40 protein-coding genes and 1 pseudogene (2 of these 41 cut by a window edge) are annotated in these 57671 nt (G+C 65.5%); 25 read left to right on the plus strand and 16 right to left on the minus strand.

Annotated elements, in window-relative coordinates:
- The 6 genes from LWC34_RS05580 to LWC34_RS05605 form a co-directional block, all read right to left on the minus strand.
- Window positions 1-346, minus strand: partial view of an anthranilate synthase component II gene (locus tag LWC34_RS05580; RefSeq protein ID WP_233723327.1) — the 5' portion only. Its footprint begins 341 nt before the window's first position; only the first 346 of its 687 coding nucleotides appear in the window; its start codon is at window positions 344-346; its stop codon lies off the left edge, out of view.
- Window positions 343-1794 carry an anthranilate synthase component I family protein gene (locus tag LWC34_RS05585; RefSeq protein WP_233723328.1) on the minus strand — a complete coding sequence of 484 codons (1452 nt, stop codon included), beginning with the start codon at window positions 1792-1794 and terminating at the stop codon, window positions 343-345. The genes LWC34_RS05580 and LWC34_RS05585 overlap by 4 nt, the downstream gene beginning before the upstream one ends.
- A gap of 25 nt (window positions 1795-1819) precedes the next feature.
- Window positions 1820-3214 (minus strand): phenylacetate--CoA ligase family protein, encoded by a 1395-nt coding sequence (locus LWC34_RS05590; protein ID WP_233723329.1) that lies wholly within the window; start codon window positions 3212-3214, stop codon window positions 1820-1822.
- Window positions 3215-3221: 7 nt separating this feature from the next.
- Window positions 3222-3893: a flavodoxin family protein gene (locus LWC34_RS05595; RefSeq protein WP_233723330.1), complete on the minus strand. Its 672-nt coding sequence runs from the start codon at window positions 3891-3893 to the stop codon at window positions 3222-3224.
- A 70-nt stretch (window positions 3894-3963) separates the two neighbouring features.
- Window positions 3964-4722, minus strand: a complete 759-nt coding sequence (locus LWC34_RS05600) for a thioesterase II family protein (protein ID WP_233723331.1) — start codon at window positions 4720-4722, stop codon at window positions 3964-3966.
- 69 nt (window positions 4723-4791) lie between these two features.
- Window positions 4792-6267 carry an MFS transporter gene (locus tag LWC34_RS05605; RefSeq protein ID WP_233723332.1) on the minus strand — a complete coding sequence of 492 codons (1476 nt, stop codon included), beginning with the start codon at window positions 6265-6267 and terminating at the stop codon, window positions 4792-4794.
- 283 nt (window positions 6268-6550) lie between these two features.
- On the opposite strand from LWC34_RS05605, the gene glyA reads away from it, so the two are divergent.
- The 6 genes from glyA to serB all read left to right on the plus strand — a co-directional run bounded on the left by glyA (window position 6551) and on the right by serB (window position 17230).
- The gene (gene glyA, locus LWC34_RS05610) at window positions 6551-7960 is read left to right on the plus strand and encodes a serine hydroxymethyltransferase (protein WP_233723333.1); all 1410 of its coding nucleotides are present in this window, start codon (window positions 6551-6553) and stop codon (window positions 7958-7960) included.
- 8 nt (window positions 7961-7968) lie between these two features.
- Window positions 7969-8571 (plus strand): class II aldolase/adducin family protein, encoded by a 603-nt coding sequence (locus LWC34_RS05615; RefSeq protein ID WP_233723334.1) that lies wholly within the window; start codon window positions 7969-7971, stop codon window positions 8569-8571.
- Between the two features lie 64 nt (window positions 8572-8635).
- Window positions 8636-14110, plus strand: a complete 5475-nt coding sequence (locus tag LWC34_RS05620; RefSeq protein WP_233723335.1) for a non-ribosomal peptide synthetase — start codon at window positions 8636-8638, stop codon at window positions 14108-14110.
- Between the two features lie 2 nt (window positions 14111-14112).
- Window positions 14113-14919, plus strand: coding sequence for a VOC family protein (locus LWC34_RS05625; RefSeq protein WP_233723336.1), 807 nt, complete (start codon window positions 14113-14115; stop codon window positions 14917-14919).
- On the plus strand, window positions 14916-16226 hold the full coding sequence (locus LWC34_RS05630) for an MFS transporter (RefSeq protein WP_233723337.1): 1311 nt from the start codon (window positions 14916-14918) through the stop codon (window positions 16224-16226). Before LWC34_RS05625 ends, LWC34_RS05630 begins: the two co-directional genes overlap by 4 nt.
- Window positions 16227-16246: 20 nt before the next feature.
- Window positions 16247-17230, plus strand: coding sequence for a phosphoserine phosphatase SerB (gene serB / locus LWC34_RS05635; RefSeq protein ID WP_233723338.1), 984 nt, complete (start codon window positions 16247-16249; stop codon window positions 17228-17230).
- A 783-nt stretch (window positions 17231-18013) separates the two neighbouring features.
- Here serB and LWC34_RS05640 read toward each other — a convergent pair.
- Entirely contained in the window at window positions 18014-18667 is a 654-nt protein-coding gene (locus tag LWC34_RS05640) for a class I SAM-dependent methyltransferase (RefSeq protein WP_233723339.1), read from the minus strand.
- A gap of 89 nt (window positions 18668-18756) precedes the next feature.
- A complete protein-coding gene (locus LWC34_RS05645) occupies window positions 18757-19938 on the minus strand; it encodes an NAD(P)/FAD-dependent oxidoreductase (protein ID WP_233723340.1) in 1182 nt (393 codons plus the stop codon).
- A gap of 159 nt (window positions 19939-20097) precedes the next feature.
- Here LWC34_RS05645 and LWC34_RS05650 point away from each other — a divergent pair, with 159 nt between their 5' ends.
- The 3 genes from LWC34_RS05650 to LWC34_RS05660 all read left to right on the plus strand — a co-directional run bounded on the left by LWC34_RS05650 (window position 20098) and on the right by LWC34_RS05660 (window position 27739).
- Entirely contained in the window at window positions 20098-24096 is a 3999-nt protein-coding gene (locus LWC34_RS05650) for a non-ribosomal peptide synthetase (protein WP_233723341.1), read from the plus strand.
- Window positions 24093-27347 carry a non-ribosomal peptide synthetase gene (locus tag LWC34_RS05655; RefSeq protein ID WP_233723342.1) on the plus strand — a complete coding sequence of 1085 codons (3255 nt, stop codon included), beginning with the start codon at window positions 24093-24095 and terminating at the stop codon, window positions 27345-27347. Before LWC34_RS05650 ends, LWC34_RS05655 begins: the two co-directional genes overlap by 4 nt.
- A 140-nt stretch (window positions 27348-27487) precedes the next feature.
- On the plus strand, window positions 27488-27739 hold the full coding sequence (locus LWC34_RS05660; RefSeq protein WP_233723343.1) for a DNA glycosylase AlkZ-like family protein: 252 nt from the start codon (window positions 27488-27490) through the stop codon (window positions 27737-27739).
- 6 nt (window positions 27740-27745) lie between these two features.
- Here LWC34_RS05660 and LWC34_RS05665 read toward each other — a convergent pair whose 3' ends face one another.
- Window positions 27746-28597, minus strand: a complete 852-nt coding sequence (locus tag LWC34_RS05665; protein ID WP_233722595.1) for an IS5 family transposase — start codon at window positions 28595-28597, stop codon at window positions 27746-27748.
- Window positions 28598-28667: 70 nt separating this feature from the next.
- Between LWC34_RS05665 and LWC34_RS05670 the strand changes: the two genes are divergently transcribed.
- Complete coding sequence (locus LWC34_RS05670; RefSeq protein WP_233723344.1) at window positions 28668-29501, plus strand: winged helix DNA-binding domain-containing protein; 834 nt, start codon at window positions 28668-28670, stop codon at window positions 29499-29501.
- Between the two features lie 43 nt (window positions 29502-29544).
- On the opposite strand, the gene LWC34_RS05675 is transcribed toward LWC34_RS05670, so the two are convergent.
- Window positions 29545-30369 carry an SAM-dependent methyltransferase gene (locus LWC34_RS05675; RefSeq protein WP_233723345.1) on the minus strand — a complete coding sequence of 275 codons (825 nt, stop codon included), beginning with the start codon at window positions 30367-30369 and terminating at the stop codon, window positions 29545-29547.
- 167 nt (window positions 30370-30536) lie between these two features.
- Between LWC34_RS05675 and LWC34_RS05680 the strand changes: the two genes are divergently transcribed.
- From LWC34_RS05680 to LWC34_RS05710, 7 genes are all read left to right on the plus strand, one after another.
- Window positions 30537-31748 (plus strand): cytochrome P450 family protein, encoded by a 1212-nt coding sequence (locus LWC34_RS05680; RefSeq protein WP_233723347.1) that lies wholly within the window; start codon window positions 30537-30539, stop codon window positions 31746-31748.
- A gap of 8 nt (window positions 31749-31756) precedes the next feature.
- Window positions 31757-33619 carry a 2-oxoacid:acceptor oxidoreductase subunit alpha gene (locus tag LWC34_RS05685; RefSeq protein ID WP_233723349.1) on the plus strand — a complete coding sequence of 621 codons (1863 nt, stop codon included), beginning with the start codon at window positions 31757-31759 and terminating at the stop codon, window positions 33617-33619.
- Window positions 33583-34596, plus strand: coding sequence for a 2-oxoacid:ferredoxin oxidoreductase subunit beta (locus LWC34_RS05690; protein ID WP_372496425.1), 1014 nt, complete (start codon window positions 33583-33585; stop codon window positions 34594-34596). Before LWC34_RS05685 ends, LWC34_RS05690 begins: the two co-directional genes overlap by 37 nt.
- A 13-nt stretch (window positions 34597-34609) precedes the next feature.
- The gene (gene metK / locus LWC34_RS05695; protein WP_233723353.1) at window positions 34610-35803 is read left to right on the plus strand and encodes a methionine adenosyltransferase; all 1194 of its coding nucleotides are present in this window, start codon (window positions 34610-34612) and stop codon (window positions 35801-35803) included.
- Window positions 35804-35807: 4 nt separating this feature from the next.
- Window positions 35808-39317: a methionine synthase gene (gene metH, locus LWC34_RS05700; RefSeq protein WP_233723355.1), complete on the plus strand. Its 3510-nt coding sequence runs from the start codon at window positions 35808-35810 to the stop codon at window positions 39315-39317.
- A 10-nt stretch (window positions 39318-39327) separates the two neighbouring features.
- Window positions 39328-40779 (plus strand): adenosylhomocysteinase, encoded by a 1452-nt coding sequence (ahcY, locus tag LWC34_RS05705; RefSeq protein ID WP_233723357.1) that lies wholly within the window; start codon window positions 39328-39330, stop codon window positions 40777-40779.
- Window positions 40780-41032: 253 nt separating this feature from the next.
- Entirely contained in the window at window positions 41033-41650 is a 618-nt protein-coding gene (locus tag LWC34_RS05710) for a hypothetical protein (protein ID WP_233723359.1), read from the plus strand.
- Between the two features lie 141 nt (window positions 41651-41791).
- Here the strand turns inward: LWC34_RS05710 and LWC34_RS05715 are convergent, their stop codons facing one another.
- Complete coding sequence (locus tag LWC34_RS05715) at window positions 41792-42319, minus strand: hypothetical protein (protein ID WP_233723360.1); 528 nt, start codon at window positions 42317-42319, stop codon at window positions 41792-41794.
- An 85-nt stretch (window positions 42320-42404) separates the two neighbouring features.
- Here LWC34_RS05715 and LWC34_RS05720 point away from each other — a divergent pair, with 85 nt between their 5' ends.
- Window positions 42405-44417, plus strand: a complete 2013-nt coding sequence (locus LWC34_RS05720; protein ID WP_233723362.1) for an NB-ARC domain-containing protein — start codon at window positions 42405-42407, stop codon at window positions 44415-44417.
- On the opposite strand, the gene LWC34_RS05725 is transcribed toward LWC34_RS05720, so the two are convergent.
- Together LWC34_RS05725 and LWC34_RS05730 are read right to left on the minus strand one after the other, a co-directional pair.
- On the minus strand, window positions 44395-46041 hold the full coding sequence (locus tag LWC34_RS05725; RefSeq protein ID WP_233723363.1) for a hypothetical protein: 1647 nt from the start codon (window positions 46039-46041) through the stop codon (window positions 44395-44397). The genes LWC34_RS05720 and LWC34_RS05725 overlap by 23 nt on opposite strands.
- A 317-nt stretch (window positions 46042-46358) precedes the next feature.
- Window positions 46359-47597: a hypothetical protein gene (locus LWC34_RS05730; protein ID WP_233723365.1), complete on the minus strand. Its 1239-nt coding sequence runs from the start codon at window positions 47595-47597 to the stop codon at window positions 46359-46361.
- 290 nt (window positions 47598-47887) lie between these two features.
- On the opposite strand from LWC34_RS05730, the gene LWC34_RS05735 reads away from it, so the two are divergent.
- Entirely contained in the window at window positions 47888-49051 is a 1164-nt protein-coding gene (locus tag LWC34_RS05735; protein ID WP_233723366.1) for an SGNH/GDSL hydrolase family protein, read from the plus strand.
- Between the two features lie 5 nt (window positions 49052-49056).
- Here the strand turns inward: LWC34_RS05735 and LWC34_RS05740 are convergent, their stop codons facing one another.
- Complete coding sequence (locus tag LWC34_RS05740; protein ID WP_233723368.1) at window positions 49057-50463, minus strand: FAD-binding oxidoreductase; 1407 nt, start codon at window positions 50461-50463, stop codon at window positions 49057-49059.
- A 275-nt stretch (window positions 50464-50738) separates the two neighbouring features.
- Between LWC34_RS05740 and LWC34_RS05745 the strand changes: the two genes are divergently transcribed.
- Both LWC34_RS05745 and LWC34_RS05750 read left to right on the plus strand, forming a co-directional pair.
- A complete protein-coding gene (locus LWC34_RS05745) occupies window positions 50739-51848 on the plus strand; it encodes a glycosyltransferase (RefSeq protein WP_233723370.1) in 1110 nt (369 codons plus the stop codon).
- 28 nt (window positions 51849-51876) lie between these two features.
- Complete coding sequence (locus LWC34_RS05750; protein WP_233723372.1) at window positions 51877-52497, plus strand: TetR/AcrR family transcriptional regulator; 621 nt, start codon at window positions 51877-51879, stop codon at window positions 52495-52497.
- Here LWC34_RS05750 and LWC34_RS05755 read toward each other — a convergent pair.
- Window positions 52484-53665 (minus strand): NAD(P)/FAD-dependent oxidoreductase, encoded by a 1182-nt coding sequence (locus tag LWC34_RS05755; protein WP_233723374.1) that lies wholly within the window; start codon window positions 53663-53665, stop codon window positions 52484-52486. The two genes, LWC34_RS05750 and LWC34_RS05755, sit on opposite strands and share 14 nt — an antisense overlap.
- Window positions 53666-53746: 81 nt before the next feature.
- Complete coding sequence (locus LWC34_RS05760) at window positions 53747-54694, minus strand: RNA polymerase sigma-70 factor (RefSeq protein ID WP_233723376.1); 948 nt, start codon at window positions 54692-54694, stop codon at window positions 53747-53749.
- A 59-nt stretch (window positions 54695-54753) separates the two neighbouring features.
- Here LWC34_RS05760 and LWC34_RS05765 point away from each other — a divergent pair, with 59 nt between their 5' ends.
- From LWC34_RS05765 to LWC34_RS05785, 4 genes and pseudogenes are all read left to right on the plus strand, one after another.
- Window positions 54754-55551: an endonuclease/exonuclease/phosphatase family protein gene (locus tag LWC34_RS05765; protein WP_233723378.1), complete on the plus strand. Its 798-nt coding sequence runs from the start codon at window positions 54754-54756 to the stop codon at window positions 55549-55551.
- Window positions 55552-55586: 35 nt separating this feature from the next.
- A pseudogene (locus tag LWC34_RS05775) lies at window positions 55587-56254 on the plus strand (TetR/AcrR family transcriptional regulator).
- Between the two features lie 199 nt (window positions 56255-56453).
- Window positions 56454-56636, plus strand: a complete 183-nt coding sequence (locus LWC34_RS05780) for a hypothetical protein (RefSeq protein WP_233726369.1) — start codon at window positions 56454-56456, stop codon at window positions 56634-56636.
- Between the two features lie 353 nt (window positions 56637-56989).
- A protein-coding gene (locus LWC34_RS05785; RefSeq protein ID WP_233723384.1) for a hypothetical protein crosses the window boundary here: on the plus strand, window positions 56990-57671 show its 5' portion. Its footprint extends 314 nt past the window's final position; 682 of the gene's 996 nt are visible here — the first part of the coding sequence; its start codon is at window positions 56990-56992; its stop codon lies off the right edge, out of view.

Genomic DNA, 57671 nt, shown 5'->3' on the forward strand with positions numbered 1-57671 from the left:
TGCCGTCGTGCCGGACCTTGCTCGTCTTGCCGTGCATCAGGTGGTGCGCTGGCACGACCTCGCCGCCGAAGGCCAGCCCGATCGCTTGGTGGCCGAGGCAGACGCCGAGGATCGGCAGCTGGTCGCCGAACGCCTTGATGATCTCGACGTGCCCGGACTCGCTCGGATGGCCGGGGCCGGGGCCGAGCAGGATGGCGTCCGGCCGCATTGTCCGGATGTCGGTCAGCGTGAGCTCGTTGGACCGCACCACGATCGGTTCGGCTCCAGCGCTGAGCAGATATTGCCGGATGATGTAGACGAAGCTGTCGAACGCGTCCACCACAAGGACTTTCGTAGGCACGTTCACGACAGCTCCCTACCGGTGACCGCCCAGTAGGCGGCGTTGGACTTGGCAAGCGTCTCCGCCCATTCCCGACCGGGATCCGAGTCGGCGACGACGCCGGCTGAGGCTCTGGTCCGATAGACGCCTTCGTGGTGGATCAGCGTGCGGATACACAGGGCGAGGTTGAGGTAGCCGCCGAAACCGATCAGACCGAGCGCTCCCGCGTACAGGCCGCGCCTGCTGGTCTCGACCTCCTCGATGATCTCCATCGCACGGATCTTCGGCGCGCCCGTCATCGTTCCCGCTGGGAACAACGCGGCGATGATGTCGTAGCTGTCGGTGTCCTCGGCGGCCTGACCGACCACAGTAGACACTAAATGTAAAACGTGTGAGTACTTCTCGACGACCATGCTTTCCCGCACGTCCAACGAGTCCGGCAGGCAGATGCGGCCGATGTCGTTGCGGCACAGGTCGACAAGCATGACATGCTCGGCGATCTCCTTGGGGTCGCCGGAAAGCCGAGCGGCGCCAGCCTCGTCGTCGCCGTTGCGGGGTAGCGTGCCCGCGATCGGCCGCATCACCACTTCGCCGTCCTCGACCCGGACGAACAGCTCAGGGCTCGCGCCGATGATCGTGTGGTCGGCGACTGTGGCGAGGTACATGTACGGCGAGGCGTTGCGGGCGCGCAACCGCCGGTACACGTCGATCGGGTCGGCGGCGCTGTGCATGGCGACCTCGTGGCCGATCTGCACCTGGTAGATGTCGCCGATCGCGATGTGGCCAAGGCATTTGTCCGCAATGGACAGATAGTGGTCGCGGGTGATGTCGTCCTCGATCAGCTCGACGGCCACATCGCGGGCGTCGTCCGGCACGTCGGTGCCGCCGGACAGCACCGCGGCGAGCTCGGCCGGGTTGAGCGACGGCCAGAGCTCGCTGCGGTGCAGGATCAGCGTCGAGTCGGCCGAGCCGACTTCGGTGTGCAGGACTCCCTGGTAGAGCACGGCATGGAAGTCCGGGAGGTCAGGGCCCGGCTCGATCAGGTACGGCAGCTCCTCGATGTAGCGGGCGACGTCGTAGCCGAGGTATGCCATGAAGCCGAACTCGAATCCGTCCGCCGAGCCGGGCACGTCGAACGTCGACTCAACGGTCCGGATCAGGTCCCAGAGCGTGTAACCCGCGCGCAGCCTCGGCCGGTCGCTGTCCGGCTCCAGCAGCGGCGTGATGCGGCTCAGCACGGTCCGGCGTAACGCCTCGACGCCGGTGACGGTCACCTTGCCCGTCGTCACCGACACGGCGAGCAACTCGCCGAAGCCGACGAAGTGCTGACGGCTGTCACTCGCCGGCCCACCCGCTGATTCCAACAGGAACACCTGGTCGGAACCGAAGCGTTCGGACAGGGCGAGATAGGCGGTCAGCGGCTCGGCAGCGGGCAGCGACATCCGATCGGTGTGCGTGGCGACCTGCTCGGTCATCGAGATCTCCCTCGAGGAGTTGGGATCAGGTCGTGATCGCGTAGCGGTGAGCGACTTCACGGGCGGTCCGCACGATGTCGTCAACCGCGACCCTGCGGTCGAGGATCCGTGCGGCCTTCCAGCTGACGAACGCGCCGGTATTGGTCACCGGGTCCAGTTCGGCTTCGACGGTGATATCGGCGAACACGCCCGCGCGCTCTCGTAGGCGCGACGCGATGCCCGCGCGAACGGCGACCGGGTCACCGCTGATCTCGGGCAGCAGGTCGAGCCGGACGGTGACCTCGTCGTTGCCCGACGCGTCCCGGTCGATCACCACTTGGTAGCCAAGGCAGCCGCGAACCCCTGCCAGCACAGCGGATTCCAGCTCGGCTGGCTGCAGAAGGGCAGACCCGAGGTCGATCCGGTCGGCGGCGCGGCCGATCACCTCGATCACCGGGCCGGGCAGCTGTGCGTCGTCCGGTCTTTGCTCGATCCGGACAAGGTCGGCGGTGCGGTAGCGGATCAGCGGCTTGATGCCGTCGATCAGCATGGTCAGCACCAGTTCGCCCTCGCCGCTGCTGCCGACGTACTCGCCCGTCTCCGGGTCGACCAGCTCGGCGATGTAGTTCAGCTGGGACAGATGCAGCTTGCCGCTTGGCGCGCCGGTCGCGATGCACAGAGCCTCTTGCGAGCCGTACAAAGTCGGGTGAACGACCGCGCCAGGCCAGATCGACGAGACGTTCGCACGGAACTCGGGCGTGCAGATCTCGCCAAGGACAAGGAAAAGCTTGAGTGGCAGCTCGTCAGCGCGGTAACCGTAATGCCGTGCCGCCTTCGCGAGGCTGAGGCACAACGCGGGCGCGCAGACGATCACCTCGACGCCGAGTTCCTTGATCAGCCGCAAGGCTTTGCGGAACCCGACCCTCGGCGACTCCGGCCAGATCTTCACGTGGCAGGCGCCGAGCGAACCCGTCACCGCGGTGAACACGTCGCCGAACGCGTACAGCTCGGACGGGCCCATCAGGCCGACGACCGGCATTCGGTCGCCGAAGTACTGCGCGAACAACGTGCGCCATGACCGTTCCACGGCCGCGTTGCTGGTCATGATGTCCCGCGGGCCACGTGGACACGGCGTCGAAGCGCCGGTGGTGCCAGTGGTCTCGTAGAAGATCGCGGCGTCGGCCGTGCTACCCGAAAGCACGTCGTACATCTCGCGGCGAAGGTCGGCTTTGGTGGTGAAAGGCAGCTGCCGCAACGTCTGCGGGGTGACCTCCGTAATGTCCACTCCGGAAAGATGACGGCGGTAGAACGGCGAGAACATGGTGACGTGCCGCAGCACCGTGGTCAGCCGCTGCCGTTGCCATTCGGCCAGACCGGCAGGCGTCAGGGTTCCGGCGTAGTAGCTGTCAATGGTCTCGGTGTACTCGTCGCGGAAGCTCATGGCAGGCTCACAGGTGTTCTTCGAGGTTGTTCAGCGGGAGGCCGACGCGTTCGTTGCGGTCGCCGACGGCGAGCAACTCCTGGCGGCCGGTCAGCCTGCGGTGCTCGTTGAGCAGGTCGATCATGTCGATCATCCGCTCGACCATCCGGCCGACGTTGGTCAGGCCTTCCTCGTCCTGCTGGGCGTCGCCCAAGTGCAGCGCGTGCACCTCGGAGGGGAAGCCGCTGCCGACGATGATCATCCTGTTGAGCAACGCGTTCACGGTCAGCTGGGCCCATACCTCGCCCGCGCTGTAGCGGCGAGCGACGGAGATGACGCCTGCGACCTTGTTGGACAGCGGGCGGTCGAAGCGCAGATAGCCGACGCCCGCGCGTTCGATGAACGTCTGCATCAGGCTCGCGGTGCCGAATCCGTGCACCGGGGCGGCGAAGATGATGCCGTCGGCTGCGATCATCTTGTCAACGACACCAGGCACGTCATCGGTCTGCTCGCACCGGATGACCCGGTCGTTGCAGTTGCCGCACGGCCCACAGCGGAGCATGTTGATGGTGCGCAGGTCGATGGCTTCGAGTACGGCACCACGCTTTTCCGCGATCGCCGCGGCATAACGCAACACGTCGGCGGTGTTGCCGTCTCTCTCGGATCCATTGATCGCGACGATTTTCGCGGGAACGGTCACGGCGGATGCCTCCTTGACGGACGTCGTTGACGTTCTTGAGGCAAGGTAAGTCTGGCCGGTTGGCGGCCGGTTATGCGGCGATTTCCGGCTGAATGCCGGTGCCGCGCAGCAGGTCGGCGAGCGTGCCGAGGACACGGGCCCGGCTTTCGTCGATGAAGAAGTGGCCACCGGGGAAACCGTGATGCGTGGTCGCGCCGCTGGTCAGGTCGTTCCATGCCCGGCAGCCCTCGGTGCCGACGCCACGATCGGCGTCGCCACGGAAAACCGTTATGGGGCAGGTCAATGGGATTCCATCACGATATCGATAGGTTTCCACCACGGCGAAATCCCCGCGCAGGGCGGGAAGGAAAAGCTCGAGCAGTTCGGGTTCTGCCAGCAATGCGTCCGGTGTTCCGCCGTATTCTCGAAGGGTTTCAACGAACCGGTCGTGCGGAAGCTTGTGCAACTGCTCGGAATGGTCGGCCACGTGCGGCGCCACATGGCCGGAGGCAACGAAAAGCGTCGGTTCTGGCCTGCCACGGGCCCGTAGGGCACGGATGAGCTCGTAGCCGATCAACGCGCCCATGCTGTGCCCGAACACCGTGTATGGCACGGTGGTCAGCCCAGCCACGGCCGGTGCGAGATCGTCGATCAACTCGCGCAGGTCCGTATACGGGGTCTCCAGCAGCCTGCTTTCCCGTCCTGGTAACCGGATCGTCCACACGTCCACCGACGGCGGGAGGGCGGCCGGCCACTCGTGGAACGCGCTGGAGCCGCCTCCGGCGTAGGGCAGGCACAGCAGCCGGGTGCGGCCGCCGCCCGGCGTGAGGTTGATCAGCCAATCGGTCATCGGTCACCTCGTTGGAGTGCGCGAAGGGCCACCCTCGGTGCGGAGGGTGGCCCATCTGGAGTTTCCGGCTCAGGCCGCTTGCGGCTGTGGTTGGTGTTTGGGCAGTAGTGCGTACGTGACGGCGGCCCCGATCACCAGCAGGATCCCGGTGATCACGAAGGCCAGCTTGTACCCGCCGACGGCCGCGTCGACCGCGGACGTGCCGGTGCTGACCAGGTCGCTTGTGTGGTTGATCGCGATCGCGACCAGGGTCGCGAGGCCGAGTGCCTGGCCGAGTTGGCCGAGTGTGGTCAGAATGCCCGAGCCGAGGCCGGCGTCCTGCATGGACACGTCGGACAGTGCGGCTGTCTGGATGGCGGGAAACGCCATTCCGCCGCCGACTGCGATGATCACCATGGCGGGCACCAGGTTGATCCAGAAGCTGCCGTCGACCGGGATGAACGCGAGCGGCAGCACACCGATACCGGCGATCAGCAGACCGGTGGCCAGTGCGCCACGGGCGCCGACCTTGGGCAGCAGCTTCATCGAGAACTGCAGTCCGGCCATGAACGCGACACAGAACGGAAGCCACGCCAGCCCGTTCTGTAGCGGCGTGTAGTGCAGCACGTCCTGCATGTACAGCACGAGCAGGAAGAACATCGCAGCGGTCGTGCTGTTCAGGAACGTCATCGAGATGCTGCCGGTGATGCGGGTCTTGTGCTTGAGGAAACCCAACGGCAGCAACGGGTTGGCCGACTTGGCCTGGATGCCGATGAAGATCCCGAGGACCGCGATCCCGCCGACGAGCGGAAGCAGCACGTCGACGCTGCCGAACGGTTTGCTGCCAAGCGACAGGATGCCCTGGATGATGGCGACCATGCTGACGGTGGCGAGGATGGCACTCACCCAGTCGGGCCGTTTCGCGCCGTCCATCTTGGACTCGTCGATCAGCTTGCGGGTGAACAGCAACGGGATGACGGCAAGCGGGATGGTCACGTAGAACACCCAGCGCCAGCTGGCGATGTCGGTGAGCACCCCGGAGAGCACGACACCGGCGGCCGAGCCGAGGCCAGCGAGACCGCCCCAGATCCCGAACGCCTTGTTGCGCTCGGCGTTGTCCGAGAACATCAACGCCACCAGCGACAAAGCCGCGGGCGCGGCGAGCGCCTCCGCGATACCCTGCGCGAACCGGCTGGCGATCAGAACTTCCTGGTTCGTGGACAACGCCGCGGTCAGCGACGAGACGGCGAACAGCGAAGCGCCGAGCATGAAGATGCGCCGACGCCCGAAGATGTCCGCGAGCCTGCCGCCGAGCAACAGCAGACCACCCGCGGCCAGCAGGTATCCGTTAACCACCCACGTCAGCCCGGTTGGGCTGAAGTGCAGGTCGTGCTGGATCGAAGGCAGTGCGACGTTGACGATGGTGGCGTCAAGGAAGACGATGAACTGGACCAACGCGAGCATCGTCAGCGCACGCCACCGCCGCGGATCCGGTTGCGGCGTGGTGTTCGAGGGGGCGGTCCCCCCCTTCGTGGGGTTCTGCTCCCGACTCTCGACTGAGGACATGGCTTCTGGCTCCCATCGGTGCGGGCGCGGCACGTGGACGAACAGTGCCGGATGATTCGTATGCGTAGCGAAGTTAGGAACACACGGTTACGTAGCGGTTCCGAATTCACTGTCCGTTGGCCCTGTTCACTACATTGGGTGACGGTCAAACCTCGTGAGTGGTTATTCGGGTTAGAACACTGATAACCACTCACGACAGGCTTTCGCAGCCATAACCATGGCGTGACTGGTTCTTCCTAGCCTCCTGGTCCGCAGAGTCCGTGCGGCCGAGAGGACGATCATGGTGAGCAGAGGCGACCAACTCCGGCGGACCCACCGGGCCCCGGTCGATCGAGGGCCTGCCGGGCTGGCCGCGCGGGCGATCGCCGAGCTGGCCGACGAGGACCCGTTGCTGTACAGCCTGCTTGCCGATGATCTTCGGGCCCAGTCCGGCACGCTCGCGATGGTCGCCTCAAGCAGCCTCGCACCTGCGTCCGTTCTCGCGGCCGCGGGTGCCGCCTTGTCCAACGTCACCGCCGAGGGTTATCCGGGTGCCCGGTTTCATGCTGGATGTGGCGTGCTCGACGAGATCGAGCGGCTGGCGATCGAGCGCGCCAAGATCGCGTTCGACGCCAAGTACGCGAATGTCCAAGCGCACTCGGGCAGTTCGGCGAACCTGGCCGTCTACTTCGGACTGCTCAAACCCGGGGACACCATTCTCGGGATGGACCTCGACTGCGGCGGGCACCTCACGCACGGCTCGCCCGCGTCCATCACAGGCAAGTACTTCACCTCAGTCAGCTACGGCCTTGATGGGACAGGCCGCATCGACTACCAGCAGGTGGCGGAGTTGGCTGAGGAGCACCGGCCGAAGGTGATCGTGTGCGGCGCGAGCGCGTACCCCCGCACACCCGACTTCAAGCGGTTCCGTGAGATCGCCGATTCCGTCGGCGCCTACCTGATCGCGGACATCTCGCACGTCGCCGGTCTGGTGGTGGCAGGGGAGCACCCCAGCCCCATCGACTTCGCGCACATCACCACAACGAGCACGTACAAGCAACTGTGCGGCCCGCGCGGCGGCCTGATCCTGATGGGCGCCGACGCCGACGCGCCAGGCCCTGGTGGCCGCGGCACCCTAAGGAAGCTGTTGCAGCGCTCAGTTTTCCCGGTCGGGCAGGGCACGCCGAACCCCGGTTCGATCGCCGCGAAAGCCCGTGCCCTGCAATACGTGACCACGCCCGAGTTCCGGTGGGTTGCCAAGATGATCGTGCTCGATGCCAAGATGATCGCCGCACAGCTGGCGGATCTCGGCTACCAGGTGCTGACTGGCGGCACGGACAACCACATGGTGCTGGTGAACGTGCTCGCCTCCGGGCTGACGGGTGTCGTCGCCGAACAAGCTCTTGAATCCTGCGGGATCCTGGTCAACAAGAACCGTATCCCCGGCGACGTGAAGTCCGCCTTGATCGGCAGCGGCATACGGCTGGGCATGAACAGTCTCGCGTTGCGTGGGCTCGCGCCCGCGGACATGGGTTACTGCGCCGAGCTGCTGGACACCGTGCTCAGTGCGGTGACGTTGGTGTCGGACACCGAGTACACGTTGCCTGAGTCGGTCCACAGGCACGTGAGCTCGGCTGTCGAGGACCTGTGCCGGGCGTACCCGGTTCCCGGCTATCCCATCCCTGGCTTACAAGAACACTCCCGAGCTTCCTAGGGGGACACGTGACTACGGCAGTCGATCCCACCTTCATCGGCCTCACCCTCGCGGAACTGGTCGAGGACCTGGACTCGCGCGGCTGGCTGCGGATGCCGGCGGGCCACCTGTCAGTCCGGATGCCTGGCCAGGCCGGAGCGTTGATCACCACTGGCCGCCGGGATGTGCTGCCGATCAGGGTCGCCGACGGCAAGCCGGTGTCGCCCAACGTGCCGGACGCCGCTCCGTGCGCGGCTTTGCACGCCGCGTTGTACCGGACGCAGCCGGACTGTCAGGCAGTCGTCATGGCCAGCCCGCCCCACGTCGGCGCCGTGTCCGCGAGAGCCACCTCGGCCGTTCGCTTCGACACCGGCGGCATCCCCGAGGCGCTCGGTGCCACCGCGACATCCACAGTGGACGTGCCGGTTTTCCCTGGCCCGCCGGACTTCGAGCTGATCGCCATCCAGTTGGAGGCTCGCCGCAGGCTGCCCGGCCCCGCCGTGCTGATGATCGGCGGGCAGAGCGCGGTGGCGTGGGGACCGACCCTGGAGAGCGCACGGCACCGGCTCGTCTGCCTTGAAGCCTTGTGCCACCTCAAGGCCTTGCTGGACTGGGCAGCGGTCCACCCATAACCCCTGGCTAACCCACCGGCCATAGCTTTCCTGTCCAGCGTCAAGTCACCGGATGGAGCCCGCCATGACAATTTCGCCTCCTATTGGGCCCGCGCAGCCGGACACCGGGCATGCGATCGCGGCTTGGCGGGATCACCTCGCCGGCGCGCCCGCGCTGCTGGACCTGCCCACCGACAGGCCGGTGCGTGACGAGCCATACCGGCCAGCCAGCGTCCCGGTGGTCGTGCCTGCCAGAACATCGGCCACGCTGCACGGGGCAGGCACTCAGCCGCAGGACGGCTGGCTTGTCGCCTTTGCCGCGCTGCTGCACAGGTTCTCCGGGCAGCGTGAGGTTGTCATTGGTTCCCTCGCGGCCGATGGCGCGACCGCGTACCGACTGCGGTTGACGCCACAGAGCACGTTCACCGGCATCCTGCACGCGCTGCGTGACTCGGGCATCCCGCCGATCGAGTTAGCAGAGTTCGCCGCGCTGCTGCACCCCGGCCGTTCGTTCGCGAGCACGTTCAGCGCGGGCGTAGTGTGCGGGACGGAACCGCGGCCGTGGGAAGGCGCCCGGTTGAGCCTGCTCGTGCCCGAGGATGGTGGTGAGATCCGGATCGGTTACGACGCAACACTTCTCGACGAGTCACGCGCGCACCGGATCGCCGCGCACCTGGCAACGCTGGCGATCGGCATCGCCGACAACCCGGACGCGGAGATCGGCGGGCTGACGTTCCTGCCAGCGGCCGAACGGCACCGCGTACTCGTCGGCTTCAACGAGTCCACTGTGGAATACAAGGACCAGCGTTCGTTCGAGCGGCGGATCGCCGACCTGGCCGCCGCGACACCAGACGCCCAAGCGCTGAGCTACCGTTCCGAGCGGCTGACATACGGCCAGCTCGACGAAGCGGCCAACCAGCTGGCCGCCCACCTGATCGCCCACGACGTCTGCCCAGGTGATTTCGTCGGCCTGTTCCTTGAGCGCTCCGCGCAGGCCGTGATCGCTACGCTGGCCGCATTGCGTTGCGGCGCGGTCGTTGTCCCCTTTGACCCGGCGGACAACGACGACTGGATCGCGTACATGATCCGTGACTCCGCGCCAGCCGCAGTGATTTCCGACGCCGGACTGGCTGGCCGGCTACGGTCGCTGCACAGGTCCACAGTCGACACAGCCGTGCTGGTCCTGCTCGACACCGACGCGGCCGCGATCGCCGCGTGCCCAGCTGACCATCCGGGCATCGAGGTGCCAGCCGATTCGACCAGTCACATCGTCTACACCTCTGGCTCCACCGGCACTCCGAAGGGTGCGTGCGCGACGCATCGCGCGCTCGTCAACCTGATCAACTGGATGCCTGCGGCATACGGCATCACCGCGGACTCGGCCGGAACTTGGGTCTCCGCACCGGGTTTCGCCATCGGCCGGATGGAGTGGATGCCGTTCCTCGCGGCTGGCGCGCAGCTGCACATCGCCGACGCGCTCACCGCGAGCTCACCGGCCCGCACCCGGGACTGGTTGCTGGGAAAGAAGGTCACGCACACGCTGCTGGTGACCTCGTTCGCCCGGCGGGTCTGCGCGCTGCACTGGCCCGCGAATGCCGCGCTGCGCTTGATGATCGTGCTCGGCGAGCCGGTCCGCAGCTGGCCGTCCGGCCCGCTGCCGTTCGAGATCACGGTCAGTTACGGCTCAACCGAGGTCGCGGTCGCGACGTCAAGTTACGACGAGGCGATCGGCCTGCGGGCGACGTCGGCGACCGCTGGTGAGGGACCGATCGCCGGTCGCCCGACCGCGGGCCGTCCCGTTGCCAACGCCCGGATCTACATTCTCGACGAGCGCCGCCAGCCGGTGCCGGTCGGTGCCGCGGGCGAGATTTACGTTGCGGGAGACGGGGTCTGTACCGGATACCTCAACCGTCCAGTGGATACCGAACAGCGGCTTGTGCCCAACCCGTTGCCGGAGGAGCCGGGCGACGTCCTGTTCCGCACCGGTGACCTCGGCCGCTGGCGGCCGGACGGGTTGCTCGAGGTGATTGGCAGGCACGACGCGCAGACCTGGGTCGGCGGCGTGCTTGTCGAGGTCAGCCAGGTCGAGACGGTGATCAACGAGCGCCGCGACGTCCGCGAGGCCGCCGTGATCGCGTACGGCGGCGAGGCCGGTGGGCAACTCGTCGGCTACGTCGTGCCAGCCGACCCGGAAAACTGGTCGCTTGAGGCGTTACAGGCCAGCCTGCGTCAGCGGCTGCCCGAGCACCAGGTGCCTGCGGTCCTGATTGGACTGCCCGCGCTTCCCAAGCTGGCCAACGGAAAGCTGGACCGCCAGGCGCTGCCGCAGCCGCCGCGCGAGCGTGGCGTGCCCGAGTCCGACGAGGCAAGCAGGTTCAAGCCGTTCCCGCTGACCGACACCCAGCAGGCGTACTGGGTCGGCCGCAGCGACGCGCTGGACCTTGGCGGCGTCGGCTGCCACGGCTACTGGGAGTGGGAGAGCGAAAGCCTTGACGTGCAACGGTTCGAGATCGCCTGGCAGAAGGTGCTCGACCGGCATGACGCGCTGCGTACCGTGATCCTGCCGGACGGAACCCAGCAGGTGCTTGCCGACCCGCCCGCCTACGTGATCCCCATTCACGACCTGAGCGAGCTGCCCGCAGCCGAGGCTGATGCCCGCGCCGCCGAGCTGCGCGAGGAGATGGCCCACCGGGTGCTGCCCGCCGACACGTTCCCGCTGTGGGACGTCCAGCTGACGAAGGTGCCCGGCGGCCGTGTGCGCGTGCATCTCGGGCTTGACCTGCTGATCATCGACGCGTGGAGCTACTTCCAGGTGCTCGTGCCCGATCTCGTCGCCTACTACGAGGACCCGGACACCGAGCTGCCACCGATCGGCCTGCGGTTCCGTGACTACGTCGTCACGGTCGAGGGCGAGCTGGAGTCCACAGCGGATTACCAGCGGGCCAAGGACTACTGGCTCAACCGGATCGACGACCTGCCGCCAGCGCCGCAACTTCCGCGTGGCACCGGCCGTATCCCCGAGCAGGTCCGGTTCACCCGGCGTGAGCACAGCGTTTCCGCGGCACGGTGGACCGATCTGAAGGACCGTGCGTCGGCGTCATCGGTCACGCCGTCCGGCATCGTGGTCGCGGTGTTCGCCGAGATCCTGCGGGCCTGGAGCTCGGAGGACCGGTTCACCATCAACCTGCCGCTGTTCAACCGGGTCGCCGCGCACCCGGACATCGACAAGGTGATTGGCGACTTCACCACAACCTCGCTGCTTTCGGTGGACAAAGTGGACGGTTCGTTCGCTGAACGCGCCGTCGCCGTGCAGCAGCAGCTGTGGGCCGACCTTGAACACCGCCAGTTCGGTGGTGTGCGGGTGATGCGTGAGATGGCGACACGTCAAGGCGTTGCGTCGCACGCCTCCTTCCCTGTCGTGGTCACGAGCCTGCTCGGCCAACCGCCGCGCGCCTTCTACACCGCGCTTGGCGAGGCGATCTACACAAGCACCCAGACGCCGCAGGTGACGCTGGACTTCCAGGTGTCCGAAGTGGAGGGTGAGCTGCGGTTCAGCTGGGACTCGGTCGACGAGGCGTTCCCGACCGGCCTGCTCGCCGACATGTTCGGCGCGTACGTCGACCTGCTTGACCGGCTGATCGACCAACCGGCCGCGTGGGAGCTCGAGCGGTTCCCGCTCGTGCCGGAGTACCAACTGGAATCCCGCCGCGCCGCCAACGACACGGCGATCGAGCGGCCAGCCACCCTGCTGCACACGGCGGTCGCCGAGCATGCGAGCCAGCGGCCGGGCGCGACCGCGATCGTGTCCGGTGACGTCCGGATCGACTATGCCGAGTTCTCCCGCCGCGTCAACCAGATCGGCAATGTACTGCGCAACAACGAAGTGCGGCCGAACCAGCTGGTCGCCATAGTCATGCGGAAAGGCTGGGAACAGGTCGTCGCCGCACACGGTGTGCTCGCCGCCGGTGGTGCCTACCTGCCGATCGACGCGAACGTGCCACCAGAGCGGCTGCGGTACCTGCTGGAGCACGGCGAGGTGCGCTACATCCTCACCCAGTCCGCGGTGCTGGGCACGCACACCTGGCCGGAATCCGTCTCTGTGCTGTGTGTCGACACGGACTTCGAGTTCGCCGAGGACAAGGCGCTCGACCTCGTGCAGCAGCCGACCGACCTGGCGTACGTGATCTACACGTCCGGCTCGACCGGCAAGCCAAAGGGTGTGATGGTCGACCACCAGGGCGTCGCCAACACGATCCTGGACATCAACTCCCGCTTCGGGATCGGCCCGGACGACAGCTGCCTTGGCGTTTCGGGCCTGCACTTCGACCTCTCGGTGTACGACGTGTTCGGGATGATCGCGGCCGGTGGCACGGTGGTGCTGCCGGAGCCGTCGGCCAATCCGGACCCGGAGCGCTGGGCCGAGCTGATCCGCGACGAGCAGATCACGTTCTACAACTCGGTGCCGACGTTGCTGGAGATCCTCACGACACACGCGGAAACCGGTGAGCCGCTCGACTCGCTGCGCACGGTCGTGCTCGCTGGTGACTGGATCCCGGTCACGCTGCCCAGCCGCCTGCGGGCGATCGCGCCGAACGTGCGGGTGGTCGCGTCCGGCGGGCCGACGGAGACCTGTGTCTGGTCGGTGATCAACGTCCTCGGTCACGTCGACGAGTCGCTGCCGAGCATCCCATACGGCAAGCCGATGTCCAACCAGCGCTACCACATCCTCGACAGCGCGTTGCAGCACCGCCCGGTGTGGGTGCCCGGCGAGATCCACATCGCCAGCGAGGTCGGGCTTGCCAAGGGCTACTGGCGCGACGACGAACGGACTGCGGCGCAGTTCTTCGGATTGCCTGGCGAGGAACCGCGCGTGTACGCGTCCGGCGACCTCGGCCGGTACCTGCCGGACGGGTCGATCGAGATCCTCGGCCGGACCGACTTCCAGGTCAAGATCCAAGGCCACCGGATCGAACTGGGCGAGATCGAGGCCGTACTGGCCGACCACCCCGACGTCGACCGCGCGGTCGTGGTCGCGGTGGGCGAGCGGCACACCCAGCGTCTCGTCGGCTACGTCACGGGCCAGGCATCGTCTGAGCAACTGCGGGCCTACCTCGCTGGCACGCTGCCGCAGTACATGGTGCCGTCGACGATTCAGCTCCTTGAGCAGCTTCCCTTGACTGGCAACGGAAAGGTCGACCGGCTCGCGCTGTCTGCCGAGACCCTGGGATCGCAGGCGGACACCGCGGGCGGGCCACCGGAAGGACCGGTCGAGGAGGCCGTCGCGGCGATCTGGAGCGAGCTGCTCAACGTCGCGTCGGTCGGCCGCGGCGACCACTTCTTCAAGGTCGGCGGCAACTCGATCACGGCGACCAAGGTCGTGGCGCGGCTGCGTGAGTTGTTCGGGGTCGAGCTGCCACTGCGGGTGGTGTTCACCCAGCCGACCGTCGCGCAGATCGCCGAGGCGCTGCTGGCCGACCCGGCAAGCGCCGACCAGGTGCTGGCCATCTGCGCCCTGCTCGAGGACCTGACCGACGAACAACTGGCGCGATTGACGAGCTGATGATGTCCTCCATCAGCGGACTCGATCATGTGATGCTGGTGGTCGCCGACATCGAGTCGGCGGCCGCCAGCATCACGGCCGCGCTAGGCCTGCCGTTCAGCCAACCCGGCCGCCACCCAGGCTGGGGCACGGCGAATGCCGTCCTCCGGTTCGGAGCGGACTACCTTGAGCTGATCACGGTCACCGACCGCGCCGAAGCCGCGACCAAACCCGCCGGGCAGCGGATGATCGAGATCCTGGACGCTGGCGGCGGCTGGCTGGCTTTCGTGCTCACCACGACCGACCTCAATGGAACGTGGGAACGAGTGCGTGCCGCGGGTTTGTCGTGCGCGGAACCCGTTTCCGGCAAACAGATCCGGTCTGACGGTTACGTCCGGCGTTGGCGTATCGCCGGGCACGGCGAGGAATTCCGGACCGGTTCGACGCCGTCGCTGATCGAGTACGGCGACCCGTTGCCACCAGGCGAGGACAACCGGCCAAGACCGAGCGGGCCGGTCGTCGACGTACTCGGCGTCTCCCGTGTCGAGGTCGTGGTTGACGACCTGGACGACGCGTACAAGCGTTACACGACATTGTTCGGCAATGACACCTTGCGTGCGGGGAACTGCCAGATCCGCTTGCTGCGCAGGCAATCCGAGCCCCGGGAAGGACTGTGGACGGTCGCGCTGGCCGTACCGGACATCCGGGCGGCCGGGGCAGTGCTGACCCAGCGGGGCGTCCAGTTCACCGATGCTGGGCAGGGTGAACTGCGCCTGAGCCTGGCACATGCCCGATTTGTGCTCACTCAAGCACCTGGAGGATTCTCATGACACGCGAGGACGGGACGCGATTACACCGGCGGGCCATCGGCACAACGGTCGCGGGCAACTTCGTCGAGTACTTCGACTGGCTGACGTTCGGTCTGTACATTCCGCTGTTCGCCAGCCAGTTCTTCCCGGCCGACAACCCGGTCACCTCACTGCTCAGCGCGTTCGGCGTCTTCGCCGCCGGCATGCTGTTCCGGCCACTCGGCGGGATCCTGCTCGGCAGGCTGGCCGACCGGCGTGGCCGCAAACCCGCGTTGGTCCTTTCGATCATCCTGATGGGCGGCGGGTCGACGCTGATCGGCATCGCCCCTGCCTACAGCGAGATCGGTATCATCGCACCGTTCCTTTTGCTGCTCGGCCGTGCCGCGCAGGGACTTTCGGCAGGCGGTGAATGGCCAGCCGCGGTGACCTACCTGATGGAGATGGCACCGGCGAACCGCAAGTGCTTCTACGGCAGCCTTTTCGCGATGAGCGCGGCGCTTGGCGCGTTCGCGGCCGCTCTCGTCGGGGGCGCGTTGAGCTCGATACTGGGCAACGCCGCGATGGCCGCGTGGGGATGGCGGGTGCCGTTCCTGCTTGGCGGTGTCTTCGGCATCATCCTTCTGTTCCTGCGCAGCCGGATCGCCGAGAGCACCGAGTTTGACGGCAAGGTCCGTGGTGAACGCACGCGCGGGTCGTTCCGCAAGATTTTCGCACTGCACCGCCGTTCCGTGCTGCTCGTGACCGTCTTCGTCGCAGGCACCACCGTGGTGAACAGCACCTGGACCGCGGTCGTTCCCTCGATGGCGCAGGCGATCTCGTCGCCGAAGACGATGTTCTGGGTCGTCGTGCTTGTCACCGGGATCGTTGCCCTGATTCAGCTTCCGCTTGGTATTGTGGCGGATCGTATTGGCGTGCAACCGTTCCTGAAGGTGTTCGGGCTCGGCTTCGCTGTCGTCGGGCCGATCGCCTACCTTGGTATCGGGCCCAGTTTCCTGAACCTCGCGTTGACCTACGGCTGCGGCATCCTGTTCGTCGCCTGCCTCACCGCGGTGATGCCGAAAGTGCTCGCCGCCATGTACCCCGCCGATGTCCGGGCGACCGGTATCGGCTTACCGCACAGCGTCACCACGGCCGTCTTCGGCGGGGTGACGCCCTTGCTCGCGACTTATCTGGCCAGCCGTGGCGCGTCGGGCTGGTTCATCACCGGCGTGGTGATCGGTGTGCTGCTCGCGTGGGCCGCCGCCGCTTCCGCCGCCCGCCGGTTCGTCCGTCCGGTCGTCACTGACCCGGTGGTCGCGCCAAAACCCCTCGAAGTGGTCGAGGCGTGACCTGACTCTGGAGGCTGATCATGGCCGCACCGGCCCCGCTCACCTGGCGTGAGACCGACTGGGTCGACCCGACCCCCGGCAGCGCCAGTCACGTTATCACCGTGGTAGGCCGGGCGATCCGCACCGAAGTGCTCGGCGCCGTCCTGCACCGCGCGTCCGTGGCGTCCACTGTGGTCAGTGGCACCCGTACCATGGCGAGCTATCCCTGTACCGCGGTCGAGCTCAGCGTCCAGCTGGCTCGGCCGTTCGACACCGTGGAACCGTCGTTACGGGCCGAGCTGCGCGAGATCTCGGGCAACTGCGGCGTGGACATCACCCTGCAGCGCACCGACCGGCAGTACGGCCTCGTCGTGTTCGACATGGACTCGACACTGGTCAAGGACGAGACGATCGTGCGGATCGCCGAGCGCGCGGGCCGGTCCCGTGAGGTCAACCTGATCACCAGCCAGGCGATGCGCGGCGAGCTGGACTTCGCCGCGTCCCTGCGACTGAGGGCGGGCGCGCTTGCCGGTCTGCCCGCGGCCGTCCTCGACGAGGTGGCTCAGCAGTCGGAACTGATGCCTGGCGCCTTGGTGACCGTGCGCAGCCTGCAGTCCATGGGCATCCGGGTCGGGGTGATCTCCGGCGGGTTCGAACCGATCGTCGCCCGCATCGCCCGTCAGCTTCGTCTTGATTTCCATGCGGCGAACCATCTCGAGGTCGCCAGTGGGACCCTTACCGGGCGGCTCACCGGTGACATTGTGGACGCTGACGCCAAAGCCGTGGCACTGCGCCGGTTCGCGGCCAGGGAACGGATCGCGCTGTCGCGGTGCGTCGCGGTCGGGGACGGCGCCAACGACATCCCAATGCTGAAGGCGGCAGGCCTCGGCGTCGCGTTCCACGCCAAGCCTGCCGTCGTGGCCGCGGCCGACGTGTCCATCTCGTTCCAGCGGCTGGATCTCGTGCTGCCGCTGCTGGGTATCCCTGTTCCCTGCGCTGTCGTGGACACCTATCGCGTCAGCTGATCCCCTCAAGCGGAAACCCCTCGTGAGCGGGCTCTCACGAGGGGTTTCCTTGTGCGAGTGGGCAGGGCACTTGCATCCGCAGCAGCCCCGTGCCGCACCAAGACCGAAACCTGCGGGTCACCGACCTGAACGCCGATCCAGCCACGCCGGACCAGCGAACCTGAAACTCCTGGCATCGGCATCTAACGCGTCAAAGGGGACCCTCGCGCGTTCAACGCCGTGAAGGTGGCCTTCACGGCATCTAACGCACGAGGGGAGGCCCTGGCGCGTTCAACGCCATTGACCAAGTCCGTGCGCTGGCCGTTTTCGAACATCCCAACGTCTACTATGGACAGAAATTCGCCTCGTCAATCACACGTGCAACACCAACCCCACCTATTACGGAACCTGATGCCGTGAAGGCCACCTTGGCGGCGTTCAACGCAGCAAACTCGGCCCTCATACCCCTAAACGCGACGCACATGCCCGGCGCCCCAGCCACAGCACTCAGTCCCAGCAGCATCTCATCCATGCTAACGAAATCTTCGCAGGTCAACGGCTCCCGCATGCCCCAGGCATCGACCAAACCCCGAACCCAAAGTTCCTGGCATTGGTGTTGAACGCGTCAAGGGAGGCCTTCGCGTGTCTAACGCCGCGAAGGTGGCCTTCGCGGCATCCGAACCTGTCACGGGTGGGGCAGATAGGGCAGGTGGGATTGAAGAGGCGACTGGGCGTCCATAGTGGACGACCCAGACTGAATCGGCCAGGTACCAATGCTGCCCCACTTCGGCAGAGCCCTGGAGGTTATGGGACGTCGATCTCGAAGAAACCCATGGAGCCGACAGTGTGCGTGCGGTAGCTGTCGAAACGCTTGGCCAACTCGGCTTCCAGCAAGTCCATCGAGTCCTCGGTGTTACGGAACGAACCCGCCTTGTTGTACGACGTGAACAGCCACTCACCGAACTTCGACCGTTTGACGCCCTTGCCGAGCACTGTGCTGCCGAAGATCCGGCCGCCCGGTTCGACGTACGGCAGGACGTGGTCGAACACCGCGGCCTTCTGCTCCATCGTGCCCGGCAGGCAGTGGATCACGTTGAGCAGTGCGGCCGTCGTGAACGAGCGGTTACCCAACTCCAACGGCTGTAACGCGTCTCGTACAAGGGATTCCGGTCGGAAGCGGGCGATCCGTTTGGCCACTGTGTCCAGTACGGTCTCGTTCAGGTCGGCGATCACGATCTTCGGATGGGTGACCGGATACGTCACCTTGTCGAGGAAATAACCGGTGCCGGGCCCGATGTCCAGGTGCCTGGCACCGATGTTGCTCTGGTAGAACTTCAACATCGTGCCCCGTGAGCACTTCCATGCGATCGGGCACACCATGCCGAGCGCGATCGGGTCGTAGATGGCCAGCACGGGGCGGGTGTACATGTCCGCGTCGCCGCGCAGGGTTTCGGTCATGGTGGTCTCCTAAGACGCGAGGGGGTGCGAGGGCCGAGTTGGGTGCGTTGAACGCCGCGAAGGTGACCTTCACGGCATTGAGTGGTCTCCTAGGAAGCGAGGGGAAGCAGTTCTTCTGTGTAGAAGTCCTCCGGCGCGATGATTCCGGCCGCCGCGGCGAAGTACCGTTCGGTCAGTTCGGGCGACTCCTGGATGACTCGCAGCATCCGCAGCCGTTCCTCGGTCACTTCCAGCCGGGCGACCGACAGGGTCGACTTGTAGTTCGACAACAGGATCGAGTCACGGGTTGTCAGGTACCGCTTGAGCGCGTCGTCTGTGGACGGTCCGCCCTCCTTCGGCCCGACGCACTCGGCGAGCAGTTCCGCCTGCAGGAAGGCATCGGTGATGCCACGCGCGGTCAGCGAGTCCTTGTGGTGACCGGAATCGCCGACGAGCGCCCAGCCAGGGCCTGCCGCGGTGCGCAGGAAGTTCAACTGGTCGCCGGTGCCGTACATCCGCTCGACCTGTTCGCCCGCCTGCAGGCGCTCGAACAGCGTCGGCGTTGTCTGCCGGATGTTGTCAAGGTAGTGTTCCTGGGCCGCGCCCTTGATCCGGTCGAATTCCCGCTGCAGGAAGTACGCGGCCACAAGGATCCGGTCGTCGTTGGTCGGGATCACGCCGACCCAGTGCCCAGGACGCTGGTACTGCTCGAAACCCGCTGGCACGCCACTCCAGTAGGAGTAATACGCGCACGTGAGTTTCTGGTGCACCGCATACTCCTGCGCGCCAACGAGCTTGGCGATGGACGAACGCATTCCGTCCGCGCCGATCACCAGCGGCGTGTTCTCGCTGCGCACCACACCGTCGGAATCGCGGTAGCGCAACCCAGTCACGCGCTCACCCTCGGTGAGCAGGCCGAGCGCGGTCGCTCCAAATCGGACGTCCGCACCGGACTCGGCCGCCGCGTCGGCAAGGATCGGGTCGAGCACGAACCGGCGTGGCCCATAGGCCGCACGGTTGCCGTCGGCCTCGGGCGCTGGCCCGGTCAGGTGGATGTCGGCCACCTGGTAGGTCGGCCGGTCCAGTGGCTGGCACCCGCTTTTCTTGATGGCGTCGAGCACATCCCATTTCGCCAGCCGGGCCACGCCGGGCTGATGGATGTACAAAGTGGACAGCTTGTCGGTGCCAGGGCGGCCACGATCGAGTACGAGTACCCGATGACCGGCCCTGGCCAACAGCAGTGCCGTGCTCGCGCCTGCACATCGGGCACCGACCACGATCGCGTCATACATCTGGCCCCCTCGAAGGGTTTACGCGGCAACAGACATCAACGCGATTGTGCGGTGGGAAGTTAGCCTGTGGTTACGGGACAAATGGGCGTAACCACGGGATGACTCGCCGAACCTAGTTTCGCGGTCCCAGGACATGAGTCGAGTGGAAGGTCTCTGGCCATGACCGACGTGTCGGACCGGATCGCAGTGCTCTCGCCGCAACGGCAGGAATTGCTCGCGGCGCTCCGCCGTAAGGACGCCAACGCGGCCAAAGCGGCGTCGCCAGGGCCGCGTCCGCGCGGCACGACCGAGCCCGCGCCGCTGTCCTATGCGCAACGCCGGCTGTGGTTCGTTGACCAGCTCGGTGGCAGCGTCGCCTACAGCGCACCGGTGGTGCACCGGATCAAGGGGCCGCTTGACGTCCCCGCGCTCGCCGATGGACTAAGGCAGGTGATCACCCGGCACGAGTCGCTGCGCACTCTCTTCCCCGAACGCGACGGCGAACCCGTGCAACTGGTCGCTGAGATCGCCGAGCCGGTGATCGCCGTGCGATCGGTTGAACACTTGCCGTTCGCCGAACGTGAGCAGGCTGCACAGGACCTCCTGCACGCCGAGGTGGACACGCCGTTCGACCTGTCGACCGGCCCGGTCATGCGCGCCACAGCCATCAGGCTTACGCCCGAGGACCACATCTTCGTGCTGAACATCCACCACATCACGTCCGACCAGATCTCCATGGGCGTGCTGGTGCGTGAGCTGGCCGAGTGCTACACCGCCCGAACTGAGGGCCGCGAACCCGTGCTGACCGAACTGCCCGTCACGTACTCGGACTACGCGGTGTGGCAGCGGGAACTGATGTCCGGCCAGCGGCTGGTCGACGGGATGGCGTTCTGGGAGAAGCAACTCGCCGGGCTGTCCACACTGGACGTGCCGACCGACCGGCCACGCCCCGCCCGGATGAGCAACAAGGGCGCCGAGACGGCGTTATGGCTGCGTCCGGAGATCATCCCGGCGTTACGCCAGACGGGCGCGGCATCGGGAACTTCGCCTTTCATGACCCTGCTCGCCGCGTTCGTCGCCCTGCTTTCCCGGTACACCGGCGAGGAAGACATCGCCGTCGGCACGACATCGGCTGGCAGGGAGACCGAAGAGGTCGCTAGCCTGATCGGGTTCTTCGTGAACACCTTGGTGTTGCGTACCGACCTGTCCGGCGACCCGACATTCGAGCAACTGCTTGCCAGGGTCAAGCAGTCCGTTCTGGACAGTCACGCGCACGCCGACGTCCCGTTCGACCTGATCGTCGAACAGGTCCACCCGGTCCGTGACCCGAGCCGCCCGCCGCTGACCCCGGTTCTTTTCCAGCAGGACAACACGCCCGACTGCGCGTTGGCGCTGCCCGGGCTCGACGTGCGGCTCGACGACGACTTCGATCCCGGTACCGCCAAGTACGACCTGCTGGTCAGCGTCCGCGTCTGGGACCATGCCGCGCGCGTTCACTTGCAGTACAACACCGAACTGTTCGATCTCGAGACGGTCGAACGGTTCCTGCGTAGCTACGAAGCTCTGCTGGAAGCCGCCATCGCGAACCCGGCGACACCTGTCACCGCGTTGCCGGTGTTGCCTGCCGATCAGGCCGAAACGGTCCTGCGCGAGTGGAACAACACCGGGACCGAGCCGCTCGGCCCCGAATGCCTGCACCAGATGTTCGAGCGGCACGTGGACGCGCGGCCATCGGACACCGCGGTCGTCGCGGGCGGCAGGCACTACACGTTCGCCGAGATCGACGCCAAGGCCAACCAACTCGCGCACCACCTGCGAGCGCGTGGCGTCACGACGGGCAGTCTCGTCGCGATCCACCTGCCGATGGGTGTCGACTACGTGATCGGCGTGCAGGCCATCCTGAAGGCTGGCGCGGCGTTCGTGCCGATCGACCCTGAGTATCCGACCGCTCGGATCGAGTTCATCCTGTCCGATTCGGCGGTGCCGGTCATCATTACCACTGCGGGCCGTCTGACCGCGGACGCGACCATCGTCGAGATCGACGGCAAGGACGCGCAAGCGATCGCGAGCAGTCCGTCGAGCCGTCCACAAGTGACAGTTGAGCCGGAAGACACCTGTTACGTCATCTTCACTTCCGGCTCGACCGGCACCCCCAAGGGCGTGGTGCTGCGCCACCGCGGCGTCGCCAACAACCTCAATGACTTGCACACCCGGTTCGCGGTCGGCTCGGGCGACTCGGTGCTTGCCCTGTCGTCGCCAAGCTTCGACATGTCGGTCTACGAGATCATCGGCGTCCCCGGCGCGGGCGGGACCGTGATCCTGCCAGAGCCCGAGCTGGCCCGTGACCCCGCGCACTGGGTCGATCTGATCAACGACTACGGCGTGACACTGTGGAACTCCGCGCCCGCGCTGCTGGACCTGTTGCTGACGCAGGTGGAACAGTCCGCCGACATCCCGCCGAGCACGCTCCGGCTCGCCCTGCTCGGCGGTGACTGGGTGCCGGTGACCATGCCGGACCGGCTGCGCGCGTTCGTGCCAGAGCTTGAGTTCATCAGCCTTGGCGGGGCGACCGAGGCGTCCATCCACTCGATCATCTACCCGGTGGACGCGGTCGATCCGAAGTGGACGGCGATCCCGTACGGCTGGCCGATGGCCAACCAGGAGGCGTACATCCTCGACGACAACCTGCAGCCGGTGCCGATCGGTGTCCCTGGCGAGCTGCACCTCGGCGGGATCGGCGTCGCGTCCGGATACCTCAACCGGCCGGAGCTGACCGAGTCGAAGTTCGTCGACCGCGACGGCCGGATCATCTACAAGACCGGCGACCTGGCCAGGTGGCGGGCCGACGGCGTGATCGAACTGTTGGGCCGCAAGGACTTCATGGTCAAGGTGAACGGGCTGCGGATCGAGCTCGGTGAGATCGAGTCCGTCCTTCGCGGGCACGACGCGGTCGCGGAGGCCGTGGTGATGGCCAGGACCGACTCGGTCGGCGACCGGCACCTGGTCGGTTACGTGCTCAGCGAGTCCGGGGTGCAGAGCGAGGAGCTGCGTGCGCTCGTCGAGAGCTCGTTGCCGTCCTACATGGTGCCCTCCGGGTTCGTCGTGTTGGATGAGTTCCCGTTGAGCCACAACGGGAAGGTTGATCGCAAGGCGCTGGCACAGCACGGCGGCCGCCGTGCGGTCGTGGTGAGCGAGCCGCCGTCCGGACCGCTGGAGGAGCGGATCGCCGAGGCGTGGCGCTCTGTTCTCGGTGTCACCGAGCTGAACCGGACCGACGACTTCTTCGCGGTCGGCGGTGACTCGTTCAAAGCTGTGCGGGTGGCCCGGCTGATCGACAACGCGTTGCCCGTGATCGCGGTGTTCCGTAACCCGACCATCGAGGGCTTGGCCCAGTACGTCACCGAAGACCTCACCGACGGCGTCCGGCCGTTGATCCACCGGCTCACCCCGGACCGGCCGCACGCGTCGATCAACCTGGTCTGTGTACCTTACGGCGGCGGTAACGCTGTTGCGTATCAACCATTGGCGGACGCGCTGGACGAGACATTCGTCCTCTGGTCGGTCGACCTGCCCGGCCACGACCTGTCCGACCTGTCCCCACTGGAGTCCATTCAGGACGTGACCGTGCGGTGCGCGGAAGAAATCCGTGAGAAGGTCACCGGCCCGGTCGTGTTGTACGGCCAGTGCGCCGGTGTCGCGACGACATTGCTGCTGGCCCGTCAGCTCGAATCCATCGGGGTGCCGGTTGTCGCCACGTTCATGGGTGCCGTGCTGCCGGACCTCGACCCGGAGCGGTCGTGGCGGATGGTCAAGGAAGGCACCGAAGACCAGTTGCTGCAGCACATGCGCAGGCTCGGCGGGTTCGATGGGGCACTCGACGAGGAGGACATCGTCGGCATCCTGCGGGTCGTCCGGCATGACCTCGCCGAGATGGTCCAGCTCTGGCTGCGTGAGCTGGACGTCGAGGTCACGAAGGTCTCCGGGCCGGTGCACTGCATCGTCGGCGACGACGATCCGGCCACCGGGAACTTCGAGACCAGGTACGTCGACTGGGGCAGGTACGGCTCGGCCACGTCGCTTTCGGTCGTGCGTGGCGGCGGCCACTACTTCTGCAAGCACCGGCCTGCCGAGGTCGCCGCGATCGTCAAGGACAAACTGCGTGGGGGGAGAAGTCAGTGACCAAGGCAATCGACCGTCTCCGTGGGCTTTCGGCCGCGCAACGGGCTGCGTTGCTGGCTGCGGCCAAGGCAACCGTCACCAACCCCGTCGCCGGGCAGCCGCTGACCGCGAGGTCACGCCCGGACGGCCGGTCGATCGCGTCCTACACCCAGGAACAGCAGTGGTTCCTTGACCGGATCTCACCCGACCAGGCAGCCGCCTACCTTGTCCCGTTCGCTCTGCGGCTGCGCGGCGTGCTAGACGTGCCCGCGCTGCGGGACGTGCTTGCCCAGATCATCCAGCGGCACGAGGTGCTGCGCTGCCGGTTCGAGTTGGACGGCGGCGAGGTCAGGCAGATCGTCGAGGCCGATGTCGAAGTGCCGCTTGTGGTCGAAGCGGTCAAGGACGAGGAGTCGTTGTGGCGGCGGGCTCGTGAGCTCGCGACCGAACGGTTCGAGCTGACCAAGGCGCCATTGCTGCGCACGGTTCTGCTCAGCCTGAACGAGCGGGACAACGTGCTGGTGTGGATCGCACACCACGCTGTCGCGGACGGTTTCTCCATCGCGGTCCTGCTCGACGAACTGCGAGCTGGTTATCAGCGTGAGCTGCCGCCCTTGCCACTACAGTTCGCGGACTTCGCGGAGTGGCAACGGGAACGGCTCACCGATGAGCGGCTCGCTGGGCACGTCGACTTCTGGCGCACGCACCTAGCGGGTGCCCCGCCCGCGACGCTACCCACCGACCATCCTCGGCCCGGCGTGCCCAGTTTCCGGGGCGCGGCAGTGCCTTTCGACCTCGGCCCGACGTTGTCGGCCGGGATCAGCGCGGTATCGCAGCGTGTCGGCGTCACACCGTTTGTTGTGCTGCTGACGGCGTTGCACATCGTTCTCGCCCGGTACAACGGAGAACACGACGCCGTGCTCGGCGTCGCGGTGGCCGGGCGGGAACGGTCCGAAGTGGAGTCGCTGATTGGCCCGTTTTCCGGGACGATCCCGGTGCGGATCGACGCTTCGGGTGACCCGACTTTGGCCGCCCTGCTGGCCGCGGTGTCCAGTACGGTCCTCGATGGACTGTCACATCAGGAGGTTCCGTTCGGTCACTTGGTCCGCAGCCTCGGCAAGGCCCGTGACGCCAGCCGTAACCCACTCTACGACGTCCTGTTCAGCATGGACGCGTTGGCGACAACGGGCGAGACGCGAATCGCGCCGGACCTGACCGTTCAGCCGTCCGGGCTGCCCAACGGCACTGCCCGGCTGGACTTACAGCTGACCGTCGAGCAGAACGCCGACGCATTGGGCGGACGGCTTGACTACAGTACGGACCTCTACGAAACGCTGACCGTGCAGGGCATTGTGGACTCGTTCAAGGCCGTTCTCGAAGAGATCGTTGCCGATGTAGACCGTCCACTGAGTACTGTCTCCCTGCTTGACCCAGCGACCAGGGCACGCACATTGGACGAGTGGCACCGGCCGACCGGCGCTTCGCCGAAGTTCCTCGACATGTTCACCGAGCTCGTGCTGTCCGAACCGGACCGGTCCGCGGTGAGCCAGAACGGCCGGACGGTGACGTACCGTGAGCTGGACGAGTGGTCCAACCAGTTCGCCAATGCCATCGTCAAGCGCGGCGGCGGTTCGGGAGCCGTCGTCGCCGTCGCCATCGACCGGACGATCGCCATCGTGGCCGCGATCATCGGCATCCTCAAGTCCGGCTCGGTGTACCTGCCGCTTGATCCGTCCTATCCGGACGAGCGGCTCGACTTCATGCTGACCGACAGCTCGACCCGGATCTTGCTGCACGAATCCGGTGTGGCCGATGGTCTGCTCGGCCGTGTCCACGCGGATCTGGAACTCGGCGAGATCGCCGTCGAACCGGTCACCCCGGTCGACGCTCCCGCGCACCAGGTCGCGTACGTGATGTACACGTCGGGCTCAACGGGCAAACCCAAAGGTGTCGCTATCGGACACACCGCACTCGGCAACTTCCTGTCCGCGATGACGAGCAAAGGTCTGATGCGGCACAACGACGTCGTCATCGCGTTGACGAACACCACGTTCGACATCTCGATGGACGAGTTGCTGCTGCCCTTGGTGTGCGGCGGTTCGATCGTGATGGCGCGCCGGTCCGAGGCACGCTCCGGCGAGGCCCTGCGCCGGTTGATCGACGAGCACGAGGTGACGGTCCTGCACGGCACGCCATCGACGTGTCAGCTGCTGATCGACACAGGCTGGCAGGGCGCGTCGGTCCGCCGGGTCCTCTGCGGCGGCGAGGCGATGTCCGCGAAGCTCGCTGCGGACCTGCAGGAACGCGTGCCCGAGGTGTGGAACGTGTTCGGGCCAACCGAGGCCACCGTATGGGCGCTGGTCCACCGCGTGGAGGGCGACGGGCGCCCGCCGATCGGCAAGCCACTCGCCAACTACACGGCCTTGGTGCTCGACGACCGGCTGCGGCCTGTCCCACCGGGCGTGCTCGGTGAGCTGTATCTCGGTGGCGTCGGCCTGGCCGAGGAGTACTTGAACCTGCCCGAGTTGACCGCACAACGGTTCATCACCGACACGCGTGGCAAACGGTTGTACCGAACCGGGGATCTCGCTTCGTACGACACCGACGGGGTCTTCCATTTCCACGGCAGGCTCGACCACCAGGTGAAACTCCGGGGCTTCCGGATCGAGCTCGGTGAGATCGAGGCCGCCTTGGTCAAGCACCCCGCCGTGCTCGAAGCGGTGGCGTTGATCCACAACGCGAGCGAGAACGACAGCAGGCTCATCGCATTCGTCCGGCTCGCCGAGGACGCCACCGAGCGTGCACTTCAGGCCGCTGTGCAGGCGACACTGCCCGCGCACATGGTTCCGTCCCGTGTGGTCCGTATCGACGCGTTCCCGTTGACCAGCAGCGGAAAGGTCGACCGGCGGGCGCTGCTGAACTCGCCCATCGACGCTGGCGACGGGCCGGAGGAATGGGACCCGCCCGTGACACCGACCGAACGCTGGGTGGCCCAGTGCTGGGAGGAACTGCTCGGCGACGGCCGCAAGATCGGCCGGACCGACAACTTCTTCCTGATCGGCGGGCACTCATTGCTCGCGGTGAAGATCCTTGCCACGATCCAGGACGTCTACGGCGTGCAGCCGTCACTCGAGGGCTTCTTCGCCGTACCCACCGTCACCGGCCTGAGCGAGCTGTTGCTCGCCGCGCCGAGCCTCGCGGATGACGCGTTGCTCGCCCAGGTCGAGGGCCTGACCGATGAGGAGGTGGCAGCCCTGATCGCGGCTGGCTGACTCGTGAGTGGTTATGCGGGTTAGAACACGCATAACCACTCACGAGGTCTGACCAGGCATGCCGTGAAGGCCATCCGGCAGGCCACCGTTACCTTGGTGAGGTAACGACCGGGGACATTGGGAGAGCTGACTTGGGCCGGGTGTTGTCTGATCGGGAACTGACGGTTGCGTACCTGGCCCGGCAGATGTTGCTGGAACGCTTGGACCGCCCGGTAGGCCGGGCGGTTCAGGCGTTGGGCGCGTTGCAGGCGCAGTACTCGCCGTCGCCGTACGTCGCGCTCTTCGCGCGGCTGGCGTCTTTCGACGCGGGCCAGCTGGAGAGCGCGCTCAAACGTGGCTCGGTGGTGAAGTCGACGCTGATGCGGGGCACACTGCACTTAGAGGGCATCTGATCTTAGTTAGGCAAGAATGTCTGCTTTGGGTGGATCGTTTCGCCAGGTTTGGGTGGATTCCCCGGTCAGGGTGCGGCTCATTATGTTAGTCATCGCCCAGTGGACCATCGTGCGCGACCGCTGGGGCAGGGCTTCGTAGTCGCGCGCGAGTCGGCGGTGTTGCATCAGCCAGCCCAGACTGCGCTCCACTACCCACCGCCGGGGCAACACGTGGAATCCCTTGGCAGAAGGGCGTTTGACGACCTCAACCCGGATACCCCGCTGGGCTCCATGACGGATGACTGTGTTGTTGTAGCCGCCGTCCACCCATGCCGCCGACACGGTCGGATGCGCAGCGGCGAGATGATCGAGAACCTGTTGCCCGCCAGCGGAATCCTGCACCGACGCCGCGGTCACGATTACCGCCAGCAGCAGGCCGAGCACATCGGTGGCGATGTGCCGTTTGCGGCCCTTGATCTTCTTGCCCGCGTCGATACCCTGACTGGATTCGCTGACATTGCAGGAGGTTTTCACGCTCTGCGAGTCGATGATCGCCGCCGTCGGGGCAGCAGCGCGGCCTTTCGCGACGCGGACTTGGTCACGCAACAGGTCATGCAGCGTTTCCGTTGTGCCATCGGCTTCCCACTTGGCGTAGTAGTCATAAACCGTCTTGCAGGGCGGGAAGTCGTGCGGCAGATACTCCCAGGCGATCCCGGTCCGGCACACGTACAGGATCGCGTTCACGATCTCCCGCAAGTCATGCACGCGCATCACGGTTCCCGGCCCACGCCGGGCAGCACGCCACGCCGTCAGCGTTGGCTCGATCAACGCCCAGCGAGCATCGGACAAGTCGCTGCGGTACGCACGCCGGGACCCCACAAGTTGATCAAGGTATCAGCCGTCACCCGACACAGACATATCGCCCCAACCAAGATCAGATGCCCTCTTAGTGTCCGCCGCGGACTATCCGTCGTTCGCGGTCGCGTGGCGGCAGCAGGCACTCAACGACATGCGCGGCAAATACCGGAAAGTCAGCGTCGACGAGGACAAGATCCTAAAAGGCCTGATTCCGTTCGTCAGCAAACCCCGGACCACGGACGAGATCCGCGAACACGTGGCCGACCTGTGCGGCGGGGTGCTCGACTCAGGCGACCTACTGCACTACGCCCGCGCTCTGCTGCCTATGACGCACGTGTTTCCATCCGGCGCGTTCCGGCAGCACGGAAAATTCTCCTTGGTGGGACTGAAAGGTGACCTTCCGGTCGAGCCCGCTGCCACGGCACTGCTCGTACGCCGGTATCTGGCCGCGTTCGGGCCTGCGACACGCGAGGACATCGCCCACTTCACCTACCTGAAGTACCGCCAGCTCGACCCGGCGCTGGCCGAGCTCGACGTCATCCGCTTGTCCGACAAGGAAGACAGGGACCTGATCGACCTGCCCCGCGCGCCCCGCCCGGCCGAGGACGTCGACATTCCGGTGCGGTTTCTGGCCAAATGGGACGCTGCGGTGATCTCGCACAAGGACCGGACCCGGATTCTGCCAGCGGCTTATCACACGCGGGTGGTCCGTAAGATCAACGGCGATGTGCTTTCGACCTATCTCATCGATGGAAAGGTCGCCGGAACCTGGTCGTGCGTACGGAAAGGTGCGACCGCGACCATCGTGCTCGAACCGTTCGAACCCGTCCCGTCGAGTGTCCACTCCGAACTGGAAGCCGAATCCCTCGCCGTTGCGCGGTTTCTTGAGCCGGACGCGGAAACGCTCGTGAGTACCTTCACATAAGAGGTACTCACGAGCGCATTTTCTCCGGCGGGGGTCCCGGAGGTCAGGGTTTGATGCCGAGGCCGGACACCGCGCGGATGTATGCTTTCTGGTCCTCAGTGAGCTCCTCGTCCGGCCGCCATGCCGGGGTGGACACCAGGCCGGGCTCGACGAGGGTGTAGCCGGTGAAGAAGTCACGCACCTGCTCGAACGTCCGGGGGAACATGGACTGCACGTTCTCCTTGTAGATGTCCAGCACGCGCTTGGCGATGTCACCTGGCCAGTGCTCGGCGGTCAGTGCGTGCGACAGTGCGAGGTAGCTGCCGGACGGGCAGGCATCCCGGTAGGTGGCGACAATCCCGACGGGGTTGTCGGAGTCCGGGATGAACGGGAAGACACCGGTAGTCACCAGAGCAAGCGGTTCGGTGAAGTCGATCTGCCGTTGGGTCACCGGGTGCGAGAGCACATAACTGGTGTCGCGGATGTCCGCCTCGAACGCCTCGGCGTTCGGATTGCCTTCCAGCAGTTCGTTTGCCTCCTCGACGGCGACGCGCTCACGGTCCACATAGACCACACGGATGCGACGGTCGATGCCGTGGACGATGTTGTGCAGGTTGGTGTCGCCAGCGGTGGGGATTCCCGAACCGAGGTCGAGGAACTGCTTGATCCCGGCCTCCGCGGCCAGATACCGCACCACACGGCGCATGTACGCACGGTTCTCCCGCGCGACGAATGGCGTCGTCGGCGCGACTTCGAGCAGCTTGTCCAGTGCCGACTGGTCGATGTCGACGTTGTGCGAGCCACCAAGCAGGTAGTCGTACATACGGCATGCGTTCGCCCGCTCGTCACTGAGCTCGTCCGTGGCGGGGCTTTCGGGTAATTGGGTCATCAGACCGTCCATTCCGGATTCGTCACAGTGGTGTTCAAGGGCTCGCAGCGAAGCTAAAGCGCTGTGGTTCCGGCTTGGTTATCCCGGTCGCGGTCAACCGCCGCATAACCAGGCGTCCTTACTGTCTGCCTTCAGTCGCGCTGCTGGCAACGGAATTGAGGGTTTCCATGAGTGCAAACGGTGAAGTCGCTTTAGGTATCGAGTTGTTCGCCGACCCGAAGGCGTTGTTCGCCAAGCTCGGCGAACCCGGCCCGATCCACCGGGTGACCCTGCCGGACGGGATGCCTGCCTGGCTGGTGACCGGCAACCAGGAAGTACGGGACGCGCTAGCCGACCCGCGCCTGGTCCGCAGCGTGCAGGCCGCCGCTCCGGAGCTGCAGAAATACCTCGGACTTGCCAGTGACGAGTTCGTGCTGACCCGCCACATCCTGTTCGCCGACCCGCCCGACCACACCCGGATGCGCAGGCTGATGTCCCAGGCGTTCACGCGCGGCCGCGTGGAACGCTTGCGCCCCTGGGTTCAGGAGTTCACCGACAGCCTGCTCGACGAGATCGTCGGCGCGGGCAAGGCGGATCTGGTGCAGGCGCTGGCGTTGCCGCTGCCAATCGGTGTGATCTGCGAGATGCTCGGCGTCCCGTTCGCCGACCGGCCGGAGTTCGAGCACCGCGCCGAGGTGATCACCGGCATCAACGCCTCGTCCGACCACGACCAGGTCATCGAGTCCGGCCGCTGGTTCGACGAGTACACCACCCAGCTGATCGCCGCCCGCCGCAAGAACCCGGGCGAGGACCTGCTGACCGCCTTGCTCGCGGCGCACGACGAAGGCGAGAAACTGTCCGACCTCGAAGTGCGGTCGAACGTCTTCCTGTTGCTCGCGGCCGGGTTCGAGACGACGGTCAACCTGATCGCCAACGGAATCCTTGCCCTGCTGAGCTATCCGGAATCGCTTGCCAAGGTCCGTGACAACCCGGACCTGATGCCGGGGGCGATCGAGGAGATCCTTCGCTTCGACAGCCCGGTTTCCAGCATCACGTACCGGTTCGCCACCGACTACGTCAAGATCGGCGACGTCGAGATCCAGCCGGGCGAGCACGTCGCGCTGTCGCCACCGGCGGCCAACCACGACCCGGCCAAGTTCGTGCGCCCCGAGGTCTTCGACATCGAGCGCGGAAGCAACCCGCACGTCAGTTTCGGCTACAGCACGCACTTCTGCCTCGGCGCGCCGCTGGCCCGGCTCGAAGGCGACGTCGCGTTCAGCACGGTGTTGCGCCGCCTGCCGGACCTCAAGCTGGCTGTGCCCGTCGAGGAACTGACCTGGAAGCCGAGCTTCATCGTGCACCGGCTTGACCACCTGCCCGTGACTTTCACGGCGTCCTAGGAGCGGAAATGAGCGGCACGAAGCTCGACCGGGTGGTGATCCGCCTGGCCGGCGACTCAGGGGACGGCATGCAGCTGACCGGCGACCAGTTCACCGCGGCGTCCGCCGCGTTCGGCAACGACCTCGCCACGCTGCCGAACTTCCCTGCAGAGATCCGTGCGCCGCGTGGCACGATCCCCGGGGTCTCCAGTTTCCAGGTGCATTTCGCGGACTTCGACATCCTCACTCCTGGCGACCGGCCGGACGTGCTTGTCGCGATGAATCCGGCCGCGCTCAAGGCGAACGTGACCGACGTGCCCGCGGGCGGCACGGTCATCATCAATTCCGACGAGTTCACCAAGGCGAACCTGAGCAAGGTCGGCTACAGCGGTGACCCGCTGACCGCGCTCGACCAGTTCGATGTGCACACGGTCGCGATGTCCACTTTGACCCGGACCGCGGTCGAGCCTGCCGGAGTGTCCAAAAAGCAAGCCGAGCGGGCCAAGAACATGTTCGCCCTCGGCCTGTTGTGCTGGATGTACTCACGGCCGACCGAGGGGATCGAACGGTTCCTGCGGCAGAAGTTCACCGGCCCGATCGCCGAGGCGAACGTGCTGGCGTTCCGTGCGGGCTGGAACTACGGCGAGACCACCGAGGCGTTCGCGGCCACCTACGAGGTCGCGCCCGCGAAGCTGCCGCCAGGAACGTACCGGCAAATCTCCGGCAACACCGCGCTGGCCTACGGCCTGCTCGCCGCGGGGGAGCGCAGCGGCCTGCAGATCATGCTGGGCACGTATCCGATCACGCCCGCTTCGGACATTCTGCACGAACTGGCCAAGCACAAGAACTTCGGCGTGCTGACGTTCCAGGCCGAGGACGAGATCGCCGGGATCGGCGCCGCGCTCGGCGCCTCCTATGGCGGTGCCCTCGGCGTGACGACCACGTCCGGCCCCGGTCTGGCACTGAAGTCCGAGACCATTGGGCTGGCGGTGATGACCGAGTTGCCCTTGGTGATCATCGACGTACAGCGCGGCGGGCCGTCGACCGGTCTGCCGACCAAAACCGAACAGGCCGACCTGCTGCAGGCGATGTACGGCCGCAACGGCGAATCACCCGTGCCGATCGTGGCACCGCAATCGCCGTCGGACTGTTTCGCTGTTGCCTTGGAGGCCACCAGGATCGCGTTGAAGTACCGGACACCGGTGATCCTGCTGTCCGACGGCGCCATCGCCAACGGCTCGGAGCCGTGGCTGATCCCGGATGTGACCACGCTGCCGGACCTGCGCGTCGAGTTTGCCACGGAGCCCAATGCGACCGATGGTTCCGGCCAGTTCTGGCCCTACGTAAGGGATCCCCAGACCCTGGCAAGGGCATGGGCGGTTCCAGGCACACCGGGCCTGCAGCACCGGATCGGCGGTCTGGAGAAAGCAGACCTGACCGGCCACATCTCCTACGACCCACAAAACCACGACCGGATGGTCCGACTGCGGCGCGACAAAGTCGCACACATAGACGTGCCGGACATCCGAGTCGACGACCCCAGCGGGGGGCACGCACGGGTGCTGGCTCTCGGCTGGGGTTCCAGCTACGGCCCGATCACCGCGGGCTGCCGGTTGACGCGCCTGGACGGTCTGCCGATCGCACAGGCGCATCTCCGCCATCTCAACCCGTTGCCGGGCAATCTCGCTGAGGTGCTGCGCGCGTACGACACCATCGTGGTCCCCGAGATGAACCTCGGCCAACTCGCCACCCTGCTGCGCGGGGCTTACAAGGCCGACATCCGTTCGCACACCAAGGTTACCGGCCTGCCGTTCAAGGCCGAGGAACTGCACGAGGTGTTCACCCGCGTCATCCAGTGGATCTCCAAGTCGCCGAAAAGGAGAGCCGCGTGACCACCGTCGATCTCCCGCTGACCGCGAAGGACTTCAAGTCAGACCAGGAAGTGCGCTGGTGTCCCGGCTGCGGCGACTACATCGTGCTGAACACCGTGCAGGCGTTCCTGCCGAAACTGGGGCTGCGCCCGGAAAACATCGTCTTCGTCTCCGGGATTGGCTGCTCGTCACGGTTTCCGTACTACCTGAACACCTATGGCATGCACTCGATCCACGGCCGTGCGCCCGCGATCGCGACCGGGCTGGCGGTGTCGCGTCCGGACTTGTCGGTCTGGGTGGTCACCGGCGACGGCGACGCGTTGTCCATCGGTGGCAATCATTTGATCCACGCACTGCGCCGCAACGTCAACATCAAGATCTTGTTGTTCAACAACCGGATCTACGGGCTGACCAAGGGCCAGTACTCACCGACCTCCGAGCCTGGCAAGATCACCAAATCCACTCCGGCCGGGTCGCTCGACACCCCGTTCAACCCGCTGTCCCTGGCGATCGGCGCCGAGGCCTCGTTCGTGGCAAGAGCGCTGGACAGCGACAAAGCCGGGCTGACCGAGGTGCTGACCGCGGCGGCGAAACACCGCGGCTCCGCGTTGATCGAGATCTACCAGAACTGCCCGGTGTTCAACGACGGCGCGTTCGACGGCCTGAAGGGCTCGGACCGGATCATCCCGCTACGGGCTGGCGAGCCGATCACGTTCGGCGGCTTGCGGGTGGTCAGCTCCGGCTTTGCTGGCCTTGCGGTGTCCGACGCCGGGGAGCCCGTTGTGCACGATCCATCCATTGAGGACACTTCGTACGCTTTCGCGTTGACAAGGCTGGGCGATCAGCGCCTCAGCCGCGTTCCGACGGGGATCTTCCGTCAGGTGGACCGGCCCACCTATGACGATGAGGCCCGTGCCCAAGTCGACCGGGCGCGGTCCGGTCAGTCGCCCAGTCTGCAGGCCGTCCTCACCGGCAAGGACACCTGGACTGCCACCTGAGAAGGAGAGTCCCATGTCTCGTCGTCTGTTCACGTCCGAGTCGGTGACCGAAGGGCACCCGGACAAGATCTGTGACGCGGTCAGCGACTCCGTCCTCGACGCGTTGCTGGCACAGGACCCGGCCAGCCGGGTCGCGGTGGAGACCCTCGTGACCACCGGCCAGGTGCATGTGGCCGGTGAGGTGACCACCGAGGCGTACGCCGACATCCCGTCGATCGTGCGCGAGAAGATCCTGGAGATCGGCTACGACTCGTCGGCCAAAGGGTTCGATGGCAACTCCTGCGGTGTGAACGTGGCCATCGGTTCGCAGTCTCCGGACATCGCCCAGGGTGTGGACGCCGCGTACGAGTCCCGTGTGGAGCATGCAGAGGACGCCATCGACAAGCAGGGCGCGGGTGACCAGGGCCTGATGTTCGGATATGCCTGCGCTGACACGCCCGAGTTGATGCCGTTGCCGATCGCGCTTGCCCACCGGCTCGCCCGGCGCCTGACCAAGGTCCGCAAGGAGGGCGAGCTGCCCTACCTGCGGCCGGACGGCAAGACTCAGGTGACCATCGAGTACGCCGGTGACCAGGCGATCCGGCTGGACACCGTGGTGATCTCGACGCAGCACGCCGAAGGCATCGACCTTGAGAAGCTGCTTGGGGTGGACGTTCGTCAGCTGGTGGTCGAGCCCGAGATCGCCTCGTTGGCTCTGGACACCGAGAACGTCCGGCTGCTGGTCAACCCGACCGGCCGGTTCGTTGTGGGCGGTCCTATGGGTGACGCGGGCCTGACCGGTCGCAAGATCATCGTCGACACGTATGGCGGCATGGCCAGGCACGGTGGCGGTGCGTTCTCGGGTAAGGACCCATCCAAAGTGGACCGGTCGGCCGCGTATGCGATGCGTTGGGTGGCCAAGAATGCTGTCGCCGCGGGGTTGGCGTCCAAGGTGGAGGTTCAGGTGGCGTACGCGATCGGCAAGGCCGCGCCGGTCGGCCTTTTCGTTGAGACGTTCGGCACCGAGACGGTCGACCCGGCCAAGATCCAGCTGGCCATCGCCGAGGTGTTCGACCTTCGCCCGGCGGCCATCATCCGGGACCTGGGCCTGCTGCGCCCGATCTACGCGCCGACCGCCGCCTATGGACACTTCGGCCGGACGGACATCGAACTGCCATGGGAGAACACTGATCGCGCGGACGCGCTGCGATCGGCCACGGGTATGTGATGAGATGAGCGACTTCCTTGCCGCACTGGCCTCGCGTGTGGTCGTCGCCGACGGCGCGATGGGCACCGAGTTGCAGGCACGCGACCTGTCCATTGACGACTTCGCGGGCCTTGAGGGCTGCAACGAGATCCTGAACGTCACCCGGCCGGACGTCGTGCGTTCCGTCCACCGGGCGTACTTCGAGGCGGGCGCGGACGCGGTCGAGACCAACACGTTCGGCACCAACCTGCCCAACCTCGCGGAGTACGACATCGAGGACCAGATCTTCGAACTGTCCGAGGCCGGTGCCCGGCTGGCCCGCGAGGTCGCCGACGAGTACTCGGGGTTCGTGCTGGGGTCGGTCGGCCCTGGCACCAAACTGCCGACACTCGGACACGCGCCATACGTGTCGCTTCGGGACGCTTATGTGGAGTCGGTGCGGGGGTTGCTCGTGGGCGGTGTCGACGCGGTGATCGTGGAGACGTCACAAGATCTGCTGCAGACCAAGGCTGCGATTCTTGGGGCCAAACGGGCGATGGCCGCTGAAGGTCGTAGCGTGCCGGTGATCGCGCAGGTAACGGTCGAGACGACCGGCACGATGCTGCTCGGCTCCGAGATCGGCGCGGCCCTGATGGCTCTGGAACCGTTGGGGATCGATCTGATCGGGCTGAACTGTGCTACTGGTCCGGCCGAGATGAGCGAGCATTTACGTTACTTGGCAAAGAATTCGCGGGTGCCGTTGTCGGTGATGCCCAATGCCGGGTTGCCCGAGCTCGGTCCGAATGGCGCGGTTTACCCGTTGGGACCTGAGGAACTGGCCTCGGCGCTGGCGACGTTCGTGACCGAGTTCGGTTGTCGGCTCGTTGGCGGCTGTTGTGGAACCACCGGCGCGCACATTCAGGCGGTTGCTGCAGCCGTTCGGAGCCTTACACCCCCGGAGCGTAGGCCTTCACCCGAGCCTGGTATGTCCTCTTTGTATCAGGCGGTTCCGTTCCAACAGGACGCGTCCGTGCTGATGATCGGGGAACGGACGAACGCCAACGGTTCCAAGGCGTTCCGTGAGGCCATGTTGGACGGTCGGCTTGACGACTGTGTGGAGATCGCGCGTGGACAGATCCGGGACGGCGCGCACATGCTCGATCTGTGCGTCGACTACGTTGGCCGTGACGGCGTTACGGACATGACGGCGTTGGCCGCTCGCCTGGCGACGGCGTCAACGTTGCCGATCATGCTCGACTCCACCGAGGTGAACGTCCTGCATGCTGGACTGCAGCAACTGGGCGGCCGGTGCGCGGTGAACTCGGTGAACTTCGAGGACGGCGATGGGCCGGAATCTCGCTACCACAAGACAATGGAACTCGTTCGTGAGTACGGTGCCGCAGTGGTTGCGTTGTGCATCGACGAGACCGGTCAGGCACGGACCGCGGAGACCAAGGTAGCGGTGGCGACTCGGCTGATCGAGGATCTCACGGGTCAGTGGGGGATGCGGGTCGAGGACATCATCATCGACACGTTGACGTTCACCATCGCCACCGGCCAGGAGGAGTCCCGAAAGGACGCGATCGAGACCATCGAGTCGATCCGCCTGTTGAAGCAGCGTTATCCTGGCGTGCAAACCACCCTGGGGCTGTCCAATGTGTCGTTCGGGTTGAACCCGGCCGCCCGGCAGGTTCTGAACTCCGTTTTCCTGTACGAATGTGTCCAAGCCGGACTCGGGACAGCGATCGTGCACGCGTCCAAGATCCTGCCGATGGCCCGGATTCCTGAGCGCCAGCAGCGGATCGCCCTCGATTTGATCTACGACCGGCGTGCTGCGGATTACGACCCGTTGACCGAGTTCATGGCCTTGTTCGATGGCGTAACCGCGTCATCGAACAAGGCTTCCCGTGCCGAGGAACTCGCCGCGTTGCCACTGTTCGAGCGACTCGAACGGCGGATCGTCGACGGTGAGCGCAACGGCCTGGAGCCGGACCTGGAATCGGCACTGGCCGAACGATCCGCTCTTGAGATCATCAACAACACCTTGCTGTCCGGGATGAAGACGGTTGGGGAGTTGTTCGGCTCCGGGCAGATGCAGCTTCCGTTCGTGCTGCAGTCGGCCGAGGTGATGAAGTCCGCGGTCGCGTATCTCGAACCACACATGGACAAGACCGACGACGCGGGCAAGGGTCGGATCGTTCTTGCCACTGTCAAAGGCGATGTACACGACATCGGTAAGAACCTGGTCGACATCATCCTGTCCAACAACGGGTATGAGGTCGTCAACATCGGAATCAAGCAGCCGATATCGGCGATCCTCGACGCGGCAGCCGAGCATCACGCCGACGTGATCGGAATGTCGGGCCTGCTCGTGAAGTCCACAGTGATCATGAAGGAGAACCTGGCGGAGATGAACCAGCGCGGCGTCGCGCAACGCTGGCCAGTCCTGCTCGGCGGTGCCGCGCTCACACGGGCCTTTGTGGAGAATGACCTCGCCGAGATGTACCAGGGGCACGTGCATTACGCCAGAGATGCCTTCGAGGGCCTGCGGCTGATGGACCGCGTGATGGCCGCAAAGCGTGGCGAAGTGCCGGAGGTTGATGCGGAGGTCGAAGCCAAAGCGGCCGAGCGAAAGGCCCGCAGGGAACGTGCGCAGCGGATCGCCGCGGCCCGCAAGGCAGCCGAGCCAGCGGTGGAGCTGCCTGCGCGCTCGGATGTCGCAACGGACGTGCCGATTCCGGTGCCGCCGTTCTGGGGCAACCGGATCGTCAAAGGAATTCCGGTCGCCGAGTATGCGTCCATGTTGGACGAACGAGCAACTTTCCTTGGCCAATGGGGACTGAAGGGCGCTCGCGCCGGACAAGGCCCATCCTATGAGGAGCTTGTGGAGACCGAAGGCCGTCCACGACTGCGGGCGTGGATGCAACGGCTTGCCACCTCAGGCATCCTGGCACATGCTGCGCTCGTCTACGGATACTTCCCTTGTGTGGCCGCAGGTGACGACCTGGTCGTACTGAGCGAGCCGTCGCTCGACGCCCCGGAGCGCTGTCGGTTCACCTTCCCCCGGCAGAGCAGGGAGCGGAGGCTGTGCCTCGCGGACTTCTTCCGGCCGCGGTCATCCGGTGAAGTTGACGTGGTCGCGTTCCACCTCGTCACGATGGGCCAGCCGATCGCCGACTTCGCCAACGACCTGTTCGCAGCCGACGCGTACCGCGATTACCTTGAGGTGCATGGCCTCGGCGTGCAGTTGACGGAGGCGATAGCCGAGTACTGGCACCGCCGAGTGCGTGAAGAGTTGCGGTTCGGCACCGGTGTCGCGCTGTCCGCCGAAGACCCGGCCGACATCGAGGACTTCTTCAAGCTCGGCTACCGAGGCGCCCGGTTCTCCCTCGGCTACGGCGCCTGTCCGAACCTGGAAGACCGCGCGAAGATCGTGGACTTGCTGGAACCGGAACGCATCGGCGTGAAACTGTCCGACGAGTTCCAGCTGCATCCAGAGCAGTCGACCGACGCGATCATCATCCACCACCCGCAAGCCAAATACTTCAACGCATAGGAGCGCCCGGATGTCCATCAACCACGATTCGCGCGTCGACTACGCCGTAGCAGACCTGGCCCAAGCAGAATTCGGCCGAAAAGAAATCCGACTGGCGGAAAACGAAATGCCCGGATTGATGGCGTTACGCCGCGAGTACGCAGGAGCATTCCCCTTGCGCGGAGCCAGGATATCCGGCTCACTGCACATGACAGTCCAGACAGCCGTACTCATCGAAACCTTGGTGGACCTCGGCGCGGAGGTGCGATGGGCCTCGTGCAACGTCTTCTCAACCCAAGACCACGCGGCCGCCGCGGTGGTCGTCGGCCCAACCGGAACCCCAGAAGCACCCCAGGGAGTCCCAGTATTCGCTTGGAAAGGCGAAACCCTGGAGGAATACTGGTGGTGCACGGAGAAAATGCTCACCTGGCCAGATGGCACACCAAACATGATCCTGGACGACGGCGGAGACGCAACCCTGTTGATCCACAAAGGAACGGAGTACGAGAAAGCCGGAGTGGTCCCAGCGGCCCAGCCCGACGACTCGGCCGAGTGGCGCGTGGTGCTTGAGTTGCTGCGTTCATCACTGTCCACCGACGGTAGCAAGTGGACAAAGATCAGCTCGAGCATCCTTGGCGTGACAGAGGAGACCACAACCGGCGTGCTCCGCCTGACCCAGATGGCTGCGGCGGGAGAGCTGCTGTTCCCGGCGATCAACGTGAACGACTCGGTGACAAAGTCCAAGTTCGACAACAAGTACGGAATCCGTCACTCCCTAGTGGACGGAATCAACCGGGCAACAGACGTGCTGATAGGCGGAAAGGTGGCAGTAGTCTGCGGCTACGGAGACGTCGGCAAGGGTGCCGCGGATTCGTTGCGGGGCCAAGGAGCCAGGGTGATCGTGACGGAGATCGACCCAATCTGCGCCCTGCAGGCCCTGATGGACGGCTACCAAGTGACGACGCTGGAGTCAGTGCTGACGGAAGCCGACATAGTCATCACAACGACCGGCAATTTCAACATAGTGATGGCCGAACATATGGAAACGATGAAGCACCAGGCAATCGTCGGAAACGTCGGTCACTTCGACAACGAGATAGACATGGCAGGCCTGACGGAATTTCCAGGCATCACCCGAGTGAACATCAAACCCCAAGTCGACGAATGGGTGTTCCCAGACGGCCACTCGATCATAGTGCTGTCAGAAGGACGGCTGCTGAACCTGGGCAACGCCACCGGCCACCCCTCCTTCGTGATGTCAAACTCCTTCTCCAACCAGGTGATCGCCCAAATCGAACTCTTCACGAAACACGACACCTACACCCGCGACGTCCACCGCCTCCCCAAAACCCTCGACGAAAAAGTAGCCCGAATCCACGTAGAAGCCCTCGGCGGCACCCTCACCCAATTGACAGAGGCCCAAGCCGACTACATCGGCGTCAACACCACCGGCCCGTACAAGCCGGAGCACTACCGCTACTGAGACCGACACAACGCCAGGACACGTGAAAACGGCGACCCCGATGAGCTAGGGAAGGAGGAGAACTTCGTTAACGCCGAACACCACGCGCGATTCAGTCATGCGTGCTAGCGTGATGCCGTAGCTCGCATCAGTACAGTAAAAGCGCGCATGACATCGAAAGTAAAGCGGTGGAACTCCAGATTCCCGACACGATGCCTGCGGCGACGGGCAACCCGACATGAGGACGACGAGGCGGAGCGCGCACCAGCCGCGTGTGCTTGCGGTCGCGCTGACCGTAACGGCGATGCTCGGGTACGTGCCTGCATGCGCGAGCACCGCCGAGCCGCCGAGGTTCTCGAATCTTCCTGCCAAGTGTTTTGCTGGCCTTGATGACACGCTCAAAGAACTGGCTGGCCCGCTCTACGGACTTCAGCGCTTCGATGGTCCTGACTTGCCCGCCAACGGCACCAGTCAGATGACGTGTACTACGAAGTTTCAGGACAGTGCGAATACGCTCAAGCGAGCTGGGCAGCCGTACCAGCGAGACATAACGATCATGTACTCGCTTTATCTCGACGATGGCGGACAGGATGCCGTCACGCGGGCGAAAGACAACTTTCGCTCATCTGTTATCCGTCCTGCGAACGTTACCCCGTCTAGTTCTCTCAACGTAGGGGAAGAGGCTGCTAGTTGGCCTGGAAACGCCAATTTTTCCGGCTGGAACGTGGAATTCAGAGAAAGCAATCTGGTTGTCGTGGTGACTGTGGCCGGTTCCGACTATGCGATGGACTTCACGGGCAAGGTTACGGTTCAGGAATGGTCGAAAATACCTGGCGAGTTGCGCGGACCGGCCGAACTCGCGGCCAAGGGAGTAGCTCAACACCCGATCTAAGGAAGCTGCGTGAAGAACAAGGACTTTGTCGCCGCGCCGCAGATTTCCGGAGGTGGTCTTGGGCAATGCGCCCAGTGTGATCACCTCCGTAACCCTGCCACAGATGACAATCTCACCGGGACAAAGGTGCTGCAGGCATGCTCAGGCCTTGCGCTCGGAATCGGTTGAATGCAGTGGCAGGTACGGGGTTGCGATCTCGATGTCTCGACGGCTGGCGGTGCCGAAGTCGCGGACGGCGTCCCTGAGCGCGTCGACGGCAGTGGTCAGGCGTTGCACGTATCGCTGGTCGACTTTGTTGCTATGCCCTGGGCGAGTTTCCGAGCGGATGGCGCTGATGGTGTCCGCGAGACCGCGTGCGGCATCAAGGACCTTGATCGCGCGTTCGGTGACCAGGGCTGGTGCGATGAAGGCGACGTTTTCCGCCGCTTCTTCGACCGCGGCGTGTAGTTCCTTGGGATCGCCGGTTTCGGCAGGCCATATGTCGAGCCTGGCCAGCGTGTTCGCGCTGCGGATCAGCGCTGGGTAGAACTCGAGTTTCTCGGCGCGGGACAGGCGCCGCCGTTCGCTGCGGCGGTTCAGCAGGCCGAGGCTCAGCGGCACCACGCCGCCGAGCAGGGTGCCCACGATGCCGATCAACGCGGTCGCCCACCAAGGGACTGTCGAGGTCATTCAGGACAACCTAGTGGAGCGCCGCACAGAGTGGTGCGAGTAATGTTGACGGCCGGTCGCTGGGTGGTCTTGGGCGGGAGCGAGCATGGGCCAAGGGGTGGGCGAGACTCCACGGCAGGTACCTGCCGCACCCGTCAAGTACATCAATCGCGAGGTGGAGCTGTCGCAAGCAGCCGACCTGTTGCAGACTGCCGCCGCGCGGATCACGGTGTTCAGCGGTCTGCCCGGGGTGGGCAAGAGTGCGACAGTCCGTCGATTGGTTGAGCAGGTCGGCGCGGCCTTTCCTGGTGGTCATCTGTACGTCGACTACGCGAACCTGCGTGGTCCGTCCAACGACCCGGCTGTTGAGGACGCGGTAGCCGGTTGCCTGCGTGGTCTGGGCGTGGCCGACGAGGTGATGCCGTCCACCCTCGCTGAGCGGACGAACTTGTATCGGACGAAGACAGCTACCCGACCTGTGCTCGTCGTGTTGGACGACGTCACGGAGCCTGCGCAAGTGCTCCCGCTGGTTCCGAACTCGGCTGGCAGCGCGGTGCTTGTGACGAGTACTGACCGGCTCGCGGAGTTGGCACTCGACGATGCGCAACCGATTCCGTTGCAACCACTCAGCGAACAGAGCAGCGTTCACATGCTCACCGTGCTGTGTGGCGAAACTCGTGTCTCCGCGGAACCTGAGGCGGCACGACAGCTGGCCGTTTTGTGCGCTGGGTTGCCGATCGCGCTCAGAGTGGCAGTTGCTCGGTTGATCGCCCGTTCCCGGTTGACGATCGCTGACCTCTGCGGCGAGATCATGCAAGGGCTGCACGCGTTCTCCATCAAGGGCGAGGCGAAGGTGTCCGGAGTGTTCGCCGCTGCTTACCAAGCACTGTCGCCTGCGGTGGCGCTCATGTATCGCAGGCTTGGCGCCGCGCCCTTCGTGCGTTTCTCTGTCGATGCCGCGGCTGCTGCCGCTGACGTTTCCGTCGAGGTCGCCGACGAGTTGATCGAACGGCTCGTGGACAGCGCGTTCGTCGTGGCGGAGTCCGGGCGGTTCCGGATGCACGACCTGGTCAGGAAACACGCTGAGGAAACCGCACGGGCCGAAGAGACCGAGTCTGAACTCGAAGCCATTCAGCACAGAGCTGTGCGATACATCCTGGTAACCGCGGCATTCGCCGACCGTGCGCTGATGGGCGAGGGCCGCTTGCGATGCACGGACCACGCCGTCCTGCTCGCCGGTGGCACCGATTCCTTCGACGATCCAACGAAGGCACTGGAGTGGCTCGACGCCGAGCGTGTCAACCTCCTTGAGGCCATGCGGATCGCGTCCGAACGCGGTTGGCACGACGAGGTGTGGCAGCTTGCCGAAGCGGCGACCGCGTTGTACGTGAATCGCCGTTACCTTGCCGACTGGATCGAGGCAACCAAGCTGGGCGTAGCAGCGGCACGGCACGTGGGACGCTCCGATGTGGACGCTCGATTGACCAGCTTCTGCTCTCGTGCCTACCTGGATCTTGGCGACCGAGAACAGGCCAAGCAAGCGCTAGATCACGCACTGCCGGTCGCAGAGCGACTGGGGCGCAAGCGATTGATCGCGTCCATATTGGAATTGATTGGGCGGTTCAACGACCCGGTCGACAAGGCTGGCGCTGTCGAGGCTTACCAGCGCGCGATTTCCCTTTTCGCTGAAGAGGAAGACAATCGTGGCGTCGCGTTCGTGACGTACTTCCTTGGCTGCACGCTGGACTCGATGGGGCAGAGTCAGCAATCGCTCGTGGTGTTGAGGGACGCGCTCGAGCTGATTCGACGCGTCCCGAACGCCCGGATGGCTGGACGCACGATGACTGCTATCGCTGTCGCCGAGACCAACCTCGGTGATCTGCCTGCCGCGGCTGAAACTGTCGCGCAGGCCATTCAGACGCTGTCAGAGGGCGGGTATTCGCACTACGAAGCACAAGCACAGCTTGTCAAGGCGGACATCGCCAAGGCGAGCGGCGACCGGGGCGCGGAGGCTGACGCGGTCGGACGGGCGCTGGAAATCCACGTGGCAGCGGGCAGTCCGCAAGTCCAATCCCTCAGTGAGCGCCTTGTCGAGCTTACGGATGCGACTGGAGATTGACCGCTAGCTCCCGCTTTCCGGCGTGGAGCAAGATGGTCCGGCGCGACAGCTCCCCATTGAGCAAGCACGCGTAGACCGCGGATGCGAGCAGCATCGGGTCGACGTCCTCAGTGGACGTTGTGGCGGTCACCCAGCGGCCATCGCGAATGCCGACCACGCATCCGCTGGGTACAGCCGCAGCGACAAGGCGGCTGCCGGGATAGTGGATGAGCGTTTCGCGCACCCATTCGATCGGGTTCGCTGTGGTCGCCCGACGCACGATGACGGACGCGTTCTGCGGTAGCCGCAGGTTCGGCTCTGTTTCCTCGACAGCCAAATGCCTGTGGCTGTCGGACGTTGGGAGCTGGCCGCGTGCCGCTCGTGGGTGCCTGCGCACGGTCACGGTTGGTCCGTGCACCTCTGTGTACGTGTCGAAGGAGGTGACAATCCGCTGTTCGGTCAACGGTGGGGAAGGCCGCGTGATGACGGGGTCGTCGTCTGGCGGCGCGAGATCGAGTTGGTGATACAGCGCGTCGCGCAGCCTGCGTGTCGCATTACCCACGTAGGCGAACGTGCCGCTGCGAAGTTCCTCAAACCGGTGCGGTTTGTGCTGTTCAAAGCAGCCGTCGACCTGTTTGCGGAGATCATCGGAGTCGTCAAGGTGATTGGCTAGGCGCCCCAACTGATCAACCGGCGTGCCAGCCACAACTTCGTCGCCAAATGCGCCGAGCAACACGGGTTTGCCCAGGGCGGCGGCGTACAGGGTCAGCGACCCGTGGTCCCCGATGACCTGATCGGCCGCCAATAGTGCTGCCTGCCAGCCTTGGCTGGGATTGATCAGCACGAGGCCAGCGTCCAGCGCGTTCGCCAGCCACATGTGGATCTGTTGCTCGCCGTACCAGTCCCAGATGTTCGGATGCAGCGCCATCGCGACCTGGTAGTCGTCGGCAGGCAGCGTCCGTAGGAGCTGTTCAGGCAGTTGGGGTCGTCGCCCGAGCTGCGCCTCTGATCGCCAGGTGGAACTCAGCAGAATGAGCCTTCGCCCCTGCGTGCCCAAAGTGTGGCGATAGCTGTCCGCCCATGGCTGACCTGCGGTCAGATGGTCGAAAGTGGGGTCGCCGGTGATGACGGTGTGGCCTGCGACTTCGGGCGCGACTGCGCGCAGCTGGTGCTCCTGGTCCGGATGTGCGAGAACCAGCCGGACCCGTCCGGAACTCAGCGCTTCCGCGGGCGGAAGTCCAGCAAGGCGTACGGAGTCGGTGTCCGGAACTGGGATGTACTTGTTGAAGCCGATGCCGTGCGGCAGGACAACGGTTGTCGCCTTGCTCGCGGTGAAATCGATGTTCTCGCTCGCGGAGATGGCCAAATGGTGGTGCAGATCCGGTACTGCCGCCCACGGGACGATTCGGCGAACCCCGGCTCTGCGCAGGATTTCGTTGGCGCCCGCGCTGAATGGCGAGGTAGCGTCCACTGTGAACAGTACGTTGACCCGGAAATCGGCGCGGAAGTGTTGTGCCGCTTCGAGAAGCCTGGTTGTCGAGGTCTGCGTGCGTGCTATCGCCAGAACTGTGCGCTCTGGGTGAATCGTGCCCAACCGGTCCTCGTCGGCACCTGTTGGGAACCAATGCCGTCGCTCATCGCTCACGCGGACACCGCCGAGCACAAGCCAACGCTAACGCGGCCTCCGGGCCTCCGGGCCTCCGGGCCTCCGGGCCTCCGGGCCTCCGGGCCTCCGGGCCTCCGGCTAACGATCTTACTCGGTAGCGGTGCGCACCAAGGGAACCCGTGACAACAGACATGCCGTCCTTGTTCCTCCAGGGTCGTGCCTCACCTCTTGACATGACTCTACCTGCAACGACACGACACACCATGGCGACGGCCGCACTTCGGTCAGGAAGGCCCAGATTGCGTGGTTTCCGGCCGTGCTCAAATCAGGGCTGGTCGGCGATGGTCGCGTAGAGATCATGTGCCTCGCGCAGGAGCTCGGCCGCGCTCGCGTTGGCACTCGCGGCGAGGTGCGCCATGGCGTGATCGGTCAAGGCCCCGGATCAGTCGATGAGGACCTCGAGCAGGATCGGCGGCAAAGAGTGCGCGCTCAATGTCGACGCCGTGTGCCAAGTAGGGGATGACGTGATCCAGAAAGTGTCTGGCGATGTAGTCGAAGTCGGAGAGCACTGACGCGCGGATGTTTCGGCGGCGAAGCAGCGTCCCCAATTCGGACAGCCCCGCCAGATCTTGTGGCAGCGGGTTCGCGCTGGCGGCGATCGCGTCGTTCATGGCGGCCAACCCGTCGCGATAGGCAAGTCTGACGCTGAACGACCAGTGGTGAAAGCTCAACCCGAACACAGGTTGCAGGGGCTGGTCGAGGTCGACACCGACGTTGGACTGCTCGTCTTGGGCGCCTGATCTGGCGAAGTGTGCGTTCTGGATAGCTCGGAGGAAACTGAAGTTGCCGAGCTTGTCATCGTTGGCGGGGAGTTGGTCGCAAGCGGCGATGGCTTCTCGTACAAGCTCTCGCGCTTGCTGCGAGTGGCCGGTGCTCGCCAGCCGCAGCGAGGCCCCGGCTGTCCAGATCGCGAGTATCGGCAGTCGCCCTGATTCGCGCTCTGTGAGGCGGCGCTGAAGGGCAAGCGCCTCGTGTTCGATCTGCAGGCTGGCCTCGGTCTGGCCGTCCAGGTTGAGAAAGATGGCCAGGTGCAGCAGCGACCAGGCGAGGTTGTCGGACAAGCCGTACTTGTCTGCGGCGACGGCCGCGCGATAGATGTTCACCACCTCGAGTTCGACCTCAACCGCCTGTGCGAACTGCCCGAACTCGGCCAAGCGATGCGCGAGGTCCGCGACGACCGAGGTCTTCTTGCCGTGTTCGAGGACTGCGTTGACCCGGCGGGCGAGTGCTGTCGCCTCGTAGTTGGCGGCCAGGGCGAGTTCGTCGGCGTGTGCGAGTGAGTACTGCAGGCTGAGCGACGAGATCGCGTGCATCGCTGCGGTGAGGTGTTCATTGTCACCATCGGCGAGTAAGTGCCGGTAGATGGTCGCGGCCTCTTCGAAATACGGGAGGTCCTTCGCGGGGCTGTTCCGGTCGATCTGCCATCCGAAATCCTGAAGACTGCGAGCCAGCTTGGGCAAGCCGGTGGCCGGCTGTGCCGCGGCTTGCTTGCGGTACTCGGCGATGGTGTCCTCAGTGATCGGTTCAGTCCTCATAGATCCCCTCAGTGCTCAGTGACAACCTAGCGGGCTCATTCGATGCGGACGAGCGAGAGGGGCACGTGCGCAGGCCGAAATGTCCTGCCGCTGCCTGCGAGTGACGTGACGACGAACCTGCATTCGGCACTCTCGCTTCTTGTCACTGGCCGCGAGTGTCGCTTTCGGACTGATTGGATTGGCGCCGGACAAGGGCATCGGCCTGCTGGACTCGCGTGACAAGAACATGTCGCGGATACAGGGAACTCGGTGACGCGGCTGCGCCTATTCTCGTCCATAAAGGAGGATGGATGAGAATCTTGGCGTTGGTCGCTGTGACGGCCGTCAGCATGGTGAGTCCGGTCGCCCAGGCGGCCGCAGGTCCGATAGGAACATGGTCGGTGTCGCCGCAGGCGTCGAACACTACGTTCAATCAACAGACACTCCGGCAAATCGCACATACGTCGATCAGTGGCAACCAGGTCAGGATCCGGCTGTCCAACGTGTTCGGGTCAGGTCCGCTCACAGTCGACAATGTGCACATCGCACGCCGAACCCGGGACTCGTCCATCGATACGGCGACGGACCGGCAATTGACCTTCGCTGGTAGGCAGTCGGTCACGATTCCCGCTGGTTCACAAGCGACCAGTGACTTCACCGGCATGGCCGTGCCCGCATTGTCCGACCTCGCGGTGAGCTTTTACCTGCCACAGCCGACCGGGCCAGCCACCTTTCACCAGGAAGGCAAGCAAACCAACTACATCGCCGCTGGCAACGTCAGCGGCAACGCGAACCTGACCGGCGCCGGGCAGACCGGCAGCTACTACTTCCTGACCAATGTGGACGTCACGAATGGTCCCGCTGTGGGTGCGGTGGTGACGTTGGGTGCGTCGATCACCGACGGCACCGGCTCCAGTGACAACAACAATCGCCGTTGGCCCAACCGACTGGCCGAACGCTCGGTCAACGCAGGCGGGCAGTTCAGCGTGCTCAACCAGGGCATCAGCGGAAACCGGCTGTTGGCCGACGGCGCGGGCCAGAGTGCACTGAACCGCTTCGACCGGGACGTCGCCGGACAGGCCGGGATCCGCTGGCTGATCTTCTCCGACGACCCGATCAACGACCTGACCTCGACCAATCCAACGGTCCGGGCCAGCGAGCTGATCAACGCGGCACGTCAGCTGATCTCACGGGCTCATCAGCGAGGCCTGAAGTTCATCTGCTCGACGCTCACGCCGTACAAGGGTTGGTCCGCGTGGTCACCGGACCAGGAGACCCAACGGGTCGCGTACAACGCCTTCGTCCGTGGTTCTGGCAGCGGCTGTGACGCGGTCCTTGATCAGGATTCAGTTGTCCGCAATCCCAATGACCCTGCGACGATCCGGCCCGAGTTCGACACCGGCGACCACCTGCATCCCAACGAGTCGGGTCTGCGGGCCATCGCCAACGCCGTCGACCTGAGGTGGTTCTCGTAGCGCGGCTACGACGCTGGCGCCACGTTGTGGTTGAGCCGGAACATGTTGTCCGGGTCGTAAGTCCGCTTCACGGCGGCAAGGCGCTGGTAACGCTCCGGTCCGTAAATGTCGGCGGCGTCGGGTGCTTCGTCCGGCGCGAGGTTGTTCACCAGCCGCCGGTCGCCGCGCCACGGCGCCATGCCGTCGAGCAGGTCCGCGACCGAGTCCTTGAGGTACTGCTCCTCCGACACCGGGCCCACCGCGACGCCCAACAACGAGTACGGCAGACCCCTTGTCGCCACGGCGTTGGGCACCGCGGGCTCCCGGTCCCACGCTCCGCCGAGGGCACGCAGTTCGGCTATCCACAGTGGACTCGCTGAGCGTGGGCCGACGAGTTTGACCAGCTTGTCGATTGCTTCCGCGGGAAACTCCCGCAGCATCACGCCCCGCTCGTAGTAGGGCACTGGCTCAGTGGGCTCGTTGTGGATCGACGCGACATCGGTGTACGGCATGTCCGCCACGGTGTCCAGGATCGCCGGGGCCACAGCCCGTAGCGGCGCGATCATCTGCGAGCCGTCCGCGACCGTGCCGGTGTAAGCGAACCGCAGTGTGACCGTGAACTTGTCACGTAGCGGTTCAGGAATGATGGGCAGCGCCGGGAGCCGCAGTGCGGCGAACGACGAGATCATGGTCTCTGGCGTGCCCGGGAGCCAGGCGGTCCAGGCGCGTAGCACGTCGGCCATCCGCTCGCCGGGAAAGTAGATGGCGCCGCCGTAAAGGCGAGGCACAGGAAACAGTGCGAATTCCAAAGCGGTGACCACGCCGAAATTGCCTTTACCGCCGCGCAGTGCCCAGAAAAGTTCGGGTTCCGACTTCGCATCAACATGCCGCAGCACGCCGTCCGCGGTTACCACCTCAAGCGCGTGAACATGGTCGGCGGCATAACCCTGGGAACGGCCGAGGGTTGGACTGAGCCCGCCACCCAGGGTGTAACCGGAAACTCCGACGGTCGGGTTCGACCCATTCAGTGGAGCCAGTCCGACCTTGGCCGCTGCCTCGATGACGTCGGACCACAGCACTCCGGCACCGACCCTGGCCGTGCGTCCGATGGCGTCGATGGCCACGTCGTTCATTCGATGGGTCGAAATCACGACGGCGCCTTCCGCCCGGTTGACCACCTGGTGGCCGGTGGTTTTCACCAGGACCGGACGGTGCTGCCCAGTCGCGAAAGCGACGGCGGCCTGAACATCGGCACAATTCTCCGCTACCGCAATGATTGCGGGCAGTAGTTCGTGATTCAGGTTGAAAACGGCGCGTTCGTCGTCGTACCCCACGTCACCTGGCAGCAGAACTGTCCCCGTCACCATTGCGGCAAGGGCGGCGGCGTCCTGCGGCAGGACCGGCGGCAGAGCGAAATAATTGTCATCGATCATGGCGGCCTTCAATCTGGTTTTTGGTCGGCAATTCCATCATGCACATGATCGAGAGTGCGCCATCGCAGGATTTCGGGCAGAAACCCCTGAAATCAGGACAGGTCAAGCCGGAAAAGGCGAAAAGTGTCAATGAAGGCGACAAATGGAACCTTGCAATGGCCTACGGCCCCCTTTCGGGCAGGGCGCGCGGATGTCGGCACTGGCCCTGGTCCGCGCACTGGAGTTCGCCCGAAGGTGCCAGCCGCAGGTTTCGATATAGGAGTAGTTTATTGAATATGAGACTCCTCTTCTCGACCGTGCCCGCACTCGGGCATGTCCTGCCGTTGTTCCCGCTCGCCCGCGCCGCGCAGGACCGCGGTGACACCGTGGCCTTCCTGACCAGCGAGGGGGTACGGGAACACATCGTCGCGGACGGCTTCGAACTGTTGCCAGTCGGGCCGATGATGGATGAACTCCTTGCCGAGACCACCAAGCGCGTCGACATCGATCCGGCCGCGAGCACCGCACCTGAGGTCGGTGCCGAGCTTTTCGCGGGCACTCGCGTCGACCTCACCGCCGACGAATCGGTGGAGGCCGCGAAGGCGTGGCAGCCGGACCTGATCGTGAGCGAGTTCTGCGACTTCGTCGGTCCCCTTGTCGCGTCCGCACTGGGGATTCGGTGGGCGTTCGTCTCGCTGGGAACGGCGGTCCCCGAGTTCGAAGCGATCATGGGCGCGACCGCCAAGCGGCACTACGCTCCCCGTGGCCTCGAACCGACGCCGTACAGCTGGTTTCTCGACCTCTGCCCGCCGTCGCTGCAACCGGATGGCTGGGTCGCGCCCCCGCAGCGGATCGGCCTGCGCCCCGAAGCCCACAGTGTCCGTGGTTACGTCCCACCGGCGGAGGTCGCCAAGACACGAACGCGGATCCTGGTCGGATTCGGCACGTTCTTCGGCAAGCCGGAGGTGCTCAAGCCGATCGTGGAAGGCTTGGCCGAGCTCGACGCCGACATCATCGTTCCGCTGTCGTCCGGCGGTTCGCCCGAAGACTTCGGCGACCTGGCTGAGCGGATCACGTTCGGCCCGTTCCGGCCGCTCGCCGAACTGTTGCCCGGCACCGATCTCCTGGTCACCCACGGCGGCAACGGGACAGCCTTCGCCGCGCTCGCCCTTGGCATCCCGGTCCTGACCATCCCACAGGGTGCGGACCAGTTCATCGTGGCCGACCGCCTGGCCGAAAGGGGAGTCGGCCTGGCATTGCAGCCGGACGCGGTCACGCCGTCAGCCGTAGCCGACCTGGCCAAGCAAGCACTCGAGAGCACCGAGATGCGGGCGGGCGCGAACCGTATCGCGGCCGAGATCGCCGCGTTGCCTTCACCGGAAGCCGTTGCCGAACAACTTGCCTGACGGGGCCCGGGCGGTACTGTCGACGACCGTGCCGCCCACCCGTCAGTACCGCTCACCCCGCCGCGCCAAGGACGCCGCGGAGACCCGGCGCGCAATCCTCGCCGCGGCAACAGAACTGTTCGCCACCGAGGGATACGCGCGAGTGACGGTCGCCGACATCGCGAAACGAGCCGAGGTCGCCGTGCCGACCGTTTACGCGAGCACCGGCGGCAAGGCTGACATGCTGCGCACCATCACGGCCGAAGCCTTTGCCTCCTCGGGCGCCCAAGACACGGTCGAGCTGGTCCGCGCGACCACGACGCTGCATGAGGCGGTGCGTGTCCTGGCACATGGCACCCGCCAGGGAAATGAGCACCAAGCCGTCACCACCCAGATCCTCCTGGCCGCCCGACTGGTGGACGCCGATGCCGAGAAAGTCTGGCAGGACGGCATAGCCGGTTATCGGGCCGCATTGCACGAGGTGGCCGCCCTGTTGCACGCACGCGGACAACTGGCCCCAAGCCTGACCGTGGCCGAAACCTCGGACATCTTGTGGTTCAGCGTCGGCATCCACGCGTGGCGTGCGCTGGTCCACGACTGCGGGTGGACCTGGGACCGCGCCGAATGCTGGTTCGCCACTCACCTCGAGTCCGTCCTCACCGCACAGTAATGGGCTCGTCGGCCGGGATGGTGTGGTGGCGACGGGCCGGGACCATCGATGTCGGGTGGGAGATGCTCCAGGCCGCGGCCTTGCAGATGATCTCTTTGAGACGTGCGGCCATCTTGCCGGTGAGCGCGGACGGTTTGGGCCGGTCGTCCGGCGTGACCCACTGCACGATGGCGTCACGGCGGCCGAGGCTGATGCACTGGCCGTTGTAGCCGATCTTGTTTACGGGGAGCTGGCGCCCGGTCAGGCGGGCGGCGATGGCATCGGCCGCCTGGTAGGCCGTGGGAACACCCGAGGCACACGACATCCGAAGTGGAGTGCCGTTCAAGCCAGACGCGAGCGCGGCATCACCAACGGCGTAGACGTCCGGGTGCGAGACCGAACGCATCGTCTCGTCGACGACGATCTGCCCGGTCGTCGAAACCTGCAGAGTCGTGGCCGCGGCGATGGGATGCACGGCGAAGCCAGCCGTCCAGACGGTCACTTGGGCGGGGATCGCGCGGCCGTCGGAGGTGATCGCGCCGGTCGGCTCGACGCCCGCGACGTCCGTGTGCTCATGCAGGGTGATGCCGAGCCGGTCGAACACCTTGCGCAGGTGGCTCTTGGCTTTCTCACTCAGCCAGTCGCCCAGGCCGCCGCGGGCGGCGAGTGCGACCTTGAGGTCCGGCCGGGCTTCGGCGATCTCAGTGGCGGCTTCGATGCCGGTGAGGCCACCACCGACGACCAGAACGTTTCCGCCTGCGGCGAGGTCAGCCAGGCGCTCACGCAGCCGCAGCGCGGACCGCTTGCCTGCAATGTCGTACGCGTGCTCGGCGACACCGGGAACGCCGCAATCGGCGGCGGCGCTGCCGAGGGCGTAGACGAGCGTGTCGTAAGCGATTTCGCTGTGCCCGTTGGCGTCGACTATGTCGACGGTCTTGCGTTCGACGTCAACCGCGGTGACCCGCGCCAACCGCACCTGCACACCCGTGCCCGCGAAAACGTCGGTCAGGATGCGGGGCTTCAGGTCCTGGCCGGTCGCGAGTTGGTGCATACGGACGCGTTCGACGAACTCGGGATCGGCGTTGACGAGGGTGATCTCGGTATCGGTCGGGTGCAGCCGCTTGGCAAGGCGGCCGGCGGCGTTGGCTCCGGCGTACCCGGCCCCGAGGACGACGATGCGGTGCTTCATGGTCTCGCTCCTGTCTGTCGGTGTTCGGTTCCTGAACCGGGCAGCGGCGCGAAACCTGACAGCAGGGCGATGTGATCCGGGTCACCAGTTGTCGGCGAGCGGTTCCCCGTGTTCTGAGACGGCGGCCCACTGGCGCGACGCGCGTGCGAGCTTGCCGGGGTTGACCTGGGCGTGCACGGCCGCGATGCCGTCGGTGGTCACATCAAGCGAGACAACCCCGGCGATCCGGTCACCAACCATCAGCACCAGCGCGGGCATGCCGTTGGCGACCGTGGCGAACAGGTCAGGGCGACCGCCGATCAGCTCCCACTTTGCCGCGCTGGGCTCGAAAAGCCCGCGTAGGAACCTCGCCACCCGCACGGCACCGGTGACCGGCCGCGGCAACGAGAAGATCATGCCGCCACCGTCGCCCACGCTGATCGCGTCATCGGACAGCAGCCTGACCAGGGAGTCGGTCTTGCCGCTCAGCGCAGCGGCGAGGAACTCCTCGACGATCTTGCGGGCCGCGGCCGAGTCAACCTCCACCCGGCGCCGGTCAGTGGCCAGGTGCTGCTTGGCGCGCCGGTAAATCTGCTGGCAGTTCGCCTCGGTGAGATCGAGGACCTCGGCGATCTCACTGTGCGAGTACCCGAACGCCTCGCGCAACACGTACACGACGCGTTCCTTGGCCGAAAGCCGCTCCATCAGCGTGAGCATCGCGATCGAGACTGATTCACGCTGCTCGACGGTGTCGGACGGACCGAGCATCCGGTCCCCGGCGAAGACCGGCTCGGGTAGCCACTGGCCAACATAGGTTTCCCGCCTGGCCCGCGCCGAGGTGAGCCGGTTGAGGCAGATGTTGGTGAGCACCTTCGTCAGCCATGCTTCGGGCGTCTCGATCAGCTCACGGTCGGCGGACTGCCAGCGCAGGAAGGTGTCCTGCACGGCGTCCTCGGCATCGTTCGCCGACCCCAACAGGCGGTACGCGATTGCTTCCAACCGCGCCCTTGCCCCCTCGAACATCTCGACCTCGTGCGCACCCACCAGCATGGTCCGAAGTTAACCCATCCGCGCACTCGATAACATGACCGCGTTCCTTTGGAGGGGCGATGGCGACGACGTTGGATGTGGTGTCGTTCAACGTTTTCATCGGCATACGCTCCCGAGCCGCACCGGCGAGGACCCGGGCGGTCGAGTTCTGCCGCCGTCTGACGGACTTGGACGTGGACTTCCTGTTGCTGCAGGAGGTATGGACCCGTTCGCTATTGCGGTTTATAGGCGCCCGGTTGCCGTCAATGCGCCACGTGGCTTGGAAACCGGGCCTTGCCGGTCAACCCGCAGGCGGGCTCGCCGTGTTCTCCCGCCGCCCGCTGCGCGCGCCGACGTACACCTCCTTCGCCTCGGCACGTCCTGGTGATGGAAACCTGGCCTTTCGTGGGAAATCCGCCGTGAGCTGCCGAATGCAGGGAATACTCGCAGTGCGCACGGCCGACGGCGAACTCCTGCTTGGCAACACCCAACTCACCGCCAATCACGACGGCGACTGGTCGCAGGGCAACCGCCACTACGGCATACACCGGCAGCAGGTGGGCATCGTCCGGCGCGCGATGCGCGCCCACACCGCGCCGTTGTCGGTGCTCGGTGGCGACTTCAACATCGCAAGCAGCAGCCCGCTCTATCCGTTCATCGTGGATGGCTGGCACGACCCTTTCGCGCGTACCGATCAGCCCACTTACCGGGCCGAATTCCTGCCCGCTGGGCGACCGGCGCACCGCATCGACTACCTGCTGGTGTCCGGTCAGCCGGTGGCGAGCGCCGACCTGATCCTCGCCGAACCGGTAGAACTGGCCAACGGCACCAGCTTCTTGTCCGATCACCTCGCGCTGAGGATCAGGGCCGGACAATAGGACGTCACCCTCCACTTATGGGTAGGGTGGCGCCCATGACACCGCCGGGCGCATCAGCCAACTCCGAAGGCGCGGGACTGCGCGCCGACGCGGAACGCAACCGGCAACGCATCGTCACCGCTGCCCGTGCGGCGTTCGCGGAACTTGGCCTCGACGTGCCAATGGAGGAGATCGCCCGCCTCGCCGTGTCGGGGTCGGCACCCTCTACCGGAGGTATCCAACCCGGGCGGACCTGATCGTCGCCGCGTTCGAGACAAAGATGAGCGCTTACGCTGAGGCGACCGCGGAGGCACTGGCTGACCCAGATCCGTGGCACGGGTTTTGCGCCTATGTCGAAAAGATCTGTGGGATGCAGGCTGGCGATCGCGGCTTCGCCACCGTACTGACCATGACTTTTCCCACTGCCAAACGGTTCGAGGCCGATCGAGCGCGCGTTTTCGCCGACTTCGCCACGCTTGTCGAGCGGGCCAAGGCGGCCGGGAAACTTCGCGCTGACTTCGTTACCGAGGATCTGCCGATGTTCCTCATGGCCAACGCAGGCGTGCTGACGGCCACAGCGGACGCCGCGCCAGAAACTTGGCGCCGCCTGGTCGGGTATCTCATCCAGGCGTGCGCGGCATCTGCCGCGCAGACACTTCCCGCCCCACCCGCGCCCCGGAAGATGTACCGGGCGTTGATGCGCGCGACATCCCGCCAGCGATAACGGCTCTGACTCACGCCCACCCCGGGGCATCCACGCGGTCAAAGTGATCGCAGCAGGTGCCCTCGGCCTTGCCGGTACGGCTGCCGCAGACGCCATAGATGCCTTGGGGTTGAAGGCTGACGACACGGTTCTGATCAGCGGTGCCACAGGATGTGTTGGCGCCCTTGCGATTCAGTACGCCGCCGCAGCGGGCGCCAAGGTGATCGCCACCGCTCGACCTGGCGCGGAAACCACCTTCGTCCGTGACCTGGGGGCGAGTGAGGTGGTCGACCATGCAGGCGACATGCCAGCTCAGGTCCATGCCATCAGCCCCGGCGGAGTGGATGCGCTGCTGCACCTGGCTGCCGACGTCGCGTCTGGGCTTCATCAAGGTCCCTGTTAGCCGCGCCTTCGCGTTGGTCGACGTCGGGAACGCGTTCGCTGAGTTCGCGGCAGGGTCCGTCGGCAAGATCGCGATCGCTGTCGTTTAAGGACTGCGGTTGATGATCTTTGAGAATCCGCTGGGGCGTCGCTGAAGTCAAGGAGTTGGTGGACGACAACGCGCTGTCGCGCTTGGCGCGCGGGTGTTGTATCTTCACCGGCAGGTAAGGGGCTCGGAATCGGATCTGAGCCACCGCCGACTCCCTTGCGGCATGGAGCGTTGGACCGCGCCTGCGCCACCGCCTGCTTCCTTGTGGTTCCCACACTTGCCGTCGATGGTCCATGTCGTGGGCCGTCGGCCAAAGGAGCATCTTCGTGACCATCTACTCTCAACATCCGAATCGTGGCAAGGTCCAGATTCTGGCTACGTATCGCGGATCAGTCGGTGTGCGGTCATCGACTGTCACGAGTGTTGACGACGCTGTTCTCGCCGCACCGATTGTTGACGCACTGAACCGGATTTCCGCGTATGCCACGGTTCCTGTCAGCGTGCATGATACCCGAGATGAGCAATTCGATTACTACCCAACGGATCACCTCGCCACGCTGACCGATCGAAACGCTCGCGCTGGCCTGTTGGATGGCGCCCATAGCTTGTGGTATGACCAGGTCAAGGTGCTTCTTCACCTAGCCCTGTCCGATCTGGACGATGTTGTTGCGAAGGTGCCCGCGCCCGTCCGGACGGCGATCGCCGCGGAATTGGCGGCCGAGGAATCGGGGCTTCGTGAGGCAGTAGCCGAGTTCTCAGAGGGATCCGGTGTACCTGCGGCCAAAGAGCGACGCCATTGGGAGTTTGATGCTCCCTTCGTGGCCTGCGATGGTCGTGAGTACGGGCTGAACCTCGAAGTTCGTGAACGGTTGAACGCGGTGGAGCGCGGTGCGTCCAAAGAGAATCTCAGGCAGGGAATCGCGGATCTGCGACTGCTTCTGGACGCGTACATACGTTGTGAGAACGACGAGGCGCGGTTGAGCATCGATGACTTCAGTATCGCGGACG

Source organism: Kibdelosporangium philippinense (assembly GCF_021390435.2).
Lineage (GTDB): Bacteria > Actinomycetota > Actinomycetes > Mycobacteriales > Pseudonocardiaceae > Kibdelosporangium > Kibdelosporangium philippinense.

What these genes read in the sequence shown, in the direction of transcription:
- LWC34_RS05585 (WP_233723328.1), bottom strand. Translation starts at nt 1,794, where the DNA reads ATGACCGAGCAGGTCGCCACGCACACCGATCGGATGTCGCTGCCCGCT.
- LWC34_RS05590 (WP_233723329.1), bottom strand. Translation starts at nt 3,214, where the DNA reads ATGAGCTTCCGCGACGAGTACACCGAGACCATTGACAGCTACTACGCC.
- LWC34_RS05600 (WP_233723331.1), bottom strand. Translation starts at nt 4,722, where the DNA reads ATGACCGATTGGCTGATCAACCTCACGCCGGGCGGCGGCCGCACCCGG.
- LWC34_RS05605 (WP_233723332.1), bottom strand. Translation starts at nt 6,267, where the DNA reads ATGTCCTCAGTCGAGAGTCGGGAGCAGAACCCCACGAAGGGGGGGACC.
- LWC34_RS05620 (WP_233723335.1), top strand. Translation starts at nt 8,636, where the DNA reads ATGACAATTTCGCCTCCTATTGGGCCCGCGCAGCCGGACACCGGGCAT.
- LWC34_RS05625 (WP_233723336.1), top strand. Translation starts at nt 14,113, where the DNA reads ATGTCCTCCATCAGCGGACTCGATCATGTGATGCTGGTGGTCGCCGAC.
- LWC34_RS05630 (WP_233723337.1), top strand. Translation starts at nt 14,916, where the DNA reads ATGACACGCGAGGACGGGACGCGATTACACCGGCGGGCCATCGGCACA.
- serB (WP_233723338.1), top strand. Translation starts at nt 16,247, where the DNA reads ATGGCCGCACCGGCCCCGCTCACCTGGCGTGAGACCGACTGGGTCGAC.
- LWC34_RS05640 (WP_233723339.1), bottom strand. Translation starts at nt 18,667, where the DNA reads ATGACCGAAACCCTGCGCGGCGACGCGGACATGTACACCCGCCCCGTG.
- LWC34_RS05645 (WP_233723340.1), bottom strand. Translation starts at nt 19,938, where the DNA reads ATGTATGACGCGATCGTGGTCGGTGCCCGATGTGCAGGCGCGAGCACG.
- LWC34_RS05650 (WP_233723341.1), top strand. Translation starts at nt 20,098, where the DNA reads ATGACCGACGTGTCGGACCGGATCGCAGTGCTCTCGCCGCAACGGCAG.
- LWC34_RS05675 (WP_233723345.1), bottom strand. Translation starts at nt 30,369, where the DNA reads ATGACCCAATTACCCGAAAGCCCCGCCACGGACGAGCTCAGTGACGAG.
- LWC34_RS05680 (WP_233723347.1), top strand. Translation starts at nt 30,537, where the DNA reads ATGAGTGCAAACGGTGAAGTCGCTTTAGGTATCGAGTTGTTCGCCGAC.
- LWC34_RS05685 (WP_233723349.1), top strand. Translation starts at nt 31,757, where the DNA reads ATGAGCGGCACGAAGCTCGACCGGGTGGTGATCCGCCTGGCCGGCGAC.
- metK (WP_233723353.1), top strand. Translation starts at nt 34,610, where the DNA reads ATGTCTCGTCGTCTGTTCACGTCCGAGTCGGTGACCGAAGGGCACCCG.
- metH (WP_233723355.1), top strand. Translation starts at nt 35,808, where the DNA reads ATGAGCGACTTCCTTGCCGCACTGGCCTCGCGTGTGGTCGTCGCCGAC.
- ahcY (WP_233723357.1), top strand. Translation starts at nt 39,328, where the DNA reads ATGTCCATCAACCACGATTCGCGCGTCGACTACGCCGTAGCAGACCTG.
- LWC34_RS05715 (WP_233723360.1), bottom strand. Translation starts at nt 42,319, where the DNA reads ATGACCTCGACAGTCCCTTGGTGGGCGACCGCGTTGATCGGCATCGTG.
- LWC34_RS05720 (WP_233723362.1), top strand. Translation starts at nt 42,405, where the DNA reads ATGGGCCAAGGGGTGGGCGAGACTCCACGGCAGGTACCTGCCGCACCC.
- LWC34_RS05730 (WP_233723365.1), bottom strand. Translation starts at nt 47,597, where the DNA reads ATGAGGACTGAACCGATCACTGAGGACACCATCGCCGAGTACCGCAAG.
- LWC34_RS05735 (WP_233723366.1), top strand. Translation starts at nt 47,888, where the DNA reads ATGAGAATCTTGGCGTTGGTCGCTGTGACGGCCGTCAGCATGGTGAGT.
- LWC34_RS05740 (WP_233723368.1), bottom strand. Translation starts at nt 50,463, where the DNA reads ATGATCGATGACAATTATTTCGCTCTGCCGCCGGTCCTGCCGCAGGAC.
- LWC34_RS05745 (WP_233723370.1), top strand. Translation starts at nt 50,739, where the DNA reads ATGAGACTCCTCTTCTCGACCGTGCCCGCACTCGGGCATGTCCTGCCG.
- LWC34_RS05755 (WP_233723374.1), bottom strand. Translation starts at nt 53,665, where the DNA reads ATGAAGCACCGCATCGTCGTCCTCGGGGCCGGGTACGCCGGAGCCAAC.
- LWC34_RS05760 (WP_233723376.1), bottom strand. Translation starts at nt 54,694, where the DNA reads ATGCTGGTGGGTGCGCACGAGGTCGAGATGTTCGAGGGGGCAAGGGCG.
- LWC34_RS05765 (WP_233723378.1), top strand. Translation starts at nt 54,754, where the DNA reads ATGGCGACGACGTTGGATGTGGTGTCGTTCAACGTTTTCATCGGCATA.